This window comes from Aureispira sp. CCB-E (genome assembly GCF_031326345.1).
Taxonomy (GTDB): Bacteria; Bacteroidota; Bacteroidia; order Chitinophagales; family Saprospiraceae; genus Aureispira.
This window is the reverse complement of record NZ_CP133671.1, coordinates 1,787,814-1,845,484: the sequence shown is the minus strand read 5'-3', so window position 1 is coordinate 1,845,484 and position 57,671 is coordinate 1,787,814. Positions and strand designations below refer to the sequence as shown.

Sequence of the window (57,671 nt, the reverse complement as noted above, 5' to 3'; positions counted from 1 at the left end):
CCCCCATAGCACCATCACCTGCACTACCAGCTTCTATATAGCAATCCTCTATAAAACCATTGGAACCATTATTGGTGATATAAATTCCAAATGAAGCACCGCCACTTCCACCACCAATACCACCAGCACCACCAGCGCCACCAGCGCCGCCGCCACCGCCACCATTTCCATTTCCAGATGGAAGTAGCCCACCGCCGCCACCGCCGCCGCCGCCGCCGTCTCCTCCTTGACCATTTTGACCATTAGACGCCTTTCGGATTTGGTAGACTCCTCCTATATGTTTTCCTGAAGCTGCATCGGATCCTCTTTCTCCATTCGCTCCAGGACTCCCAGGAAAACCATTTCCCCCGCCAGTTCCTGTTCCAAGCAAAAGTGTACTTCCAGAAGCACCACCCGAAGAAATTTGTCCACCTCCTCTTGGACCGCCACCAGCACCACCTGTACCACCGCTACCAGCAGCACCAACTACTGGCAAACCTCCAGCACCACCGCCACCGCCAGCACCGCCATGCATATTAGGGTATACACTAGAAGCCCCCATTCCGCCATTAGAATTTAGTGTACTTCCTCCCTGACCTCTTGGTGGTTCGGGTGGCAAACCACAAATCCCAAAACTTCCCCCACCGTTTCCTCCACTTCCTCCATCTACAAATACGCCTAATAAACTTCCAGAAACGCCAGTTGCTCCATTTCGACCATCTAAATTGCTTGATCCAAGAGGACCAGCCATTCGACCGCAACCATTCATTCCTACAGTGCCATCAGCAGCATCTCCAGCTTCTATTTCAACACGAGTAATATGGTAATCTTCTGCACCATTCAAATACAAGCCATAAGTCGAAATGCCCGATCCAGCAGGAGCATCATCGGTAGTAATGGTTAAATCTTGCAAACGAAAACCTTTGACACCAACAGCTTGAATGGCAACTAAGCGCTGGTTTAAGTTCGGTTTTCCATCAGGATTGGCTACTGTTCTATGAATGACAGTTCGCCCTTGGTTACTTGCTTTTACCCAGTTGATTGTTGGCAAAAAGCCACCTTCTAAAGTAATATTATCATATAAATTTAAAGCTCGGTTTATTGTATAAACTCCCTCTCCCATTTTGATAACCACGTTACCACAAACTGCACGTCGCAGAGCCTCATTTAAATTAGTTGGATTTGATTTAGTTCCTTTACCAGAATTAGGTGCTAAAGGAGTAACATAAATTTCAGGGCAAGTAACAGCAGGCGGATTAGGAATTACCCTTAACTCTATTGTATCTTCTGCCATACAAAAACCACTCGAAGTCTGGGTTTTTAAAGCAAACTTATAATTCCCTGGGGAGGTGTACATTCCAAAATCCAATCTGGATGTGGAGCCATTAACACTTCCAGAAGTGCCATTCGTAAAAACAGGATGCCCTGTCGCTGTTGTATTTAAATCAGACCAAGCAAACAGCAATCCATCTCTATTCACACCTCCAATTAAACTTACAGAACCACCACCACATACATTTCCTCTATTCGGTAGAATATCGACCACGGGATCTTCTACTGTCACGAGGACAGCATCTGTTGTTGGCGGGTCTCCATTCGAGTAAGTTAATGTCACTGTATAAAGCGTACTATTACTGACTGTTGCTACAGGGTTAGCAATATTGGGGTTCGATAAGCCAGCTGTTGGTTCCCACTTAAAACTTTGTACCGCAGAAGAAGTTGTTCTTGCATTTAGATTGGCTTGCCCTCCTTTGCAAATAATAGTATCTCTTCCTGCATCAACAGCACCCCCTGGTGGTGGCAAGGGAGGAACATTAATCACATAAACATAAGTACTGGTTGCATACAAAGGGCATTTATTATCAAATATTTTTACTGTAAATTTATGACTACGTCCTGCGTCACTAGAGTTTGGAGTCCAAGAAAAATTTCCTTCTACTTGACTAGGCACAGCATTCGTCGCTACCGAAAAATTAGCGCCTGGAATCCCACGATTCCAATTCATTTTCACTGTATCTCCTATATCTGAATCTGTACCTTCGACAACAAATGACAAAGGATTTCCAACAGTAGCAGTTGCTCTATAACTAGTTGTTACATTGATTCCTGAAACAGTTGGCGAATTATTAGAACTGTTTCCTTTCGCTAAGTATTGAACATCTCGAACAACCGATCCTACTTTTACACCTCCTCGATACTCTTCTACCAAAACACAAAAAACAACTTGCTGATTGGGAGGTGAGGTAGTTCCAAACTCCATCTGTCCTGTTTCAGGGTCTAGGGTCATACTTGGCGAGGCATCAATAGGGTTCGTTCCAGAAAAACCTGCCCCTGTATCATAATCCACAGGCACTCCTGGGCTTTCCATACAATCCACTAAAGAATATACCAATGAATCACCATCTGTTTCTAAAACGCCATTATTATAAATATAAGGATTGTTTCGCTCGCCTATCGTTTTAGGAATAGCCAAAAATTCTGGAGAATTATTTAATAAGCCTGCCGCATTATTAATTTCTGCATAAATATACAATCCTCCTGGAGCCGAATTAAAAGAACTAATGGTTCCTGATCGACAACAATGCTGCCAAGATACTGTTGCATTATTACACCCCACAGGCAATGTAAATGTTCCTTTGTAAACATATTCTTCCACACCAAAAGGTCCCCCTCCACTACAAGACGTATTTCCTGACGTACACTTTGGAGTAATATCTACTCGGCTTACAAATGCAAGGTTGATGCTACCTGAACTTGGAGAACAGACACCCGACCAGTTGACAGTTTGAGAAGAAAGTGACAAAGGAGTACTGGAGCATTCCCGATACGCTGTCAAGGTCACTTCGTACGTGTTGGTTCCTAAACACCGATAGGTTAAACTAGCACCAAAAACAGCAAAAGAAATTGGAGTAAATAAAAAATATAATGGAATTATTAAAACTAATGGTATCTTCTTTATCATTATAATAAGCTTTTATTAAGGGACGTAAGCTATATATATTTATTAATTTAAACAATAGAACATAAGACATTAATGGATAAAAAAAGGATATTTAACCAAATACTGTGCTGTAAGTCCTATATGTTATCTATAATTGTTTTTTATATTTCAATAGTTCATCAAAAAAACGAAGCATTATCGCAATTAAACTTTCACTATCAAATCAATACAAATATTTTTTTTTATCTTTTATTCATAAACAACAAACAAACTATTAATATTTATAATTAATATTTAAAAACCCGAAAACCTGAACAATTACACATTGTAATATTTTCAGACTTTCGGGTTTTAGAGCATTGATATATATTATTTTTATTCAACTTTTTCAAACTTTGTAATAAGGACTTCTGTTCTCCTATTTTCTTGATGATCAGATTCAGAGCAAAATGTGCATTTATTCTTCAAGCGCTCCTCTCCGTAGCCTACTGCCTCTATCCTATTCGCTGCAATGCCTTTTTTAACTAAATAATCCTTAGCGCTTTCTGCTCTTTTTTGTGCCAACACTTGATTGTACGCATCAGAACCTCTAGTATCTGTATGAGAAGATAGCTCTATTTCCATAGATGGATATTTATTCATAATAACCACCAAATCTTTTAAATCACTGGCGGCATCTGGGCGGATATTCCATTTATCATAATCATAAAAAATGCTCTTTAGCTCAATAACATCCCCCTCTTTGATAGATTTTTCCACCTCTTTGTTTGTTAACAAAAAGGGATCTCCTAAACGATCAAAATTAGGTTTCATTTCCATCTCTAGTTCGATTCCTCTATTACAATCATCTTCCGTCAACAAAGAGATTACTTGATTATCGCCAAAAAACTTATTTTTCTTAGATTTAACGACATACTCACAACCACATTCTAATGGGAAGCCAAATTCTCCATTGTCTGCCACTTCCATAACCAATTCTTCACCAGAACAACGGTTTAATAAAATAACACTTGTTTTAGGTAGAGGTTTATCGTATTCCACATTTAATACTCTTCCTTTGACGTGCGTAGGAGGCAGTGGTGTATTGGGATCATAAATGTAATTGACAGGGGGAATGTCTGTTGTATTGTACATTTTTCGAGTTGATGTACTGACAACAACCTCTTCTTCCAAGGCAATCGTTCCGTCTCTAGTTAAACCAATACAATATTCATCTAACCCATCTATATCTTTAGGCATAATAAAGTAATCCGAAACCGTCAAATAACCTTCGCGAATGACTTCTATAAAATAAGGGTCTCCTGCTCTTAACTTACAAGTAGTATATCCATATTCATTGGTAATACTTTCTACAGCGGGTTCTTCTCGTTCTGTGTCTCGTTTGACACTTACTTTGGCTTTGTCTAAACGCAATCTAGAATCATCGTCATAAATACAAACATCAATATTCATACTTGGCAATGGCGCTACTCCGTCCAAACCGTCTTTTATTTTGAAGTAATACAAATCATCCTCTCCACTACCTCCATCTCGACTAGAAGCATAATATCCCTCTGTTTTATCTTGGTTAATAATCAATCCAAAATCGTCTCCAGGTGAATTGATAGGTGAGCCCACATTGAAAGGAAACTCCCACAAAGAATCGGGGTGGTTATAAACTTGTGTTGCCATAAAAATATCCAACCCTCCCAAACTAGACCAACCGTTGGAAGCAAAAAACAACGTTCCATCTTCGTGAATGAAGGGGAAAACTTCATCTCCAGGCGTATTAATTCTAGATCCCAAGTTAACAGGTTTCTGCCATTTCCCTGCCTTTAATCTAGATGCCCAAAGATCCATTCCTCCATAACCGCCTTTCTCATTGCTTGCAAAAACTAGAATCGTTTCATCTTTGGTCAAAGCTGGATGTGCTTGATCTACATCTGCCTTATTAAATGGAAACTCTCGTTCGTTCGTCCATTCTCCACTGACAAAGTCAGCCATGTACAAGTTTAGTTTTGTTGTACCATCCTTACTTTTCCCTCGTTTTCCTTTGTAAAAATCATTTCGAGTAAAATAAATTGTTTTTTGATCCTTGCTAAACACACTAGGACCTTCGTGCAACTCCGTATTTAATTCATCAGCAAATAACTCAGGCTCTTCAAACGAGCCATCTTCGGCTCTTTTGGCATAATACAAATCCATGTAATTATCGTTCAACCAACGGTCTCTCTGTTCGGTTTTGTTACGAGTTGAAACGAATAAAATTCCATCATTATAATACATGGGGCTAAATTCTAATTTAGGAGAATTCAGCACCTTTTCATTTTTGAGTTCTACAGGACCAATAGAACGCAATTCTGCAATTTGATTACAAGCTTCCCAACCCATTTTAGCACGTTGGTCATAAGGTTTACCGTTCGCTTTATCTTGTAATTGCTCATCACAAATCCTAAAATGATTTCTAGCTTCTAGATATCGCCCATTGGTCTGTAATGCTTGTGCATAATATAGATGAAATAATGGTTCATTATCTTCTTGTTCTATCAAAATGCCGTACAATCTCTCTGCACTACGACTATCGCCAATTTTTCGGCTACTTTTGGCCATTCGAATCAATGTTCGACGATCTAGCTTTTCAATATCCTCCTTATTTTGCATTTCCAAATACACACCGTAGCCTTTGGACTCAAATTGTTTTTCTGCTCTACTTTTTTGTGCCCAAAGCGTTGGTGTAAAGAATAGGATAAAAATTATGTATACTATATTTTTCATTCAAAAATAAAATTTGTCACACCGTATTATGGTTAAAAAAATCGAGGATTATTTACTTTTTCCGTTTTCTTCAAAAAACAATACTCTACCATTACTTCTATGGTTCCTGCATTGTATTGTTGCAGTTGACTAACGGTAATATCATAAGCAAATGCAATTTGTAACGATGGCGCAATTCTCCATTGAAGCATCATATCAAACGAATCTCCCAAGCGGTACGTTACCCCTGCCAAAACTTTTTGAAAAAAGACAAAACTTAAGTTAATATCTAAATCCAACGGCGCATTAACCACATACTTAAACAATAAATTGGGTTGTATTTGTACATTTTTGGCAATATCAAAAGATAATCCTCCCATTAAATAATAGTGTTGCTTAAGTTTGGGTTCAATATTAACCGTTGTATTGGTGCTAAAATCTAACTTATTCTCAAAAAGATGCGGTACCGACAAGCCTCCATACCAATGTTTGGCTTGATAATAAATTCCTGCTCCAAAATTGGGCAAAACCTTACTGGTCATTCCTCCTGGAATAGAGTTGTCAAAAGACTGCGTAGGATCGGCTTCATCCCATCGAATTTGCATGTATGAAATGGAGCCTCGCAAGCCTAAGCTTAAAAAGTTTTCGTTCTTAAATCGAATGATATAGGCATAATTCGTCTCTATATCCACTTTATCAGTGAATCCAATTTGGTCATAAGTGACAGAAAGACCTAAACCCAATCGCTTTTTCCATACAGCTCCATGTGCATTCAAGGTAGCCGTTTGGGGAGCTCGTTCAATCCCAATCCACTGTTTTCTATACAATGCAGATAAACAAACTACTTTTTTACTGCCTGCATAAGCAGGGTTGTAGTACATTTTGTTAAACATGAATTGGGTATACTGTGCATCTTGTTGCGCCCAAGCTGTTGCCCAACACCCACAAATTATTATAAAAAGGAAACTATATCGTCTCATATTTTTGATGCGTTTTGCTTACATTTTAGTTTTAACATTAGTCCGCTTCATTCAAATACCACACTAATTTTTAATTCTCACTTCATTACTCCAACTTACCGTCGTAACTCTACAGATCCCTGTATTTGTTCTTGATCACCTATTTTTATAATATAAAAGTAGGTGCCGTCAGGCAAGACTCTTCCCTGATGAGTTCCATTCCATTGATTTTGATAATGATCAGATTGATAAACTAAATCTCCCCAACGGTTAAAGACCAATAGTTTTGCGACTTGTGCGTTATCTAGGCAAGACACCTCAAATAAATCATTGACCCCATCTTCGTTCGGGGTAAAAATATTAGGAATATCACAGTCCAAAACGGGACTAATATCCAACAGTACCAACGCTGTATCACAGTTAGAAGGACAAACAGGATTGCAAAGTTCGTAAATAAAGCTCTGATTATTAAGTACTCCTTGTAAATTTAATTCAAATTCGCCATTATTTAGGTTCACCATCTGCCCTTCGTTCATTGGTGTGTTGATATAAATGTCCCAATTGTTGGTTAAAACATCATTGGTACGAACATTAACCACAATAGCAGAATTACTTGGTACCACACTAAAATGATCTGCATTGGCAATTGGACTCGCCCCTCCTAATATAACTAACATAGAATCTGCACTATAGTTGACACAAGCACCATTGGACAATGTCCAAATAAACAAGGTCGTATCTTGTTGTAAATTAGTTACAATAGTATTCGGTTGGTTTGGTGTAATAATAACAGCAGATGTATTCGTTGTCCAAATCCCTGTCCCTATGGATGGACTAGTCGCATTTAAGAGTAATGTATCTTGACTACAAGTAACAATATTTCCTCCTGCTTGAGCTGAAATACTAGGTGCCACCGCTATATCAATTTCAACGGTATCTGTCGAATGAATCCCACAAGCACCATTATCAAATTCCCAAACAAAGGTGTAGCTATTTCCAGGAATCAAACCTGTAATAGGGCTTAATGGATCGTTGATATTCCCAATAGTTGCTCCCGTAGCAGCTTGTGCAGGCGACTGTGTCCAAGTACCGTTACTCAAAGTAGGATTACTTCCCGTCAAGGTAGTGGTAGATATTCCACATAAATTTTGATCTACCCCTGCATTCGCAATATCCGTACTTTGAGGAGCAACAACAACAATCAAAGAATCGGTTGAAATACTAGGACATGTTGCATTGGACAATGTCCAATAGAATACATTCGTGCCAATAGGTAAGTTAGCAACAAACGTTGTCGCAGCAGTCGGATTTACAATTGTTGCTCCAGAGCTTGTTGTCCAGACTCCAGTTGTGTTGGCAGGAGGAATGGTAGCTGTTATCGTCGTTGTATCTATGCCACACAAGTTTTGATCAGCACCCGTTATAGCAACTGCGGAGCTATTGTTGTAAAGCGTTACAGTAGTAGCGTTCGATTGTGCAGTACAACCATTTAGAGTCACAACAACATAATAACTTCCTGTATCGGCTAGCGTTACGTTATTTAAGGTATAATTCTGCCCTTGCCCTATACTGGTACCCAATGGCAATTTATACCAATTGTATGTAGCTCCAGTAATCGTAGAAGCCATTAATACGATAGAATCTCCTGTACAACCAGGGCTACTATTGGATGCAATTGGGGCATTCGGCAAGGGATTGACCTCTACCACAACACTTCCTGGCAAAGAAGGGCAATTATTATTATCCACAACAACCAAATAGTAGGTTCCTGAATCCAAGGTTGTTACAGCAAAAGGATTAGGATTTTGTACACTTGCAGTAAATCCATTCGGTCCCGTCCAACTATAACTATTTGCTGATGTCGTTGTAAACAAGGTTAATATATCTCCTTCACACAATGCCGTATCCACAGGCATATTCGGAGCTAAAGAGACAGGGTGAACTGTTACAACCGTAGAATCTAGTGCGGTACAGCCCGTTGCGGTATCCAATACTTCGACATAAAAAGTTGTCGTGTTTGTAACATTGGGAACCGTTACATTGGCACCAATACCCTCCGCTTGATTCAAAGCAAGATCTCTATACCAAGTTATAACGGGGGTTCCTGAAGTTACTGTTGCGGCTATTGATAAGGCTACTGTGTCGCCTGTACAAATAGGTCCTGTATTAGAAATATTCGTAATATTCGGCTCTGAACCAACCGCAACGGTTATGGTATTAGAAGTAGAACGACAACCTGTTATGGTATCAATGCAGATCATATACCACGTAGCATTGCCATAACTGTTATCATTCGGTGGAATTGTAGTCGTAGTTCCTATCGTCCATAAATTATTTCCGCCACCTGGCGTTCCCAAGACAGCCGCGCTATTCCCTAAGGGACCAATCCATTGAGCTTGTCCACACAGACCATTAGAACTCAAGACCAATGTATCACCATCACAAATTGGGCTATTGCTGACTATCGTTGGTGACAAAGGAACATTATTAATTACAATTCTAAACGTGGTATCCTTGGATATACATCCATTTGAGTCGATCACTGAAAGGCTATACAAACCTGAATCTAATACGGTTGCACTAGGTGTAAGTAGTGGATTTTGAACAGTATCAGCAAAGCCATTACTACCACTCCAAAAATAATTGACCGCTATTGTTGGGGTAGAGAAAACAATTGAATCGCCTACACAATGTTGAGTATCTATAGCAATTAGTGGGGCATTGGCTAATGGATAGGTCGATACTGCTGTAGGTATTGGGTCGGATGTACAACCACCTCCATTGGTTATTACCAAATAAAATGTCGTATTGGTAGTAATATTAGATACCGAAGGATTTGTACCTGTGCCCGCTATATTCGTTAAGGTAGAATCTGCATACCAAGTATAACTAGTAGTTGCTCCTATAGGAGCTGTACTTAGGTTAACAGTTCCTCCAACACAAATAGGTCCATCACTTGCCGTTGCTTGTGTATCTGGGTTTGGAACAATTATTACCAAACTAAAATTGGAGGTGCTAAAACAACCTGTCAAGGTATCTATACATCGTATGCGCCACAAACCACCTGTATGATTCGTGTCGCCTGGAGGAATCGCGATATTTCGACCAGATACAGCATAGTTGACTCCATTGGGTCCGATCCATTCTACGGAATCGCAATGGGTCGTAACGCTATCGGAACTCAAGAACAGTGTATCGTTAGCACACAAATACACAAAACCTCCTATCGTTGGCTCATCAGGTAAGCTATCTACAATTACATGCAAACTCGTATCTGCGGATAAACAGCCATTAAACCCAACAATAGAAAAAGTATAGGTTCCTGTATCTGATAACGTTGCATTGGATATAATTGGATTTTGCTGTGTCGATGTAAAGCCATTGGGACCTGTCCAAGAATGCCCAAACAAGGAAAATTGTCCAGTCAACTGAATGTCCTCTCCTTCACACACTCGAACATCTGATCCAATTCCTGGCGCAGGAGCCAAAGGATGTACATTAACTGTTGTTTGAGCCAAAGGCGAAACACAACCATTACTATTAATCAACACTACATAAAAGGTACTATCCGTTGTTATGCTATCTACACTAATAATTTGTGTCCTTCCAATTGTATCCATTCTCAGTGAATCGGAGAACCATAGATAACTTGCCCCTGACACAAAATTAGCTGTCAAGCGCACACTATCATTCAAACAAACAGGACCGTTATTGATAGCACTAGGTCTAGCTAAGGTTTGAATGCTAACAGCAACTATGTTGGACCCTATTTCACATCCCGAAGAAGTGTCCACACAGAATACTTGCCAATTTCCTGCTGCATAAGCACTACTATCTGATGAGATAACAACATTTGCTGTAGGCAAAATACGATTCCCAGGACCAATCCAATAAGCTGAATCACAACTTCCTGCTGTTGAGTTTAAGAATAAAGTATCTCCTTGACATATTGGGCTCGGAGCACTAGCCGTTGGAGCTACTGGTGGATTGCTTACATACACAAAAATACTTGTATCAGGAGAGTAACATCCATTAGCATCTACTACCTGTAGTGTATATAGCCCCTCATCCGCAGTAGTCACAGGACCAATATTGGGGTTTTGTTGCAAAGAAAACACGCCATTTGGTCCTGTCCAAGTATAACTTGTTGCTGGATTAGTTTGAAATTGGATAAAATCATTAATACAATTTGTTGTATCCACATCTATAGGAGGCGCAGAACTTGGCGGGTGTACCAAAACAATATTTGTATCCATAAAATAATTACATCCCAGAGCAGTTTGAACTACTAAAGCAAAAAAAGTATCACTGACAATATCAGGTATCACTACCGTTTGCCCTATATCGGCAATGGTTGTATCGCCCCTAAACCAAAGATAGCTAGTAGCTCCTGCTATTGAAGCAGTACTTAACGTAACACTGTCCCCTATACAGACTGGACCAGAATTTGACAATGCTCCTGCGGTAGGTATTGTTTCTATTCTAAAAATCGTGTCCTTGCTGCGTTGGCATCCTGTTAAGGTATCTGTAAAAATCACGGTCCATTGCCCAAATTGATAATAAATACTATCGCTTGTAATAATGACCAAACTATCTGTTTGGAAGGTATCACTGTTAGGTGTGACCCATTCAATGCGTACATTCGTAGGTTTGTTGCTTCCAAATACCAACGTATCTCCATTACAAGTCGTATCATTGCCGAACAGTAGTGGTGTTGGAGGTGGTATGCTCACATCTACTTTCATGCTTACCCTAGGTGCAGCACAGCCATTGCTATCTATTAAAAACAAATGGTAAGTCCCTGAATTTACCAAGCTTGCATTGGGGATAATTGGGTTTTGTTCAATGGAGGTAAAACCACTAGAATCTGTCCAAAAATAAGTACTTCCTAATGTTGTTGTTGTCAAGTAAATCGAATCTCCTTGACATACAATTTGATCGGCTCCTATATTAGGAATTGAAGGCACTGGTGCCACAATGATGGTATCTATAGCAACTGGTGAAAAACACCCGTTGGCTTCTTGTCGAAGGTAAACAATAGAGTCGTTGCTGATGGTATTAATCATTAGTGTGTCTCCAACTCTTATTGAATTGTTTAACAAAGAATCTGAATACCAAACACTGGAAGCCCCAAATGCTGTTGAGGTGATTAAAATAGCACTATCTCCAAAACAAACTGGATTGTTGTTGTTAATAATCGGCAAAGATGGTGTTGGAACTATGTTGACTCCTAATACATTGGAAGAGTCAAAACATCCTGATATTGTGTCATAACAAAATAATTGCCAAGTAGCATTGCCATATCCTGCGTCTAAATCACTTATTCCCAGCACATTCCCATTACCTAACAAGGTATCTAATGCGCTCACCCACACCGTACTATCACAAGTCGTATTGGAGCTAAACAAGATACTATCTCCGTCACAAACATTCCCCCCTCCTGTAATGATAGGAGCTGTTGGCAGGGCATGTACAAGAATTGTAATGGAGTCTACAGGTGAAGGACAACCATTCCCATCTACTATAAATACACGATAAATCCCACTTTGACTAGGCGTAGCGGTTGTAAGTGTAGGGGATGCACTTGTGGAAGCAAAACCATTGGGTCCCATCCATTCGTGACCAATAGAATAATTCAGCTCGGATAAGTTAATATCCTCTCCTTCGCAGATTACAGAATCTAATACATCAATGTCAGGAGTTCCTAAGGCAGGGTATACCAATACTTGTGTTGAACCTATCGTACTACATCCAAACGCATCTTTTACCTCCACATAAAAAGTGGTATCGCTTGTCAAACTATCAACCACTATCACCGTTCCTGTACCTACTGTATCTGTCAGTAAAGAATCTGTTGACCAAATATACGTAGAAGGATTGCTTTGTTGAGCAATCGATAAGGTTGCGTTACCATTAAAGCAAATAGGACCATCATTGGTTGGAGTAACACCTGAAGGTGGATTATTAACATCTACTCTAAACGGATTTGAAAAGTTAGATTCACAACCCGTCGACCGATCAAAACACCTTACTTGCCAATGATTAGAGGGGTCGTATCCTGGCATTCCTGGTCCTATGACCAATGAAGGATTATTGACGGTTGATAAGACGACAGAGAACGATAAATTGCTCCATACCAAGCTGTCACAACTACCACCTTCTAAACGTATTGAATCTCCTTGACAAACAAGGCTTGTTCCTGTGATTGTAGGGATGCTAGGTGTTGGATTAACCAAAATAAACATAGCAGTATCCAAGGATTCGCATCCATTTCCATCGGTGGCGCTGATGGTGTAAATTCCTGTTGCACTCGTATCTATTGGAAAAACGAACGGTGTCGTGCTTGTGCCACTACTTGAATAGCCATTGGGTCCCGTTACATCATAGATGGTTCCTGCGGGGTTCGGAGGGTTGATAACAAATTGAATAAACGAATTGGAACAAACCGTATCTTGTACAGATACATTAGGGGTCGCTGGTCTTGAATGGACAGTTACATGAGTCGTATCAAAATTACTACAACCATTCACTACAATAACACCATAAAATATGGTATCATTTTCTAAGCCGCCAATGGAGATGCTTGACACGGTGTCAATTCTAGTGCTATCAAAAGCAAACCATTGGTAAAAAGCCCCTGCCACCAAAGACATACTTAAATCGACAGTGTCTCCTACACAAATAGGACTATTATTAGCAAGAATAGGTTGCCTTGGAAGAGGTTTTATTGTTGTTGTCAACGTATTGGATATTTGAGAGCAACCTGTAACAGTATCCACACACAATACGGTCCAGTCTCCATCCAGATAATTTACATCAAAACTATCTATAAAAATACTATCGCCACCAACAAAAGTAGCTCCTGAGGGACCTTCCCAGATTAATTCGTCACAAATTCTATCGGATGCCAAAAATAGGGTATCTCCATCACAGATAGCAGTAGTTTGAGCTGTAATATTCGGAGCAGCTGGTAATCTATGAATAATTACCTGTATAGAATCTGCTTCAGAAGGACAACCATTGGCATCTTCTACAACTAAGACATAATATCCACTGTCTGCTAATGTAGCAGGATATATCAGTGGTTCTTGTTGAGTCGAATTGAATCCGTTTGGACCTGTCCATTCATAAACAGGTTGTAACGTTGGCGTGCTCAATTCCAAGGTATCAAATTCACAAACTTCTATTGTATCGGGCAGAATTGGGGGATTAGGTTGAGTATAAATACTCACGTGAGTAGTATCGGAATTGGTACAACCATTTAACTCTATAGACAATAAGAAGATGGTGTCACTCGTAATATTTGGAATATCTATAATATTTCCTGGTCCTATAAATAGAATAGAATCTTGATCATACCATCTGTAAGAGGCTCCAGCTACTATTGGAGTACTCAATTCAACCGACTCGCCAAAACATACAGGTCCATCATTATTTATAGCTGGTTTTAAAGGGATTGGGCGAATACGTGCTATATGATTCGACAACAAAGACTGACAACCTGTTGCCGTATCTATACAAGAAGCTGTCCAATTCCCTCCATCTTGATAATTAGGCGTTCCAGGAAGAACAACAAGGGTATCTCCCGCTATAAATGATACCCCCGAAGGACCAGTCCATTCAATTGCACCACAAGTACCCGAAGCAACTAATATTAACGAATCTTCATCACATATTGGATTGCTTGAAATAGAAGGGGGATTGGGTAATGGATTTACCGTAACATACACGGTCGTATCAGGTACATTACAATTATTGGTATCTACAATTGATAGCGTATAAGTACCTCCATTTGAAGGGGTCGCATTATTAATTCTAACTGTTCTATTGTTAACAGTCCCTCCTGACGGCAAGATCCATTGATAACGATTGGCAACAGTAGATGTAGTTACTGATAATGTATCTCCTTCGCATATTTCGAAATCCGCAGGAACATCAGGCTTAGGAGAAACAGGATGTACTCGAACTAATGTACGCCCTATTGAAGAACAATTTCCTATGCTCACTTCTACATAGAATATAGAATCTGTGGTAATATTAGGAACCGTTGGGTTGGGTCCCGTACCGGGAATTGTTGGTATCGTTAATAATGAATCACTAAACCAATTATAATTTGCTCCATTCACCAAAGGAACCCCTAGGCGAACTTCGTCCCCCATACAAACAGGACCATTATTAAAGCCATTAACAAAAGGTGGACTAGGGTCAATTTGAACGTTAACGAAATTAGACGTATCAACACATCCTGTTAGAATGTCTTCGCATATAAAACGCCAGTTTCCGCCTCCATAATTTGGATCTGTAGACAACAACGTTAGCGTATCTAAAGAGGTTGAAATGGCTGCTCCATTGGGTGCCAACCAAACACTTTGAGAACAGCCACCAGAATGATATAATTCTAAATCTTCTCCACGGCAAATAGGGCTATTCGTCTCTGCCAATGGGGCAATTGGATTGGCATTAATGGTCACATGAACCGATGTATCTGGTGAAGTACAGCCATTCGTATCAACAATAGATAAGGTATAAATCCCCGAGTCAGCTAAGACACTAGGAGTGATTGAAATGGTTTGTTGGTTTGGCAAGGTATGGTTAGGGTGGCTCCATCGAAATGTATCTGCATTTACGGTTGTGTACAAATAAATTAAGTCGCCTTCGCAAATCGTCATATCTGGAGATATATCTGGTCTAGGGGGATTAGGACTAACCACTACATTTACCAACCCCATTTGAGACCTACAATTAGGAGTGCTGTATTCTACATAAAATGTTGTGTCACTTGTTATTCCTGGGATGGTTACATTATTACCAAAATAAATTGGTCCCCCAACCCTACTAGGATTTTCATACCAGTTTACATTGGCTGTTAGTACAAATGGTACCGACAAACTAACGCTCCCGCCTACACAGACAGGACCATTTATCACAGGGTTAGGTCTCGGAGGCGTTGGCACAAGGCTAACAAACAAGGGATTTGAAGTTGCGGTACAACCAGTTAACGTATCGGTGTATTCTAATGTCCATATTCCAGATTGATAATTGGCATCACCAGGATTAACATCTACAAAATTAAATGTTCCTGTTTGATCTACAACAGGTCCTTGCCACAACAATGCCGTATTAGACACCAAATTTTGATCTTCTATACGAATGGTACTGCCATCGCAAATAACTCCCCCACCGATAATAGAAGGTGGATTGGGAGGTCTATTGACCTCTATATACAAAGAAGTATCTTCAGAAAAACACCCCGTAATAGTATCTTCTACCTCTAAAAAATAAACACCTTCATGGACAGAAGTTGCACCAAAAATAGTTGGTGACTGTAGATTAGATCTAAATCCACTAGGACCAGCCCAATGGTATCGAATATCTCCAACTGTATTCGTTGTTAAACGAATTGTGTCTCCAATACAAACCATCGTATCTACGGCTTGAATGTCGGGCGCAGCTATTGCTGGATTCTGTGTTATAAAAACATTATCACTCGTCGTACAACCATTATCATCTATAACCGTAATAATATAAGGTGTACTTGTTGCTCGTAAGTCAACTGCTGTTGGTCCCGTTTGACCATTGCTCCAATTATAAGTATAATTACCTACACCGCCACTACCTGCTCCTGTAGCTTCTCCTGTAGAATCGCCAAAACAAACTACGTGTACAATATTTGTGATGTTAACATTCAAAGGAGGTGGATTAAATAAGTCTACAGAATCAACTGCTGAGCAAGAATTAGCATCTGTTACCGTCACAATATATCGTCCAGCACCTCCAATAACAGTAGGTATTGTTGCTCCTGTGTTCCATGAAATACTGTAGCCTCCAACACCGCCGCTTGATAAAGCACTCGCCTCTCCATCAGCTGCACCAAAACAACTAATATTAGCTCCATTATAATTCGATGAAACAATCGCATTGACAGAGACTGGCGTTGTAGGTTCTGTCAATGTGTGACAAGTAACATCAAAACAACCGTTTTGATCGGTTACTGTAACGCAGTAGTTGACATTTGCTTTCAAATTAATTGCAGTCGCTGTCGTTTGTCCTCCCGCTGCGGCATCCCAAAGGTAAGTGTATCCTGGTACACCTCCAGAGCCACCTACGGTAATACTTCCTGTAGAATCGCCATGGCAAAGAATATTGGTAGAGTTAACTACAAAAGCTTGAATTGGGCTTGGTGCCCCAATATTCACAAAAACACTGTCTTTACAAGTATTTGCATCTCGTGCCACCACTTTATAAGTTCCTGGTGACAAGCTAACAGCAGTGCTTGTTGTTTGATTACCAGCTCCAGCATCCCATTGATAACTATAAGGACCAATTGTTCCTGTTGCAATTGCTGTTGCTGTTCCATCATTCGTATTGGAACAAGTAGCATCGGTTTGCCCACTAATCGAGACAACAGGTCTAGGATTGACGGTCACAACAACTTGGCTACTAGCACTTGTTGAATTTGAGTAGTTGGCTGTTACGGTATATGTCGTTGTACTTGTTGGTGATGCCTTAGGATTAGGAATATTAGGATTGGACAATCCTGTGCTAGGTACCCACTGATACGTTGGATTAGGTCCTGCCCCCAATGCATTTAATCGAGCACTGTCTCCTAAACAAATACTTGTATCTGGACTAGTTGTAACAGGACTAGGCGGAGCGGGCAATACATTAACTCGGTAAGTCATAATTCGAGTCCCTATTCTAGGACAATTATTATCATCAACATAAATTGTGAATGTATGTACTCCTTGATCTCCCACAGCAGGTGTCCAGTTAAAATCACCTCGCACAGCATCTGGTCCAAAAGCTGTTGCTGGAGTCGTTGAGAATGTGGCACCAGATACCGTATTATCATAACGCATGGTCACATTAATATTCGGAGAGAGATTTCCTAAGTCATTTCCAATTACAAAGAAATTTAATGGCGTATTAATAGTTGCCGAAGTTTGATAATTTGTTGTATTATTAACTCCTGACAAAGTGGGCAATACATGTGAACAGCCTCGGGTTCTAAGTTGAACATCTCTAACACGCCCCCCAATTAAAACCCCATTCCTATATTCTTGAACCAAAACACAAATAGGCGCATCTTGATTAGATGCTGAATTAAACTGAATGGCTCCTGTTTTATTATCTATTGTAAGAGATGGTCCAGACGTATTAATAGGATTGAGTCCATTGTAAGGAGCTACGTAATTAACATTTGTAGATGCTGCCCGACGACAATTGACCAAACTATACGCTAAGGAATCTCCATCTGGATCAATTGCTTTATAGCTATAATTGATTAGCTTATTTCTACAGCTAAAAAATAGAGGAGCATATATAAATTGGGGAGCACTGTTAGGAGTTGTGAGACTCCCATCAAACCTTGCTTCTACGTAAAATGGTTGAGTGCTTGGTGATGATAACGTATTAATTGTATTCTGTCTAAACTGATATGCCCAAGACATCAATACATTGCTACATCCTCCTGACAATGATAGAACTCCTGTATACCGATAGTGATGTCGCCCCATAAATTGCCCCCCATTACAAGCATTAACAGAATCTGAACAAATTGGAGAAACATCTTTAGGATACCCTGAAGCCAAATTTACCGTAAATGAATTGGCGCTAACACCACAACTTAAATCTCGCCAAGAAACGACTTGGGCACCACTCAAGATAGATTGCTTACAATCAGCATAAACATCCAATGTAACTTCATAAGTATTGATTGTCAAATATCTGTACGACAGTTCTCCTCCAATGACCGATTGACCTTGTACATTCGAAGGTAGATAATAGGACGCAACAAAAAACAAGAAAATTATTTGTAAAGTTTTTAATTTCATATACTATAGCTATTTGAATATATACGTTTATATCATACCGTATTAGGTCGTTACTTTTTTATTAAAAAAGTAGCGTTCTATTGATACAGCAATCCATAAATCATTCTCTTTTATGGATATTGGAGTGTGTGGTATTTATCTTTAAATGGACTAGAGCTACGTTGCCTGTATTAAGCTGAATGCATAAGCTGCTAAGTTATCTCTTTTTTTATTGCATGGTCTATTTCCTTCCTCTCTAGATTTTTTTATAAAAAACCGGTGCACAGTACCTCAAAGATAATCAACTCATTACAAGCTTACAAACTTCTTTTTTTTGTAATTTCAGATTATTTTAATAGATCATTTTATCAATATATTAGCAAGCTACTAGTTCCATAATAAAGATACCTATTCTTATAGTTATAGTTAGTTTTATAATAATTGCAGTTGTTGCATGATTTCATCCATCACAATGACCAACTAGCACTCCCTTGCTATTTGTTCTACAATAAATGCTTCCTATTTTTTCAATATTGTCATCATGCCGTTCGAGCAGATTATTTTATATTTGCATCAATAGCAGACTACTTTGTGGTATTTCATGTAAACTATTGATTGATGTTCTTATAGTTTTCTCTAAACGATTATTTAATTAAAGTAAACTATTGTTAAAACGAAAATAATCAACGAGATGTGACCTTTCTTAGTCACTCTTCTCAAACAAAAAAGCCCCTTCTTTTACCAACAAGCTCACCCGATTATTAACAGCGTGTTCCCGTCTAGAGCAATTAACTCCATCAACACAATCATTTAAAATTTCATCTTCTCCTTTTAATTCAAAAACATACTGATTAGCAGACACCCCCCGCTCTATCAGCTCTGCCTCTACTGTTTCCTTTCGTTTTTTACTAAGAATTAAATTTAATCGATCACTTTTTCGAGCATCTGTATGAATCTGAATTTCTATTTTCACATTAGGATTATCTCGAAGAATTCGAGTTAAAGTATCCAACCATATTTCACCTGAAAGTCGAACGGTTCGATCTATAAATTTCAAATTATACGCCTCTAAATCTAAAACATCTCCAGCTCTATAATTAGGTTTGGGCGCATTGGGTACAAAATTATAAACAAAGGGTATATTTCCAGAACCTGCACTAAGATCTTTCTTTTCGATACTTACTAGAGTATCCATCACACCTTCTATGACCACGTGCAATTCATAATCATTTCCTTTTACTGCCTTGATATCATAATCACCTGTAGCATCCAATACCTCTGTTCTTGTATAATTAGTTATTTTATTTTTTAAAGTAACCGTTCCCGTTTTTCCCTTAGGCATCACGATATTTCCTTTGATAGAGATAATATTTCTAGGACGTAGACTGATGCCCTTTTTATTTTGCTGGGTACGAGAAAAGTTTGCCGTTTTAACTTTTGATAACTGGGTATAAAAACCATCTTTTGATGTTTGTATCAAATAGCTTTTATCAGGTATCAAAGAAACAGTAATGACTCCAGCTGTGTCCGAGACAAATTCTCCTATAAATGTACTAACAGGTCGTTTTTGATTGCCAAAATCTTCTTGAAGTGTCAACGCCACCTTGGCACCATGCACAGGTGCTTCAAATGCAGCATTGCCAATATAAATAGCCGTTGGAACAGTAGAAGTACCATTCTGTGCTATTGACCATTGAGCAATCAGTCCTACAAAAAAAACGATATGTATTCGTATAAGTCTGTACATTAGTCTGTTCTTTTGTTCTTAAAGAAGGATACTCCAACTATTAATATTAATAATACAAGTCCTCCAATAGCCCAAGTTGTCCAAGCCCACCCTGAAGAGATTGTTTGCAAGCTATGCAATTGATCTGGTGTTCCGACTAAAATTAAGCCGCTCCAAAAATAAGGAACACAAATTAGTCCAGATCCTGCATCTAAAAAGTTTAACTTAGCTTTTTGCAATGCTTCAGCCTTAGGCAATCCCCTCATTAAATTTCTATAAAAATTCTCCATCAAAATCTGGGTAGCTTGATCCGATACAGGCCACAGCGTCATAGCAATATTAGGGCACCCTGCATATGCAAATCCTCTTGCTACAGACATGGCTCCTTCTCCTTTTTGTATCGTACCAACTCCTGTATTACAAGCACTTAATGCTACCAACTCTGCATTTAATTGCATATTATACAACTCATAAGTATGCAACAAACCATCTTCTACATCATCCCCCAACAATACCAAACTAGAATACAATGGATATTTATGATTCAAAATACCATGAGTAGCAAAATGCAGCACCCCATAATTTTGTCCCTCTGCTTTAAAGATAGCTTCCGTTGCCGAAAAAGCATCGTAAACCTTACCATGCGTTAGTTTTCCAATCGTATTCACCTCTATGGCAGCATTCTCCAAAGGTGTCAACAACAAATCTTCATATTTGCTTTGTTTTTCTCGATTAGAGACTGTAAAAGATTCTACTTTAGAAAAATCTGGTGCAAACCCCAAAAAGCCTTCAGGCACGTTCGAATAATCGTGTTCCTTGGCATCCAAATACAAAGTTGCGGAGTAGTTATAAGTCACAGATGCTTTTCGGATCAAATAAGGTACCTCTTTGTATATATCATAATTCTTGTTATCTCCTCCCCCAAAAGATTGTGAAAGATTCGCAGTTGGAACCAATTCAAAAGGCAAATAATTCAATTCAGCATCAGGAATAACAACAATAAATTTTTTGTCCAAATATTTTTCAATAGGTTGTATCAACGTCTCGTAAAAGATATTACTATACTTAATGAAATCGTCCATTTTCTCTCCTTTCAGAGAACGAATATACCGCTGTACAGATTTTTTTAGTGGCTTGGGAGTTCGCATACACTTGTAAACAATTAACTCTTTATGCACTACAATAACATGAATAAAAGAATCTACAATAGCATAATTTAAAAGAACATCATCCTTTCCCATCCGTTCTTGTAGTGCCTCGCAACTAATTGGCTGTTGCTTGTATTTCATGCTATAATATTCTGGATAGGTTTTTTCAATATAATCCAAATACTTAGGATACTCTTCTTCTACTTGCGCCAAATTTGCTTCTAATTTTTCTAAGCGCACCTTATCCATTTTTCTTCCCTGCTTAGCCTCGTAATAAATCTCTCCACTCAAATAAGCAATATCTGTTTTTAGTTTATTCTCTTTTTCCACCACCCAATCAGGCACCCTAGAAACCTTCTGTGCTCTTAATTGCTGTACAGCTTGTAACAATAAAGCACTTTTAGAGGTCTCGATATAAACAAACAATTGATGCAAATAAGCTTTGCTTTTTGTTTTGCCATACAATGCACTTACCGTCTGAATCGCTTGGTGGCTAATCAGCTGAGACAATTCCGACAGTTCGTATTTAGCGCCCTCTGTTCGATAACTTGCTCTAAGTTTGACCAACATACTCATTGCCAAATCCGAAACATTTAATGCTCGTTGCAACTCTTGCTCTGTTCCTGTCCCATTGCCATTATAATACAAATACAATACAGATGCTTTTGTAATCGTAGAGTGCAGCAATTCATACGGATATTGCCCCTCGGCAGGATTCGGCAAATCATCTCCTTTTATTATTCGAGCCCCTGTTACGGTAGAAGCATTGATCGAACGATTAATAAAAGACAAAGCCCGTCCATAAGCTTTATTTTGAATCGCAATTTCACTAATAAATCGAGTTGCTTCAGCAACCAAAGCATGTTTTTCGGGATACACACTTTGCATCAAATCGAGTGCCTTGTTGTAGAAAATTTCTGATTTGTCATAATTGCGAGCAGAAAAATATAGATTCCCTTTGGCCATATAAATCTCTATCCTTGCAACGTCTTGTTCACTCCTCGAAAATTTATTGATTAAACGTTCTGCTCGTTCATAATTCAGCAAAGCAATGTTAAAGTTTTCGCTCAATGCATTGTTTCCCAAATGCTCAATTGCCTCCAATGCATAGTTTTCTAATTCTTGTTCCAAAGTCCAATCATCCGAAATGTTTTCGACTGTCTTTTTATACCAATACAAAGACTTTCCTGTAATTTCTAATTTTTGACAGATTTTCCCCTGTTGCAAAAGACCATCATAAATATCTTTTGGAGCTCCTCCTATTTCCAATTGAATTGACAAAGCTTCTCCATTTTGTTCCAAGGCATCTTGATAATCCTTTATGCTCATGGCTATTGTCGCTAACATAGCTTTCGTTTCTGCCCGTTCTTTGGGCGACAAATCATATTCCAAAGCACTTTTTAAGTGCTCATAAGCCGTTTCGTATTCAGTATATTTATAATAAGAACGCCCTGTTTTAAAATCTAATTCTCCACGTTCACTAGAATCTGCTTGATTCAGCATTTTTCTATATTTGGCAGCAGCATCTTGGGGGCTTAAAACATTATCATATAAACTCCCCGCCTTCTTTTTATATTGATTGGTTAAATCTTGGTTCGTATCTTCTAATTTTTCGGAAGCATCAATCAAATCTTCATACGCCGTTAGAGCCCCTTGTTTGTTTCCTTGTTTGAGATAAAGTTCCCCTAAACTTTGTTGCAATTCAATATTAAAAATAGGAGAAAGATAATCTGGATTTTTTTTGGCAACTATTTCTGCCTCTTTTAAAAATGTATTGGCTTCTTTTTGTTCGTCGTAATACAGATGATATTTTCCCAAACACAATCTCAAATAAGCACGTGTCGCTTCGTTGTGTTTGGATTGTTCATTATAAAGTTCTTCTGCTCTTCTAAATGCTCGAAACGCCTCTTTCGGTTTGTCTTTATTTAGTAACACTATGGCTTCCATTGCTTTGGCAGCGATATAACCGTCTACTTCACCACTATTTTCATAACGTTTAGCAGACCGCTCAAAAGTAGCTTCTCCTGCTTTTAAATTACCTTTATAAAACTTATTTTCAGCATTTCTAAATACATTATAAGCTCCTTTGCTCTTTCCTGTTGAAGGCAACTGAGCATTCGTAATAGGGGTATAAAATAAAAAAAACAGGACGATAAATTTGACGTATATCTTCATTATATATTACAATTACAACAATGCTTCTTTTCTAGTATGGGGACGTGTAGAATCAAACATAAAAGTTACACTTAATTTGAATAAAATTGGTAAAATCCTTGTTTTTTTTATCCAAAACAAGTACAATTGCCTACCTAAGATTGAAGTCTATCAAAGAGTTTTTTTATAATATGTTTAAATATTTTTGCCACCTGATAGTCAATATAATATTCAATTCATGAATAAAATTTAAACAACCACTATTCCATTTATAAAAAAGCGCTTTTTTTATCAACAATCAATTATTTGAACAAGTTTTTCAAATTACCTTTTTATTAATATAAAATTCCATAAATCCACGAAGTACTGATTACAAATAACAACCAATAATCAAGTTGTTATCAAATGAAATTTTGTGGTTTTTGCGTTGGTATACATCACACCAATGAATAGTACGTTGCTATTTTCTATTCATATTTGATAATTACTCAACGTTCAAAGAAATTTAATACAAAGATGCTACGAAAAAACTAAATCAACAAATTAAGTATAAAGACAAAAGCTACTCTTTTCTAAAATAGTTTTTTATGAGCGTACTTTTGAGCATTTGTTTAGATTCCTGTTATGGTAGCTTTTCTATAAATCAAAAATCTGGTAAAGATTGCAACTATTCTATTATGTCTGGTAAATTAAGTTTAATTCTAGGTCCTATGTTTTCGGGCAAAAGCACCATTTTGTTAACACGATATAGACGCTATCAAATTGGGGGCAAAGCCTGCTTACTCATCAAATACGCCAAAGATCAACGTTATAGTGGTTCTGAAGAAATGCTGGTAACACACGATCAAATTAGCTACAAAGCAACTTCCTGCCACAAATTAGAAGAAGTCCATGACCTTATCCAAGATTATGATGTTATTTGCATTGATGAAATTCAGTTTTACCCCGACGCTAGCAAATACTGTGATGCTTGGGCCAATGCTGGCAAAATTGTAGAAGTCTGTGGTCTAAATGGGGATTATCGCAGAAAACCTTTTGAACAAATTAGCCTTCTAATTCCTTTGTCAGATGACATTAGTTACGTTACAGCAGTTTGCAAAGCAACAGGAAACGATGCTCCTTTTACCATGCGACTATCCAAAGAAAAGAAACAAGAAGTGATTGGAAGCACAGATAAATACCAAGCTGTTTCTAGAGAACGTTACCTGCAAGGTACAACTGAAAAATCTAGCACTACACAAAAACCTAAAGCAGCTGCCGCTGGTCTTAACCAAGAAAAAGCATAAACTTTTTTGCACGACGAATTGCTATTACAAACATAAAAGCCATAAGCTCCAAAAGAGCTTATGGCTTTTTGTTTATCGAAAATATCGACGATTATTTACGAATTTGAAGAACTTTACTTTCCTTGTAACTAGCACTTTGAACCGTAATCAAATACAATCCATTCGCCCAATTGGAAGTATTAAAACTCATCGTAGTTCTGTTATTCAATTGACTACTCATAACAACTCTTCCCAAAGCATCCGTCACCATGAAGGTGGCATCTGATCCTACGGTAGGTGGAATTTGTACATTTACAGAAGTAGATGCAGGGTTAGGATAAACAGCCAACTGTTCTTCTGATGCAGCTTTTACTACACTGGTAGTAACAGATGGAACTACTTTCTGAACCGTATGATTGATACGATTAGTAAACCAAATATTACCTTCTGGACCAATTTTTAAACCTGTCAAGCCTGCTGCCCCTGTTGAAATTTTTCCTAAGTAAGCAACTGGATTAACGCTAATGTCATAAAAACGAATATCTCCTGTTGTGTAATCTCCTACGATCAAACGATTCCCTATCAAATCGATACCACAAGGTCGTGTCAACCCAGTATCAATAACTGTTTCTGAAACCACATTTTCCATTTCGGAATATTCAGCAACTTGTTCAAGCGTCGGATTTAATGGATTTTTAACATTACCTGTATTGGTATTCATTCGCAATACTCTATCGTTTCCTACATCTACAATATACAACCAACCAGAAGACTTATCTAAAATAAGGTGACTTGGAACATCACCATCCTTGGCAACTACAACTTCAGTATAGCGTCGAATAATACCATCACCATGATAATGTTGTCCTGGTCCGTGATCTTCTACAAAATCATAATATACAATATTATTAGCATTGCCATCAAATAACCAATACGCATTGTCTTTGTGATGTGCAATCCCCATTCCATAAGGTGTCTCGTGCAACATATCCAAATGACTTCCATTCGTGCCAGGTCCTGCATTCTGTGCATAAATAGACATATCGCTAGACCATAACGTCGGTCCTGTGAAAGGTGCTCCACCATCGTGATTAGCATCATAGACACCTGCTGATGTTCCCCAGTTGCCGTTTGTTCCAAAAGCTAATCCTGTTGGTAAAGACATAAAATGCCATGCATTGCCATCTCTCAACCAAAGACTAGATTGATTGGGCATCCCAGCATTAGAAATAGTTACTGTAGAACCTCCTGTAGACTCTGTATTTTCATTCAAAACCCAAAGTTCTTTTCTACTTAGAATTGTATGAAAATCCAAATCTGTTGGTTTATTGACTTGATTCGAGCTAGTTGCAATCGTTGAGAAAACAGGCGCTGAATTTAGGAAATCATCCATGATATTGGGAATCACGGTTCCTTGATATACATCCAATTGTATGCTAGAAGTATCATTGGATGTATACATATCAGCATTGCCATTATTAATACTATTTACCCAAACTTTTAACCCTTGAGGTCCTGTGTTTTGTGGAGACCACAATGTAGCAAATTTAATGTCGTACTTTTCAGATGGTGATACATTCAAAGAGGTAAAGTTCTCTGTTACAACAGGCTCTGTTCCTGCTTGATAGCTAATACTTAGCTCTGTAATAACTGTTGAGCTGATATTGGTTAAAGAACTTTTGACTTCTACTGTTTCGTCACTTCCAACGACAGGAAATGGGCTCTGTACTTTTCCCATCATAATATCATAAGATAATAGAGGGGCAAAAAATGTCATACTTTCAGAATTAGAAAAAGAGCCTCCTGAAGCAACTGTCACACCACTAATACTAACTGTATAAGAACCATTCCCACTAGAACAACAAATGCCATCTCCGTAACTATCTGATATTGTAAAAACGACTTGACTTCCCGTAGGTACACAAACACTTGCATTAATAGGCGTTGTATTATTGTTCGTATAAGGACCTCCTGAAGCATATACCGTTCCTCCACCTGGTGATGTAAAATTCCATGTAGTTTCAGAACCATAATTATCGGGCACTAGGTTAAATAAAATCTCAGTCTCACCTGCTTGGCACTGTCCATTTGCAAGCTTAACAATTCCTAATGCCATTAAAAACATTAGACATAAGTTTAAACATTTCATAATTAGTTATTAGTAGTTGACAATAAAATATTTCTATAGCAGCGAGGTATACCAAATGTTATTTCACAACAAGCAAGATTCATTTGAACTTACAAGGTATTGTTTTTCTATTACAAAAACGACACAAAAAAGCCTAACTATTTCAATTCAAACAATGCCTAAAAGGACAGATAGCCAAATAAAATTCTTTCAACCAACTAGCACTTACTCAAACTATTGTTGGTAGAACGTATCAACCATTTCTATAAATGATATACTTTACAAGTCTATACAATTTTACTACCAAGAAACATTCATTTTTAGATTCAGTCTCCTATTAATAAAAGAAGTCACCAAGTAATATCCCAGACTTTTTCATTTTGGTTCGAAATACTTCACAAAGTTTATTAACTTAGATAGCTTGTCTTGAATTTTAGCTTCTAACCTTGTAAAAAGAAGAAGCAACCTAGTTATTTTTTAAGATGTTAATTCGAATTAAACCGTTAATAGGTTATTACTTTCAACTCAAGCACTATTTCCTTTTATTTATTTTAAAACCTAATTTATGAGTCTACATATTGGAGCCAAAGAAGGCCAAATTGCAGAAAAAGTATTGCTCCCCGGTGATCCACTCCGAGCAAAATGGGTTGCAGAAACTTTTCTAGAAAACCCCTTTTGTTATAACACTGTAAGAGGAATGAACGGTTATACGGGAACCTACAAAGGCAAAAAAGTCTCTGTACAAGGTACTGGAATGGGAATTCCCTCTACCTCTATCTATGTCAATGAATTAATTTCTGGCTATGGTGCCAAGCAACTCATCCGAATTGGAACAGCAGGATCTTATCAAGCTGATTTAAAGGTTAGAGATGTTGTTTTAGCCATGTCTGCTTCTACCGATTCTGGAATCAACCGAAGAAGATTTAATGGTATGGATTTCGCTCCTACAGCAGATTTCACCTTATTCATGAATGCTGTCCGTGCAGCTGAAGCAAGGGGAATTCAAGTCAAAGCGGGGAATATTCTTTCTGCCGATGAATTCTATAATGATAATTTTGAATCCTACCAACATTGGGCTAAATATGGAGTACTTTGTGTAGAAATGGAAACAGCTGCGATTTATACCTTAGCAGCTAAATTTGGAGTGCAAGCCTTGACCATCTTAACAATATCTGATGAGTTGGTCACAGGAATCGAATCAACAGCACAAGAACGGCAAGAAACTTTGAGTGAAATGGTAGAAATTGCCTTAAATATTTAATTTATGTTTTTAACATAACAATAAGAGGAATACATACAAACCATCCTTTAATATTAGACGTTTTTTAAAGTAACAAAACGTACTGCCAACTTGCTCTTTATTCCCGATTATTTATCTGTGAAATGAATGATCATCAAGTTATAGTACATCAATCGTGTTCCTATTTAAAACAGAATTGTTATGAGTTTTAAAAAACTGAATGATATACTGGTTCAACATTTGACCAATATCAACCGCACAAGACAAGACGTTTGCAACAATACCGTTTTCAAAAATGTCTTGCAAGACAATGATGGCATGGGAGGTTTGAGCTCTTCTGATTTGTATCGATTACTGGTTCAAAATAGTATTAAATCGAACAACCAACAATTAAGATCTTGGCCTCAAGATTGGCTTGAACTAACCGTATGGGACTTGTCAGAACAAATAGGGTAACTTAATACCCTAAACAAACCATCCAGAAATAGAAGGACAAAATGTAGAGTAGCTAAACTAAAACTGAACATTATGTCCTTCTACTTATTCTGGTTGAGGCAGAACAATAAGCAAACACTTTATTAATCCAAGCTTCCAATCATATCTTCAGGACGAACCCACTGATCGAACTCTTCTTCTGTTAAATAGCCTAAACTCAAACCTGCTGCTTTCAAAGTTGTACCTTCTTTATATGCTTTTTTAGCAATTTCAGAAGCCTTATCATAACCAATTTTAGTATTTAGAGCTGTCACCAACATCAAAGAGTTATTCAAGTTCTCTTTAATAGCTTCATAGTTAGGCTCCAACCCTACCGCACAATTTTCATTGAAGCTAACACAAGCATCTCCAATCAATTGAGCTGACATCAAAAAGTTATAAATCATGACAGGTTTAAAAACGTTCAACTGAAATTGACCTGTCATACCACCAACATTAATCGCAACATCATTTCCAATGACTTGTGCCATTGCCATCGTCATTGCCTCTGCCTGTGTAGGGTTAACTTTCCCTGGCATAATCGACGATCCTGGTTCGTTCGCAGGGATAATGTATTCTCCAATGCCACAACGAGGACCTGATGCCAACATTCGAATATCGTTGGCTATTTTCATCAAAGAAACAGCAGCTGTTTTTAAAGCTCCGTGTCCCTCAACAATAGCATCATGAGCAGCAAGAGCCTCAAATTTATTTTCAGCAGTTACAAACGGTAACCCTGCCAAGTTGGCAATTTTTTCTGCTACTAAGGAAGCATAACCTTTGGGTGTATTTAATCCAGTCCCTACAGCTGTTCCCCCCAATGCCAACTCAGATAAATGTTCTAATGTATTCTTAATTGCTTTTATAGCATGATTCAATTGAGAAACAAAACCAGACAGCTCCTGCCCTACTGTTACAGGAGTAGCATCCATAAAATGTGTTCGACCAATCTTTACAACATCCTTATATGCTGCTGATTTATCTGCCAGTGTGTCTCTTAAAGCTTCCAAACCTGGAATCGTCACCTCAACAACTTTTTTGTACGCTGCAATGTGCATAGCAGTTGGAAAAGTGTCGTTAGAAGATTGAGACTTATTAACATCATCATTAGGATGAATACTTTTTTTCTCATCCAACAAATTACCACCATTCAAAACGTGCGCTCTATTAGCAACCACCTCATTGACATTCATATTGGATTGTGTTCCCGAACCTGTTTGCCAAACAACCAATGGAAACTGATCATCTAGCTTTCCTGCTAAAATTTCATCACAAACTTTTCCAATAAGATTTGATTTGTTCGCATCCAAAACTCCTAGTTCCGTATTCGTTTGCGCGGCTGCTTTTTTCAAAATAGCAAACGCTTGAATAACCTCCTTAGGCATCAAATGTCCTCCAATTTTAAAATTTTCTAGAGAGCGTTGTGTTTGAGCAGCCCAATATTTGTCCGCTGGCACATCAATATATCCAATAGAGTCTTTTTCTTTGCGAAACCCCATAATGTGTATGTTTTTTATTTTTTAATAATTATCTATAATAACAGGCAAAATTATTACTTGCCATACATCTTTTCTATCAAAAAGTAAATGTCGTAAAAATCTTTACCTTATACAAACATAACCATCCGCTAATTTTTTAGTTTTTCATAAAAAAAAACATTCCCCCCATTCGTACAGCACTGATAATCAAAATTTTAAAAACAAAAATGCTTTAAAATATATCCTGTTGATTATCAACAAAATACATTTAACTCCATCTACTTTAATTGGAACGCCTCATCCTCTAGTATGCCCAATCAAACAAATTTCTCACTAATACCGTGAAGTTATAAAGCATCCAAAACCGAACACTACATTTATTTAAGCCTTCAAACACGTTAAAAAGCGTTAAGATTCGCTTCAACTATTTTCATAGTTAAGAAAAATAGATTATTTTTGTAAAGCAAATTTTTATTCTAAAAACAATTATTCTTAGTAAAACCAATTTAGACAAAATGGAAAATAAGGAAAACTTAATATTGGGTGGCATGGCAGTAATGGCCCTTTGGCTTTCAGTTTTAACGTATAGCGTATACTTTTCTAGTAGTGCTAGTGCTAGTACTCTAGCAGCAACTAGAGCTTTGAATACAACAGCAACAGCGACTCCTCCTACTAGTCAGCCAGCAATAAAACCTACCAATACCAATACACAACCTCAGCAACCAGAAGTAGATCCAGCAACAGCTGCTAATCTTGTTTTTTCTGAAAACGAGTTTGACTTTGGAACTTTAGAAGAAGGTGAAAAGGTAGAGCATGTATTTAAATTTGAAAACACAAGTAACAATCCGTTGACAATATCCAACGCTAGAGGTAGTTGTGGATGTACAGTTCCTGAATGGCCAAGAGAGCCAATCGCTCCAGGCGAGAGTGGCGAAATTAAGGTAAAATTTGACTCTAAAGGAAAAAAAGGAAAGCAAAGCAAAACTGTTACGATTACAGCAAACACAATTCCTGCTAATACAATCTTAACAATCACTTCTGATGTAATCAAGTTAGAGGGAGAAGATGCAGATGCTTCAAAATAAAAGTAGACCAAGCGTCTAACCAAAAACTCTATGCAGATTTTATTTTGTATAGAGTTTTTTTTGTATCATTGTACTAACTTTTAGAAAATATTGAAAGTTCTGAATTGTTCAAAATAATAGCGCTCAAAAGCTTAGCTTTTCTATGAAAAACTATCTATCTCTTATCAAATTTAGCCATACCATTTTTGCAATGCCTTTTGCCTGTATTGGCTTTTTTTTAGCAACTACAAATACCTCAACTTCTAGTGCTATCAACTGGTGGTTGTTTCTAAAGGTAGTGCTCTGTATGGTTTTTGCTAGAAGTGCAGCCATGGCATTTAATCGATATGCCGATAGAGATATTGATGAAAAGAATCCAAGAACAGCACAAAGAGAAATTCCTGCAGGTGCTATTTCTCCTGAAAATGCACTTTACTTCGTTATTGTTAACTGTATTTTATTTGTTCTTACCACTTATTTAATCAACCCACTTTGCTTTTATCTTTCTCCAATAGCACTGGCTGTGGTCTTAGGATATTCGTATACCAAGCGTTTTACAGCTCTTTGTCATTTTGTTTTAGGAATTGGTTTAGCATTGGCTCCTATTGGCGCTTATATCGCTGTAACAGGTGTATTTGATAACAATAGCATTACAGCCATTATCTATTCATTTGTAGTGCTATTCTGGGTCTCTGGGTTTGATATTATTTACGCCCTACAAGATGAGGATTTTGACAAATCACTTGGCTTAAATTCTATTCCTGCCACATTAGGCAAAGAACGCGCTCTAATGCTTTCTAATCTTTTGCATATTATCTCAGCAGGCTTAGTCATTTGGGCTACACTAAGAAGCGATGTAGGGCTTTATTCTTGGATTGGAACCGTTGTATTCATTAGTTTACTTATTTATCAACACTTTTTGGTAAAACCCAATGATTTGAGCAAGGTCAACTTAGCATTTTTTACGACCAATGGTATTGCAAGTGCTATATTTGGCATCTTGATAATTTTAGATCTATTTATCTAACCTCCTTCTCACAAAAAAGAAAATAAGTCAAGGTAGCTTCATAATTATACCTCTAATTTAATCACAACAGCTTCTTTTTATAAATCAAGATAGCTCTAGATAATATTTTTTATAGAGTAGCGTCTACCTCTAAATTCAAGCTCCTCACCTACCTTTTTCTGAAACAACAACTGTCCTATTGGGGAAGCCAAGGTAATAGCAAAATAAGAATTTCCTTCAACTGTCAATTTTCCTGCACTAATGGAAAGATAAAAAACACCTTGATTCGTTTCAACCAATGCACCTTGCTCGACACAGTCACATTCAATTTCTGGATTAATACGATGCAACTGCTTTTTATAATCCAACAAAACAGCCAATTGCCTCATTTGTTTATCTTTTTCCAAGTGCAACATAGCACGTCCTGTCTCATACTTATCTCCAACACTACTCTTGGTTTCTGCCTCCAACGAATCATTCAACTCATTTAATCTATGCTGTATTACATTCAATCGTTTTTCCAAGAAAGACACACAAGATTTGTACAACGCAGCTTTTAAATTTAGATCCATCAATCATTGATTAGAAGTGTATAAAAAAAGAAAAAGCACAAACAATTGAATAACAATTATTTGTGCTTAAATCAGTAGCGGGAGGGAGACTCGAACCCCCGACCTCAGCATTATGAGTGCTGCGCTCTAACCAACTGAGCTATCTCGCCGTTTGTGCTAAGTGCGCAGCAAATATACGACATTATATTCTTAAACCAAATTTTAAGGCTAAAAAAAACATTTTTTTTCAAAAAAAAATCAGCACAACTCCTTCGAAAAAACATAACAAAAACAAAATCAGCACATTGAAAACATCATTCAATGTGCTGATTTTATGGATAATCCTGAAATTATTTTATTCTAATCAAGATAAAACACAAACTGCCGAACATTTTTAGTTAAACGTTGGACAACCTTGTCCTCTTGATCGTTTACCATCATGCGTATAAATAATAGAAAACTCTAAAGACCCTTGTCCCCCAGAAACGTTCGATAAAGTAGATGTATTGATATCGTAACTTACTGCAAATTGGAATGTTTGATAATCTAATCCCACAGCAATAACCAACGCATCAGCATCAATTTCAGATTCTAATCTATTCGCTAAACGAGTCCATACAGATAATTTAAAGGCGAAGTCATCATATCTTGGTGCTTGGTATTTCATTCCAATTCCCATGTTTAATTCCATAAAAGGTCCTTGAAACATTCCCACAAAACCAGGTAATAAACTAATGGCAGACCCACGTCCTCCAACCAAAAATTCACCTCCTGCATGTGCAGTTACACGCATGTATAGACGCTCCACATCAGCTCCAGCATTAGAGCGATTAAACAAAGAGATTTCTGGGCGATTCAAATGAAACAATCCCAATCCAGCATAAACACTCTTGCGATCTCCCATCACTCCGTACCACAACAAACCAGCACTCAAATCTGGATAAATCTTAGTCATACGCATTCCACCTGTATTCTCTCCACTTGTAATACCTTGATTGTACGTATTATTATCAACTACATATTGTGTACTATATGTCAAGTTCAACCATTTTACACTTCTTTGCCCAATTCCGATTTGTGCTCCTGCAACTAAATATGAAGTTAAACTAGGTCGGTAAGAACGTCCTCCCCCTGTCAACTTTTTCATGTAAGTAATTCCTAAATTAATATCTGTAACATTGTACTGCCCTGCACCTGCCACATCTGTCAAAGCAGAAAAGCTTAGACCAATATAATCCGATCTAAATACAGGTGTTTTTAACTCAGCGCCTACCGCATAAGTATAATAAGCGTTGGATCCCCCCATCACAGATCCCCATTGTGTTCTAAAGTTCGCTCCTACACGCCAAAGTCCTTCAAAGACTCCTGCCATAGCAGGGTTTAACCGAAGCGGTGCTTGATAATATTGAGAGTATCTTGGGTCGCCCTGTGCGTATACTTCTTCGCTCGGTAATAAAGCAATACTATTAAATATAATAGCAATAAGAGAGAGTCTAAAAAATAATTTCATAATCACCGGATTAATAATATTCTAACTAATAGTTTCTTTTTAATGTTGAACTAGTACCTTTTAAGAACTAGTTTCATTGGAGGCTCATTGTAATAATAACGAAAAATCTATGAGGAATCTTACAACAAGTATAATATTTATTTAAAATAAATTGTAGAGACTTTACAAATAAAGTCCCTACAATTTGATTTTTATTATCTCAAGAGAATAATATTCCCTTTCACTTGTTCTGTATGTCCATCTTTAAACAAGACATCAGCATACCAAGTATATGTTCCAGAAGGAGCTGGACGACCACGATAGATTCCATTCCATCCTTGCTCTGGTACATTAATCTCTGAATTGTTGCCCTCAAAGACCAAAGTTCCCCATCTATCGTACACTCTAAAGATCGTTACGGTCTGAACTTTTGAACCACCTTGAATAAAGAAGTAATCATTCACCCCATCTCCATTTGGCGTAAAGCCTGTTGGAGCATTCGCTCTTCTTAGTTTGGTTACTTCTATCATGACAATACTATCCACTGAACAGCCATTGCTATTTGTTGCTGTAAATTGATATTGTACCGCATCCTGTGGTCTAATTCCAAAGCTAAAGCTGCTGTCTGTTACCAAGCCCATTGCCCCAGAAATTTGTTGCCAACTGTAAGTCACTCCAACCGTATCGTTCAAACTAGCTGCTATCGTCAAGCTATCCAAGTATTCGATGGTTGTATCGCCTGTCATACTTGTGATAAAGAATGGATCTGCATCTTCTACCACCAACATGGTATCGGCAACACAGCCATTTTCATCTCGAACCGACAAGGTATAAATTCCTGACGCCAAGCCAGAGAAGATATTACCATTTTGCCACGTACTACCATCAATACTGTATTCTAACAAACCAACTGTCACCGTTCCTCCTGATCCAAATGCGGTCAAGGTTCCTGTTTGATCCCCTGCACACAACGTGCCTGAGGTGTTTCCTGTGATGGTCAATTCATCTGGTTGCGTAATTGAAATAGTAATCGTTTCAAAACAACCTCTACTATCGGTCACTGTTACATCATAAGTCCCTGGTGTCAAATTACTCGCTGTACGTGTTGTCGCACCATTGGACCAATTGTAGTTGTAAGGACTCGTTCCGCCAGTTGCTGTCACTTGTGCAGCTGCATTGCCATCTCCATAACACAAGATGCTATTCGTTGAAGCTATGCTCAAGCTAATTGGAGCAGGCTCTGTTATCGTGTAGTTAAACGTTTCTTGACAACCATCGGCATCCGTTACCGTTACTGTATAATTACCAGCACCCAAGCCTGTCACAGGATTGCTCACCATTCCATTTGACCAGCTGTAATTCACCAATACTTTGTTCGAACCAGTAATGTTGATGGAACCATCGGTCAAACCATGGCAACTGATGTTGCTCACTGTTTCTGTTACCGTGATGGGCGTTCCTTCTGTTAAGGTTACCGTTGCCATTGCCGTACAAGCATTGGCATCTGTAACAATTACCGAAATAGCTCCTGCACTCAAATTCGACGCATTTAATCCTACTTGTCCACTTGGATCAGTCCAAACATAGGTGTAAGGTCCAACTCCACCAGAGGTAGCATTTACGGCAACAGCTCCATTACTTCCTCCAAAACAAGAAACATGTTGTAGAACGGTGGCACTAACTGTCAATTCTGTGGGTTCTCCAATCGTACTGGTTAGTTCTAAAGAACAACCATTGGCATCCGTCACGCTTAGGTTGTAGGTGCCTGCGGGTAAACTATCGGCAACAACAGTTGTTTGAACCGGTGTGCTATTCCATGTATATTGATAAGGTCTTGTTCCGCCTGTGATAACCGCTCCCAATTCTCCAGTAGAAGAACCAAAACAAAGCGCATTGGCAGCTGTAATATAACCACTCAAAGCATCGTTTGGCTCATTGATCGTAAAGGTATCAATATCAAAACAACCATTGGCATCACTGACCGTGACAGTTTGTACACCCGCCGATAAGCCTGTGGCATTCGGGCTATTTTGTCCAGGAGCACCACTCCATTGGAAGGTGTACCCACTCGTTGGTGTTCCTCCTTGTACTGCCAAGGAGGCTGTTCCATCATTACCACCATGACAAGAAACATCGGTTGTATTAATAATGGTTGCTTGCACAGCGGTTGGTTGTGTTACTATTGCCGTAGCCATTCCAGTACAGCCATTCGCATCGCTTACCGTAACGACATAAGTACCGCCAGCTAAATTACTCGCTGTTGCCGTCGTTTGACTGCCTGCCGCAGCATCCCATTGATAGGTGTATGGTCCAACACCACCACTAACGGTGGCTGTCGCACTTCCTGTCCCTTGTCCATTACAAGTGGCAGGAGTTGTACTGCTGATGGTTGCCAAAACAACCGAAGGTTCACTAATCGTGACGGTTGTTTGTGCCGTACAGTTGTTCGTATCGCTCACCACGACTGTGTAAATGCCCGCACTCAAACCTGTTGCTGTTGCTGTGGTTTGGTTGCCTGCTGCGGCATCCCATTGATAAGTGTAAGGACTGGTTCCTCCAGTTCCTTGAGCCGTGGCTGTTCCTGTTGCCGTGCCATTACAACTAGCATCGGTTTGGGCACTAATACTAGCACTTACTGCCGTTGAGGGTTGAGTAATCGTCACACATTCTACATGCGTACAAGCATTGGCATCGGTGATCGTCACACAATGTACGCCTGCACTTAATCCTATGGTCGTGGCGGCACTGCTACCATTCGACCAACGATACACATAAGCGGTCAAGCCAATTGGTGTTCCGCCACTACCTTGTGCTGTAGCACTGGTGGTGCCACCAAAACAGTCGATAGGATCAGCACTAATGCTTCCTGTTAGAACGGTTGGTTCGTTGACATTAAACACCTCCACTCGATCACAACCATTGGCATCGGCTACCGTTACGGAGTAGACGCCTGCTGCTAAACCAGTCGCTGTAGCGGTTGTTTGAACAGGAGTCGTTGACCAAGTATAGGTATAGTTGCCAACACCACCACTTGGATAAGCTGTCGCACTTCCTGTTGCCGTCCCGTGACAAGAAACATCTGTCACGATAACTGAATCAATTAAAACAGAGTCGGGTTCTCCAATAGAGATGGGCAGTGCAATCTCACAGTTGTTTCCATCTCGTACAAAAACGGTGTAAGAACCTGCTCCTAAATTGTTGTAAGTATTGATATTGCTAAAGACATTGCCTGTTTGACCAGGTCCTGTAATTTTATATTCATAACCATTCACTCCTAAGGTTCCTGTTCCAGGAGTGGCATTGACTAAGATTTGTCCGTTGGCATCTCCATGACACAAGACATCAACAGCGGTGTAGGTGGCTGCTAATTGTACTGGGTCAGCAATGGTAATGCAAGTATCCATTTGACAACCGGCTACATCGGTGACGGTGACACAATAAGTCCCCGCTACTAAACCATTGATGTTGGCGGTATTTTGTCCTTGTGGGCTCCAAACATAGCTGTAACCACCACTGCCACCAGCCACAACCACACCAACCGATCCATCGGCAGCTCCGGTACAACTAATGGCAGCACCATTGTAGTTGCTTAGAACTTGTGGATTTAATGTGATAGCTGTTGGTTCGGTTAAGACAGAACCTGTGCTCACACTACAACCATTGGCATCGGTTACCGTTACGGTATGTGCTCCAGCACAAACGTTGGTGGCGATGCTTGTATTTTGTCCGTTGCTCCATTGATAGGTGTAATTTGGTGTTGCTCCTTGTGCATCTACTTCTATGCTACCATCACAACTTCCATGACACGATGGATTTAGTTGATTGATGATGGCGGCAGTTAATACCGTTGATGGTTCAAAGACCGTAGCACTACCTAAAATGGTACAACCATTAAAGTCAGTTACAGTTACTGTATAAGTTCCTACTGTTAGATTACTTGCTGTAGCAGTTACCTGTCCACCACTTCCAGTTGATGGATCCCATTGATAGCTATATGGGAAGGTTCCGCCAGTAACTAAGGCTGTTACCGAACCATCATTTCCGTTTTTACATTGTACCGAATCTACATCAAATCCTAGTTGTAAAGCCGTTGGCTCTGTAATAATTACGTTTGCTGTTACGGTACATCCATTGGCATCGGTTACGGTAACACTATGTGTATTGGCATCTAATCCTGTTGCCGTTGCGGTATTATCTCCATTACTCCAGTTATAAGTATATGCTCCGACACCACCAGTTAGACTAATGGTTGCTTGTCCATTTGAGCCACCAAAACAACTCACGTTGATGGTAGAGAAATTGATATTACTAAAGCCTGCTGGTTCGTTCACCTGAATACAAGTATCAACCGTACAACCATTCCCATCGGTAACCGTTACACAATGCAACCCTGCTGGTAAACCTGTTGCCGTTGCTGTCGTTTGTGCACTGCTATTCCATGCGTAGCTAAAGCCTCCGACACCACCACTAGCATTGATCGTCGCACTTCCGTCAGAAGCTCCGTTACAGCTTGCCGATGTACTTGATACGGTAAAGCTGATGGCAGAAGGTTCCGTAATGGTATAACTCTCTGTGATTGAACATCCATTGGCATCGGATATGGTTACGGTATGCACGCCTGCGGCTTGACCAGGGCTTGTGGCAGAAGCTGTTGCTCCTGTCCCCCAATCGTAGGTATATGCAGGTACTCCTGGAGTACCTCCACCCACTGTTGCAGTTGCAGTACCATCCGTACCACCATGACAGCTTACTGCTGTTGTGCTTATTGTTGCTGTTACTTGACTTGGTTCGCTTATGGTTACACTACTTACATCTGTACAACCATTTGCATCACTTACCGTTACAGTATAAACACCTGTTGCTGCATTCAGTCCTGTTGCCGTTGCAGTCGTTTGTGGAGGTGCTGTTGACCATACAAAACTGTATGCTCCTGTTCCTCCTGCACCTACAGCAGTTGCTGTTCCATCAGAAGCTCCATTACAAAGCGCATCTGTACTTGTAGTGGTAGCTGTTACAGCGGTTGGTTCTGTTATCGTAATTGTAGAATTAGATGTACATCCATTCGCATCGGTAGCTGTTACAGTATAAACACCTACACACAAACCTGTCGCAACAGCAGTTGTCTGACCATCAGACCATACATAAGTATGCGTTCCTGTTCCTCCAGTTGCAGCGGCAGTTAATTCACCATCACAAGCTCCATTACAACTAATAGATGCACCATTATAATTAGAAGAAATACTAGTAGTCACTGTAACTGCAGACGGCTCTGTTATTGTAACAGATTCTGTTCCAGTACAACCATTCGCATCGGTAGCAACTACAGTATAAACACCATCTGCTAAACCTGTTGCAATAGCAGTTGTTTGAGCAGGTACGGTATTCCAAGAATATGTATAACCTCCAGCACCTCCTGTTCCTGTCGCTTCAGCCGAACCATCAGAGACTCCGTTACAAGTTGGGGCTACGATATTACTAATTGTTACGGTTACAGGAGCTGGTTCTGTTAGGGTCACACTAGAAATAGAACTACATCCTAAGCTATCGGTTACGGTTACAGAATAAGCTCCAACACAAAGACCTGTTGCGATTGCTGTATTTTGAGCAGGTACAGTATTCCAAGTAAACGTATAACCACTTACAGATGGTGTTCCCCCACTTCCAGAAGCCGTTGCTTCACCATCACAAGTTCCTCCACAACTAATCGGAGATCCGTTAGGGAAACTAGATGTTACAACAGCATTTGATGTTACGGTAACTGCTGGTTGCGTGATTGTAATACAAGTATCTACTGTACATCCATTGGCATCGGTTACCGTTACACAAATTGGTCCTGCTGATAAACCTACAGCCGTAGCTGTTGTCTGACCGTCAGACCATACATAAGTATGTGTTCCTGTTCCTCCACTTCCTATGGCAGTTGCTTGTCCATCAGAACCATTAAAACAAGTTACATTAGTTTGCGTTGTTGATACACTAACAGAACTAGGTTCGCTAATTGTAACACAAGAACTTACCGTACAAGCATTTACATCTGTCACTGTTACGCAGTGATTTCCTGTAGGCAAACCTAGCGCAGTCGGAGTTGTTTGACCATCAGACCATACATAAGTATAACCACCAAAACTACCAACAGGTGTTGCCGTTGCTTGTCCATCAGGTGGTGCTATTCCATTACAAGATAAATCTGTTCCTGCCAAAGTAACTGTCAAAGGAGTTCCTACCGTTACGGTCATACTATCGACTCCTATACATCCAACATTATCTTCTACTGTCACAATATAAGTTCCAGAAGCATTAACATTGATTGTTTGTGTTGCTGCAGCCCCAGGACTCCATGTATATACAGAGAAACCTGCTCCTGCATCTAAGGTTACAGAATCTCCTGCACATAATGTTGTTGAGCCACTAGCTACTATTGTTGGTGTTGGACCAGGAACTACAGTTATGACCACAGAACCTGTATCTAAACATCCATTATTATCGGTTGTTGTAACGCCTACTGTCATAGTAGTCGAAACAGTTATTGTTTGTGTTGTTTCTGATGTTGACCAAGAATAATTGGCAAAACCTGCCCCTGCATCTAAGGTTACAGATTGCCCTACACAGAAAGTAGTTGGACCACTTGTTCCTATTGTTAAAGGATCTATAGAACCACAACTAGCCGCACAACAAGTAATTGTATCTGGTGCTCCATCTGCACAAGTATTGCCAGATTGAGGGTAAATAATCATTGTAACACATTGTCCCGACGATAAGCCTGTTACTTCAAATGAATCGACATTAGAAGCTACGATTGGTTGTACTACGCCATCTATTGAAACAACATATCCTGCTGCACCAAATACAGGCACCCAATTAAACGTTACACTATTATTAGTAATTGTTCCACAACTAGTAATTGGAGATGGCAAAGCCGTATCAATCACTACGTTTACAGAAGCAGTATCTCTACATCCAAATAAATTAGTCGCAATCACATTGTACGTTGTATTTACAGATGGGCTTACTGTTGGGCTATCACAAGCAACACAACTAATTGTTGCATTGTTAGGCGACCATTCAAAAGTAGCTGCTGATAAGTCTTGGAAATCTAAACACCAATCTGTTAATGTCAATGCAGGAGTTCCAACACTCAACCCATTGTTACGATGAACAACCATTAAGGTCCAGTTACCATTTGTCGTTGCACCTAACAAAGGATTGAAACCTGTTGCCCCTGCTTGAGGGAAGTAGCTTACACCAGGTGTAATTGGTGGTCCAAAAGGTAAACTTGTAATTGGTGTATTTCCTGCTGCGATAGAGAAAGTTGATGATGGGAATACAGTATTAAATCCACCATTGTTAAAGGTTAATTGAACTGTTTCTCCACTTGGCGCAATTAAATATGCTTGGATGTGTGCTAATACATTTGTTCCAGAGTTGGTTGTCAAACCAAAACAAGTACTTAAAGAAGCTAATAACGCTCCATTTACATTTACTGGAGCAACTCCAGTTACGTTCAATGTAAATCGAGTTGTATCTTCTGGTTGAATGCTTGTTGGTCCTGTATATGGGAAATTATTAGCTCCAGGTCCAGCAGCAACAGCAGCGCCTATTTGTGCTGCGTTTCCATTACACAAAATAATATCAGAAGTAGGTTGAATTACGGCAGGGTAAGGAGTCGTAATTTCTACTGTATCTGTCACTTGAGGACACAAACCATCATTATAAGTTAAGACGTACGTTTGTGCTGTCAACAAAATTACTTCTGGGTTCGGAATATTAACATTATTAATATTAACATTCGGCGACCACAAATATGTCTGTGCTGGCGGAGGCGTACCATTATAAGATACATTTACTCCTAACTGTATCGTATCCAGTTCATTTGGACACATAAAATATTGACTTGCAGTTGTCTCAAAGTTATTCAACTCCATGACATCTATAATAAAACTATCTCGAGCAGAACAAGTCCCGCCTACTACATTATAATATATAATATGTGACCCTACGGAAGTATTCGAGATATCTATAACTCCTGAAATTGAATTGATAGCTACATTTGCATCTGAGCTAAATGTTCCTCCTGGAGTTCCTGTAATGGTTGGTGTTGGATCTGGTCCTTGACGGCACCAAAGAGGTTGTGCATAACTAAATGTAGGATCTGGTACATCAACAATCGTAATCTGAATAGAGTCAGATGGACATATAGAAACAGAGTCCAGTGTATATACAATATCGTATGTTCCTACAGCCGAAGAATCTAAATCAATAATACCTGTAATAGAATCCATCACCAAGCCCACAGGGTTGGTGGGTAAGCCCAGGAAGACCCCTGCGGAGTCTCCAATGACGATAGGAACAGGATCCACATCGTTCCTACAGTATATATTATTGGTATAATTTGCTCCATAAATAACCAAAGCATAACTCAATAATTGTATTGAGGGGACGGGACAAGCATTATCATTTATATTGATCGAGAAAGGATATGTACCAGGTGTTAAATTGATAGAGTTAACTGTAAAGGTCAAAATAACTGAATCAATAACACTGTTATCTACGTTATAACTAACTACAGCACCAGGTATAGCACTGATAATATTACTAGTAACTGTCAAAGAGTCACCATTAGGATCTTCAATGACTAACTCAAAAGAAGCAAAATTACCTCTACATAACTCCAAACTACTTCCATTTATTGTAATTGCAGAACCTTGTACTCCATTAGAGTCAACGGCTGGTGGGTCGTTATTACAGTTTGTCTGAATTACAATCTGCACTTCACGTATTGTTGTTGCGATAACAACTCCATTTCTTATCTCTTCTATTTTAATCCCAATCATGGCAACTTGTCCTGTGTTGTCCGCAGGCAAAAATGTCATCTGTCCTGTTGTAGAATCAAACTGAAAAGTTGTTGTAGGAACCAATTGAACAGGGTTGGTTGCAGAAAGTCCTGCCACAAATGGAATGTTAGCAGGAGGATCGTTCTGAGGATGAATTAGAGAAAAAACTAAAGTATCTCCATCTGGGTCAAAAGCCCCGTGATTATATTGTACCAAAGAACTATCACAACCATAATGAATTGGTAAGTTTGAAAATTGCACAGAATTATTACATGGAACTACATTGGTATTAATGGTTGTAAATACATTGGTTCCTGCACTACTTGCGTTTTGCAAATTAGTTACGGCAGCTGATCGACAACAGGTACCATAACTAGCTGTCCAAATACATCCTGCGGGTAGCGTTGTGACGCCTCTATAAACCCACTCTCGAGAGGCTTGCTGCGACCCACCATTACAGACAGATAAAGAAGGACTACATAATAATTCATCAACAGGACGTCCCCCAAAACCTGCAACAGTATCGAGCGTTAAATCGGCGACTGTTCCTGTGCAAGTTCCATTGTTCGAAAATTCCAATGTAGTGCTTGTAGGTAAACTAATACTGTTGGGGTCACAATCACCATAACAAGTCATTGTAAACTCGTACTGGTTTCCACCTAAACAGGTGTAAGTTATAGAACAGCCTAAGTTGTGACTAGCAAAAGCTGTTGTGTAAGTACCTAAGAGTAGTAAGCTGAATAAACTTACTCGTCCAAGAAGTGTAAGGAGGATTTTCATCTTGAGTAGTGTTGTTTGTATATCGCTAATTTTATAAAAATGATTTTCAATGAATCAAACTATTCGGCCTATAGGGGGCTAATGCTTGATTTATTAATTTGTTGTAAATAAACTGTATAAGAATTCTATATAGAACGTAACAAAACGTTAATTTGTATCTACCTGAACAAAAAAAAATGAAAAAAAAGCTAGATTTTAACACTTTCTTACTCTAAATCAGAATAATAAACAGGCTTGAATAAGCTTGTTTAAGCCTGTTTTGCTCTAGCTTGAATAATTTGTAAAAAGTCTTCTGATTGAAGGGAAGCCCCTCCTACTAAACCACCATCAACATCTTTTTGGGCGAATAACTCAGCAGCATTAGAAGGTTTGCAACTCCCTCCATAAAGAATAGAACAAGCGTTGGCTAATTCGGCAGTATAGTGTTCAGAAATTTGATGACGAATGAATTGATGCATTTCTTGTGCTTGGGCAGGGCTTGCTGTTTTTCCTGTCCCTATTGCCCAAATAGGCTCATAGGCAATTACTACTTGTTTCATTGCATCTTGTGAGAGGTGAAACAGACTTTCTTTTAGTTGTTTCAAAACAAAGTTTTCTTGTTGATTGGCTTCTCTTTCTTCTAAAGGCTCGCCACAGCAGAAAATCACCTTTACTCCAGCTCTAATAGCAGCATCAACTTTTTTAGCTAAAACTTCATGATCTTCTTGAAAGAATTTTCTACGTTCAGAATGCCCTAAAATAACATAGGTCAGATTCATGGAAGCTAACATTTCTGCTGAAATTTCGCCAGTATAGGCTCCCTTCGGTTCATAGTGACAATTTTGTGCTGCAATATTGACATGAGCAATATCTTTGCTCATACTATTAATGGTATGAAGGTAGGGTGCTGGAGGAGCTAGAACTATTTCTACCTTATTTGACATTTTTTTGGCTTTCGCCAAAATCTCACTAGCTAACGAAAATGCTTCGATGAGATTTTTATTCATTTTCCAATTTCCTGCAACAATTAGTTGGCGATTCATAAATTTTGATTTTAGAAAAATAAAAGTGTTGGGAGATACGTATTCGCGACGAAATTACGCTTTTTTAACAATTATTTTAGCTAAACATCAACTGAAACTCAAAAATTGAAAGAACTATGTATGATTCTAATTGCATCATACGATGAAATTGACTAAGCGACTCTTGTTATACTCTTATGGTAATTTTATCCCCCAAAAACTTAGGTTGTGTATCTAATAAATACAAGTCTAATAAAGCTTTAGGTCGAGCTAAATATTCTCTCCATACGGTTTTAAGAGTAGCTTCTTTCGGGTAGGCTGCATTGTAAGCAACGGCATCGATACCATAGTGTTGGGCAATAAACAAAGCTCTATAATTATGAAACTCTTGTGAAACGATGGTAATGCGTTTTTGTTGGAAGATTTTGTGGCTACGCACGACTGAATCTAGCGTTCTTAATCCTGCAAAATCCATAGTAATACAGGAATCGGGTACTCCTAATTTTATCAAGGCATGGCGCATGTCTCTAGGTTCGTTATAGTTCATAGAACTATTGTCTCCACTAACTAAAATATGTTTCACCTTACCTTCAAAAAATAATTCTGCTGCTGCTTTTATTCGATGTGTAAAAAAGGGGTTTTCAACAATACCATTAACACTTCGGCTTGTCCCCAAAACTAAAGCAACATCACTATACCCTACTTTCTGAATATCGTTATAAACGTTGGAATTTACGGCTATAAGTACGACCAAGTTTGCTAATAAAACCATCAAAACACCTACAATACTTCCTAATAAAGTGTATTTTGATAACCTCCCCATTAACACTAATAATGACTGCATGATTTATTCGTTTTTGTGATCGTCTACATATGCATATAACTTACAAGCATAAACAATTGTAAGCAGAATACAGGTAAAATTCCCCTAATCTTTTGTTACAAAGAATTGGTTATTTAGCTTACCCAAGGCATTATTTCAGGCGATACCTTTGATATTCTATACATAATAAACATTAAATTCTAGAGACGGGGGCGATTATCTTTATAGTGCTTAACGCAATATTATATTGTAAGTTACATTTTATATTCCAATTTTAAACAAAACAATCCATCAATTAACGTAATATTATTATTTCCCGTTCAGTTCTAGTTTTAAATTTTTTCGTGCCGTTTCTTCATATTTCTCAAAAAAAACAGACGAAAAGTATATTTTCTCACGTGCTAAAAAGTTCTTTAAAACCTTTTTTCTGCCCATTTTGTACAACAGTTTAACATAAGCCGTTTTGTACTCTTGCCATATGGCTTCGCTGTATAATTTATAAGTTAAAGTACTTGCTGCCAAAATTGAGAGATCAAAATCTAAGAAAAAATAAGTGTCCATTTTTTCTATTCTAGGATAATGTCCTTCTGTACTCAAAATAAGTTCCTTAACATACTCTAGGCTAGGCACATCCAAATAGATTTCAAACAATTCTTGCGCCAAATTGGCAGATTGACGTTCATTATCCTTAGCTTTTACAGTATAAATAGCATCGTGGTACCATATTGCCACTTCAAATAATAAAGGCGCTTCTATTTGAGCTTTGTACTGATCCAATAAATTTAAGAAATTTGAAATATGAACTAAATTATGATAATGTCGATGCTCTTCATGGTACAAGTCATACAATTGTTGATAATACTCTTGGGCTTGTACAAAGGGAACACCCAATGCTTGACACAAGCTCAAAAAACGATTTTCTAAAATTGCTTCTTTTTCTTTTGACAATGTCCGTTTCACTAATAAGTCTATCATTCTGATCACTTTATATCATTTTGATTCTTTCGACAAAAGATCTAATTCCATAGATTGATTCCCAAACATAATCTATTTTTATCCGTATATATTTATATAAACACTTAGTTGTGTCGTTGACTTACGGTCTTAGTTACTTACTATACTACATAAACCCACTATGTTCGCCTTGTACCAACTACTCAAACAATAATACACCTATTTTTTAGTTAGGCAATCACTCAGAACAAGAGTCTACTCTATAAGATTTTTTGCTACTGAATTACTTGCTATCGTATTATTAAGAGCTCTTTTTCACTTTAACGACTCTCGGTTATGATGCTTATAATTTTAACATATACTTTCTTAGTATTAAGTCCGCGTTCTTATGCTCAATCTGGTTTTATCACAGGAAAGATTTACAGCCAAGTTACAAAATCAACACTACATAACGCAAAAATAGTCTTAAAGAGAAATAATAAGTATCATAGTAAAACAAAAACTGACCATGTTGGAAATTATTGGTTTGGTCAATTAAGATCAGGAAATTATTCTATTTCAATCTATCATGATGGTTACTGTATCTTGGAAGTTGACAAAATTGCACTGCAACACGATGGAAGCATCGAATTGGATTTAGGTTTAGTCGTACAAGCAACCAACACTAATATTGATGCAACAGCAGATAAAGTTTATCAAGTTTATCAAGCTCCTATTTGTATTGACTTAGAAAAAGCATCAACAGCGCATCAAGACTTTAGAAATGAAATTCGTATTCTCAATGAAGTCTATAACGGCCATGAAATTCGCATTGCTCCTAGTAGAAGAGCACCTAGTCGAGCCGAACAAAATCGACCAACGCATTATCATGAAAGTTTTAAAGGATTGGAAAAAACAAGTGCTGTTTTGCGCTAAAAAAGCAGCGGCATTCTGTAAAATTGCAGCTAACTATTGATAGCATCCATACACACAAAAAGAGGACAAGTAGTTGAAACCACTTGCCCTCTCCTATTATTTATTTTTAACCGTTCGATTATTGGTCTTTAGGATCTTTACCATCTTTCAATTTAGGATCTTGATCAACGGGTTTATATGGCTTGTACTTGCCACTAAGAACCGTTTTATAACGTTCTGGATGCAAGCGGATATCTTGAAGCAATAAATTTAGATTTTCAACTACTTCGTCAATATCTCCTTTAAAGTTTTTGTCATTGAACAACGCAGCGACCAAACCATTTTGATTTTCAAAATCTGTAATTTTCCCAATATTATCAATCATGTTATTGGCTTTGCTCAAAGTACCATCTAGCCCATTGACTACTTGATTAATATTGTCCAATGCTTCTTTAGCAGAGGCAATTGTTTTTTCTAAATCGGCATCTTTAACCTGTGTTGTAATGGTATTAATATTTTGCAACATACTAGTAATTTCTCCATTACTATCCTTAATATTTCCTGTAATTTTCTTTAGATTAGATAAGGCTACAGAGATATTTACAGATGAACTAACCAATAGATTATTCACTAAATCCGTCAATACTTTTACATTAGTAATAACCCCTTGTAATTCTTTAAAGGTAGCGTTCAATTGCTTGTTATCATCCATAGACAACTTAGCGACAGCACCTAGTATGGTATCAATTTTACCTAAATAAGGATCCGCCACCTCTAGAATACCATCAACCATACCCGATACATTTCCTTGTAATGTTCCTCCCGACTCTAAACAATCATTGCCACAATCACCTACAAATTTCAAAGAAATTTCTTTGCCTCCCATCAACGAAGGTTGTACAAGGACAGCTCTCGCATCTTTAGGTATTTTGGTACCATCCTGAATATTCATTTCCACAATTACATGAGAGTAATCTGGAGAAGGTTTGATATTTGTTACTGCACCAACTTTATATCCACTAATTGTTACAGGAGCGGCAATGTTTAAACCATCAACAGAAGTAAACACTGCATTCGCAACGATATCTGATGAAAATATATTCTTTCCTTGTAAAAAGTTGTACCCCCAAATTAATAAGACGATAGACACTAAGCCCAGAATACCAATTTTAACTTCGTTACGCACGTTCTTTATGTTTTAATTTTATAATAATTCCTTATGTTTTAATGCAATAAGTTACTTCTTTTTTTTCTTTCTTAATGAAAGATTATTTTGTGGCTGTTCTCGAATGTCACGAAGCTTCTGAGAAACATTTTCTACACTATTGTTTAAACTATCTTTGTAATCAGCATCATACAACAGTTTAGGTACCATTCCCGACGCACCTTCTTTGTAAGGAGCAATTTTTAAGTTCAAGCTATCCAATGTATCGTCAGCTTTTGCTATAATAGCCTCTGCCTTTTGGATGTTTTTAGGCAATGCTTCTGCTTGTTCCTTTAAGGTGTACAATATTTTTGTCATAGCTTCAATATCTTCTTCCGTCAAAGAAGATAAGTTATCCAACAAAGAGTCTAACGCCATTGCCATTTCACGAGTTGGTGTTACCGCTGTGGCATCCACCTCTCCCTCTAACAAACCTGCCGTGAGTTCTTTAAAACTCTTAATTGTGCTTGGTAATGTTCTATTCATTCCTCTCATTTTACCTTCGAGCCCATTGGTAGTTTTGCGCAAACTAGCTACTGAATTATAAGCTTTTGTTAGCATCTTATCCATACCATTTGGTCCCATTAGTGTATCGGCTACCTTACCAAACGACTCTAAGATCGGTTTTGCAACTGCTGCCACCTGCATTTTCATATTGTTGACACCACCAATTATAATATCACCATTTTTCAAGCAATCGTCACCATCACAAGCGCCAGTATAGTCAATGGTTACCATTCTACCTCCCAACAAAGAAAGTTCGGTAATATTAGCCCTTGCATCTTGTGGTATTTTGGCAGAAGGTTCAATATCCAAGTCCGCCCACAAAACGTCTCCTACCTTATATATAGCAACGACTCTTCCGTATTCTCGCCCTTTTATATAAACAGGGTTTCCCATCTTTAAAAACTCCAAATCCTTAAATTTAGCTTTAAGAATCAAGTTTCTAGAGAATACATTTTGTCGATTCAGGTAATTAAAGGTAAATAAGGTCGTAAATAAAATAACAAGACCAATAAACCCCACCCTTGCTTCTTTAGATATTTCCAAGTTGATTTTTTTTTGTATTAAGTAAATTCAATAGTCTGCTTTAAAATCGTATTGTATTAATAATCAACTACGCAGCTATCACGAAGTAATATGATACGACACCCCCACGAAGTAGTAGTAAATCTAAAAAATAAAATCCATCGATCTGCTTGTTGGATATTCAAGTACTGTACATTCGGTCAAATTCGACTACCTTTCCTTAAAATGAACCTCAAACTATTGCTGCAAATTTCCGACAATTTACTTTTCTATCTTTAGATAGTAGTTTAGCTGTGTGGCATTTGCTAAGTCCATGAGATCATAGGCTTAGTTTTTCGTTCTGTCACCAAATTTTGCACCAAACCACAAATAGTAAACCAACCATTTCAATTCATCAAGCAACAATTACAAATTAGATTTTTTACTCAAAGAATATTTAGGTCAGTTCTAAACACAGCTACAACATACCAAAGTAAATAAATTCTTTTGAATAAATGAAGCATTTGAGAATAGTTGTACAATTAAAGTGCATCACATTGGCTCTATTATTATTACTGAATAGCTTCTGCCATAGAAATTCTTTGACCATTTCTAAACGCTACAATAAAGGCATCTTTAAATCCATTCTGACGCCAATATTCTTGTTGTTGTGCAGCAGTATTCAAGTCTATATACGTTCCAATCAAAAGTTTATAAGAGTTTCCTACTTTCACACACTCTACTCCTTCGATGGCTGCCCAAGTTCCCGTTTTTACGCTTGTTTTTTGTGCTACTGCGGCTAACTGGACTCTAAAAACAGTTTTATTGTTAGTATTATAAACACTTCTGGGCTTGATTGGTTGCAAACTTGTTGGATACATTTCTGTAATCGAAGGCATTTCCTTCACAGGAGGCTCTTCATTGAATGACTGTCTAGGCGCATCAAATATAGCTTCATTAACCAACGGCTTAGAATCAGGAACAACTGTCTTTCGAACAAATTGGTGTTTTTCGGGTGTCTTTTGATAATAATGCTTCTTAGCCAAAGCTGTTGTTGAATAGGTAGGTTGTGTTTTAGTCGTTGAACGTCCTTTCACCATTCGATAATTATAATTCGTTGCCTGTTCTACGGCATATTTGTACTCTTTTAAAGCTCGATACATTGCAGAAGCAGTATACACTTGTCCTTTTTCCGAATTGAGATAACTTTCTTCTATAGTATTTGACAAAAATCCTGTTTCGACCAAAACAGAAGGCATCGTTGCTGCTCTAAGCACCAAAAAACCAGCTTGCTTTACGCCTCTACTTTTGCGTTTAGCAGTATGTATAAATTGTTGCTCTACTTTTTCTGCTAACAACAAACTTTGAGATAAGTAAGCATTCTGATACATACTTAACATAATATGACCTTCAGAAGAATGTGGATCATAGCCACCATAGTTTTGAGCATAGTCTTTTTCTAACAGAACCGCTTTATTTTCTCTTTTAGCAACATTCAAATTTTCTTCAACTCGATGCAATCCCATCACATACGTTTCCGTTCCTGCAACCGTATTGGTTCTATGCAGCATCGAATTACAATGAATGGAAAAAAACAAATCTGCATGATTATTATTAGCAATGGCAATGCGTTGATGCAGCGGGATAAAACTATCTGTGGTTCTGGTATACAAAACCCGTACGCCAGGCATATACTGCTGTACATATTGCCCCAATCGAAGGGCTAATTTCAAAGCAATATCTTTCTCTTTGACCACGCTTCCCAAAGCACCACTATCTTTCCCTCCATGTCCAGGGTCAATTACTATCGTAAAAACACTATTGGATGGTCTTGATTGATAAGTTGAAGTTTCAGAGAAAAAGGGCAAACAAACAAATAAAAAAATAGCAACAATTGTTGATTTTTCCACAATACTTACAGATTACAAGGTTGCAACACATCAAGCAAAGAAGCCTGTAGTACATCACATACCCCAAGGGATTTGATTAAAAATTAAAACTCGTTGACAAATTTTAGGCTCGTGTGATTTTCGAATAATAATTGGGGCTAAATCACTTAAAGATCGTTAAAAACAGCCAAATATTGCGTTAAAGAAAAAACGAAACAACTAATTTTTTGATAAAAATATCTTTCTTACCAATTGTCTAGCAATTCGATTTGAAAAAAATCAATCTTTCAATCCTTAGACATTGTTAGAAATTGGTTTTGTGAGAAATAAAAATACTGATTTTGAGATTTATTAAAACAAAAAAATAGTACTCCCTGTGAAGCTTTTTCCTTGTAAATAAATTCCCCAAATCCTATTTTTTAACCCTGCAAATTAATTCCTAATAATGTCTCTTAATTCTTTTAGAATAAAAATGAATAATTGTACTTTTGTTCTTTCCTGAAGTTGATAGGTATGGACAAAATAATACTGGGACTTCAACTTCTTAATTCAACAACAAGTGGCATTATTAGTACAAAAATATTACAAACTTCTTTGCTTTCTTACTATTTGTTCAATTTTTTGTTCAAGTTGTGGTTTTCCCTATAATACCCGTCAAGCGAGGGCTGCTAGAAAAACGCAACGATTACAAAAAAAACAAGCTAAAAAGCTTCAAGCACAAGTTGCCAACGACACGCTTGTTGCTGCAAAAAAAGATCGGTTGGCATCTGCTGATACAGCATCAACCACGACGCCTGTTGTTGCAACCGATTCAATCCCTTTTGTTGATCCTGATACTTCTATTAACCCAATTCTTACGCCTACTGATACCTTCCATTTAGATACGTTAGCAACCGAAGGCATAGATACCTTAAACCAACTAGATTCTACCTTTATTGATAGCACAGACTTTATGACTGTTATCCTTCCAGATTCAAGTATTATAGATAGTTTAGATACCATCCCTACTACTTCTGGGGCAGACGAAAAAGTCATTCGATATTCTCAAGATTCATTGGATTTGCCAGTTCAATACGAATCTGCTGATTCCATGATTTACGACTTAGTTGATCGCAAGGTCTATATGTATAATAATGCTGAGGTGTTTTATGAGCAGTATAACCTAAAAGCTGGTTATATTGAGTTTAACTTTTTAACCAATGTCGCTACAGCGACCTGTCTTTTGGATAGTGCTGGAAATGAAATTCAATGCCCATTTTTTGATGATAAAACGCAACAATTTACGGCTCGGAGAATTGAATTTAACTTCAAGACAAAAAAAGGTAAAATATACGATGCTTCTACACAACAAGGAGATGGTTATTTGGTTTCTAATGCCACCAAGTTTATTAGTAAAGGGGGCGATAGTACAACGGACAATTCGCAAAATATACTCTACAGTCAAGGCTGTTTGTATACAACTTGTGATGCCAAGCATCCTCACTTTGGAATACGTGCTTCTAAAGCCAAAATTATCCCTGGTAAACTGATTGTCGTGGGACCTTCTTTTTTAGAAATTATGGGCTCCCCCACTCCTGTTTTGTTGCCATTTGGATTTTTCCCCATTACCAAAAACAAACGCTCTGGTCTTATTCTAAGTATGGATTTAGATTTTTCACCAACCTTAGGACCCGGGATTCGAGAAATTGGTTTTTATTTGGGATTAAGCGAATACTGGGATTTAAAGGTAACGGGAGATTTTTATATGAGAGGTTCCTTAAGAACTAGAATTAAATCGAACTATAACATTCGTTACAAGGGACAGGGAACGGTGGAACTAGGTTATACCCGCTTACAAATTGACGACAAAGGAACGCCTGGTTATGACTTAACCAATGAATTCAAGGTTAGTTGGACGCATACTCAATCGCCACAAGCTCATCCTAGTCAAAATTTTACAGGAACAATCAATTTTGGTACTTCTGATTATAATAGAAATACATTCAACGATGCGGACAATGTCTTAGCAGCTACCTTTAACTCCAATATATCGTATACCAAACGTTTTCTAGGTACGCCTTTTTCGATATCGGCAAGGCTGTCTCACAGTCAAAATACCCAAACCAATGCCATGACAATTACGTTCCCGCAATTGACATTCAATATGAATCAAATCTTTCCATTTAAACGAAAAAATATTTCAGGAAAGCAACGTTGGTACGAGCGCATTGGATTTAGTTATAATATGAATGGTAGCAATACCATTACAACGACCGACACTGCTCTTTTTCAGCCTGGAGGTCTAGAAGAAGCCATTGAGAATATGAACTATAGCATTACTCATAGTCCTAGACTCAATTTTTCATTCAAGCTATTTAAGGTCATCAACGTTCAGCCCAATGTCAATTATTCTCAACGATGGTTCTTTTATCGCAACCGCCAATTTTTAGACCCTACCCCAGTCGTTAATCCTAGTGATGCCACCGATACGACTTCCTATGGAACAGTTGATAATTATAGAGAATATGGCTTTTTTAGCACTCATAAATTTAGTGCAGGGGTAAATGTAAATACTCAAATTTATGCTACTGGTGAATTTAATTGGGGGGCACTAAAAAGTCTTCGAGCAGTTATTTCTCCAACCGTAGGATTCAACTGGGAACCTAGTTATGAGAACGCCTACGATTATTATTACGATTCGGTGCAAACAGATACTCGCTATCCAGAACAGTTGCGCCGCTACAATTACTTTGCTTTTGCCCCCCCCTCTGGGCGTACGGCTCTATTAACCTATTCTATCGGTACAAGGTTTGAGGCAAAAGTCAAAAAACCACTGCAAGATTCTTTAAATAAAGAACCTTTTAAGAAAATTGTTCTCATTCCTACGGCGACCATTAGTGGTAATTATAACATCGCAGCGGATTCACTGCACCTATCTCCTATTAATTTTAATGTCAATACTACTTTGTTCAAAAAAATTAATATTCGCTTTTCGTCTACTTTTGATCCTTATGCTGCCAATCCAGAAAATAATGCAAGAATCAACACCTTTGAGTATACACTAAGCAAACGACTTGTGCGAGTTACGTCTATGTCATTTAATGCTTCTACAAGTATTACTTCTAAGGATTTGAGAGACATCTTTAGAAAGAAAGGGGTCAAAGAAGACAAGGACAAAAAACAGTTTGAACTGATCAAAAACATTAATATTGGTTACAACTTGATTGTTAACAATAGATATATAGATGGGGTGGATAGTACCGTTGTGACAGCACATCAACTATCATTTTCTGGTTTTATCAACCTATCCAAAGGCTGGGGCATTCGAGTCGGAAACATTGGATATAGTTTTAAAGACGAACGAATTACATTCCCTGACTTTACATTTTCTAGAGATTTACACTGTTGGCAAATGGGTTTGAGTTGGCAACCCGAACGACAAACTTGGAGCTTTTTTATTCGTGTAAAACCTGGTTCCTTAGGCTTCCTTGAAGTACCTGTAGAGCGAGGAGTTTATGATACTTTTTAGGTTATAAATAATCATTCAGAAAAAATCATATAAACCACGAAATAGCACCACAGGTAAAGCTGCATTGTTTCTCTTTAATTAGCACTAAAATAAGTCTATTTTTTAGCTATATGTTTTTCTGCCCACGTACTTATTTTTTATACCAAGCAGCATATGAACTTCTTTCTAAGTTATAATAATAAGTTATATTAGTACTTAGTTGCACCACTACTATATAGTTGTTGCTTTTTTACTTTCTTATTAGCAAGTTATCCTTATCACGATGTCCACTACAAATATTAAAACACCTTTTTTAGCTTTATTACTTTGTCTATGTTTGTCATTTTCGAGCCTAGCACAGACATCTATAGGTCTAGAAGCAGGTTTTAACTTTGCAGGAAATATTCCGAGTCCTCAAAAAACACTATTTCTCAGAAATTTACATCCTGGTATAAATGGTGGGTTATTTGTAGAAAAACATGTTAGCGACAAAATAGCCATTCGTTGGGGAGGTTTTTATGCCATTCGGTTCTTTTTAGGAAATCATCAATCCGATTCCAACTTTGTCAATAACTATAGAGCAATGCATTGTGTGACTGTCCCTGTCCTATGCTCTTTCAAAGCCAGTTCAAAGCTTTCTTTTGATGTTGGAATAGAGTTTATCACTATTGTGCATTCAGACATTCCTTTTTTTAAAACACCTACTTTGCATCTAGGTCCTAGAGCAGCCATCGCTTATCAAATCACCCCTAGTTTTGCTGTACGGCTTTATGGAGTGTATGATTTAATCAAAATCCGCCAAGACAACCATCCTAATAGTACTAATTACAATTATTATAATAGTATAACATTAGGCTTAAATGTCGCTTATACCTTTAAAAGAATCAAAAAACGACGCGTTATTCGAAGTCCTGGGCTTGGGTAAATAAGTATGAAATCACAATTAAATAATCGCCCAGAAAAAAGCCATCTACAAACAATTTGCAGATGGCTTCTATATCTCTAAAACCTCTAAAAAAGGGGTTTATTATTAACGATAAAGTACTTCTTTTACAGCTTTGATTACCTTTTCAGCAGAAGGCAAGAAAGCATCTACTAAAGTTGGCGCATAACACATACTCACATCCAAACTATTGATTCTCGTAACAGGAGCATCCAAATAGTCAAAGGCATGCTTTTGTGTGCGATAAGCAATTTCTGACGATACCCCTGCAAAAGGCCATGATTCATCCAATGCAATCAAGCGATTTGTTTTCTTGACCGACTGAATAATTGCCGCCTCATCTAACGGGCGAATGGTACGCAAATCAATAATTTCTACAGAAATACCTTCTTTTTCTAATTCTTCGGCAGCAGCAACGGCTACTTTTACTAATTTATTAAAACAAGTAATAGTAACATCCGTTCCTTCACGAACAACATTTGCTTTTCCAATAGGAATCAAATACTCTTCTTCTGGAACTTCTCCCATATCTGAATACATCAGTTCGGACTCCATAAAACAAACAGGATCTTCATCTCTAATCGCCGACTTCAACAAGCCTTTTGCATCATAAGCGTTAGAAATAGAGATAACTTTTAGACCAGGAACGTTAGCCATCCAACTTTCAAATGTTTGAGAATGTTGTTGTGCCAATTGTCCTGCCGAACCTGTTCCTCCTCTAAATACGATTGGGCATTTAAATTGCCCCGCAGACATAGAGTTTATTTTCGCAGCGTGGTTGACAATTTGATCAAATGCTAACACAGCAAAGTTCCAAGTCATAAATTCTACAATTGGACGGACACCTCCCATGGCTGCTCCTACTCCAATTGCTGCAAAACCTAACTCTGCAATTGGCGTATCGATAATGCGTTTGGGACCAAACTCATCCAACATGCCTTGACTAACTTTGTATGCTCCATTATACTCTGCTACTTCTTCGCCCATCAAAAATACGTTCTCGTCTCTACGCATTTCTTCTGACATTGCCTCTCTCAAGGCTTCGCGCATACGAATTTTTCTCATTGCCATAATCTATGTTTTTATAAGTAGTTCTTTTTTTTGTCTTTTATGTGGGTACATTATTTTTACAGGCTGAAATTACAAAGCCTAGGTGGATTCTACAATTTTATGCTTTGTTTTTTTTAATTCATTCTTTATTTCAAAAAAAAGACCGCTCTAATAAGCAGCCTTTTAATTCTTTTAAGTTCATTGCGTAAGTCAACAACTCTTCAATGGTTTTAATCTCTTACAATAATATCCAATGAAGTTTTACTAGTATTAATTTTTATAATTTCAATATATGGAATATACAGATGGAATGTCCCTTTATCTGTTGTGTATTCTACATCCAATACCTTATCCATAAAGTTAAATTTAAAATCTAGTAACCAATTGATATCAAACTTTTGATGATGTTTTGAGAAATCCAAAGTCGCAATATTCATCTTTGCAAAATCTTTATTGGATTTAACATAAGGTTTTAGTAGTTCTTCACAGGTTTGATTATCAAATTGAGCAAAAAGATTTGTTCCTAAACATAAAAATAAAGGAATTAAGATCAAGTACTTTTTCATGATTGCTTGTTTTAGCGTTTTACAAAAATGGTTTTGATGACAACATCAAGTATTACAGAACTCAAAATACAAATCTTAACGATTTAAAATAAG

Annotated in this window: 27 protein-coding genes and 1 tRNA gene (1 of these 28 only partly in view); 8 read left to right on the top strand and 20 right to left on the bottom strand. The window is 37.9% G+C overall.

The window, feature by feature from the left end:
• From QP953_RS07015 to QP953_RS06990, 6 genes are all read right to left on the bottom strand, one after another.
• Positions 1-2,941 carry the 5' portion of a gliding motility-associated C-terminal domain-containing protein gene (locus QP953_RS07015; protein WP_309554437.1) on the bottom strand. It extends 11,489 nt beyond the left edge of the window, so only the first 2,941 of its 14,430 coding nucleotides appear in the window; it begins with the start codon at positions 2,939-2,941; its stop codon lies off the left edge, out of view.
• A 354-nt stretch (positions 2,942-3,295) separates the two neighbouring features.
• Entirely contained in the window at positions 3,296-5,674 is a 2,379-nt protein-coding gene (locus tag QP953_RS07010) for an OmpA family protein (protein ID WP_052598253.1), read from the bottom strand.
• Between the two features lie 32 nt (positions 5,675-5,706).
• Entirely contained in the window at positions 5,707-6,633 is a 927-nt protein-coding gene (locus QP953_RS07005; protein ID WP_052598254.1) for a type IX secretion system membrane protein PorP/SprF, read from the bottom strand.
• A gap of 95 nt (positions 6,634-6,728) precedes the next feature.
• Complete coding sequence (locus tag QP953_RS07000; RefSeq protein ID WP_309554436.1) at positions 6,729-18,446, bottom strand: gliding motility-associated C-terminal domain-containing protein; 11,718 nt, start codon at positions 18,444-18,446, stop codon at positions 6,729-6,731.
• A gap of 682 nt (positions 18,447-19,128) precedes the next feature.
• Positions 19,129-20,172, bottom strand: a complete 1,044-nt coding sequence (locus tag QP953_RS06995; protein WP_309554435.1) for an OmpA family protein — start codon at positions 20,170-20,172, stop codon at positions 19,129-19,131.
• On the bottom strand, positions 20,172-23,474 hold the full coding sequence (locus tag QP953_RS06990) for a CHAT domain-containing protein (protein WP_309554433.1): 3,303 nt from the start codon (positions 23,472-23,474) through the stop codon (positions 20,172-20,174). The genes QP953_RS06995 and QP953_RS06990 overlap by 1 nt, the downstream gene beginning before the upstream one ends.
• 566 nt (positions 23,475-24,040) lie before the next feature.
• Between QP953_RS06990 and QP953_RS06985 the strand changes: the two genes are divergently transcribed.
• Entirely contained in the window at positions 24,041-24,739 is a 699-nt protein-coding gene (locus QP953_RS06985; RefSeq protein ID WP_231512811.1) for a thymidine kinase, read from the top strand.
• Positions 24,740-24,830: 91 nt separating this feature from the next.
• Here the strand turns inward: QP953_RS06985 and QP953_RS06980 are convergent, their stop codons facing one another.
• Positions 24,831-26,834 carry a T9SS type A sorting domain-containing protein gene (locus tag QP953_RS06980; RefSeq protein ID WP_309554432.1) on the bottom strand — a complete coding sequence of 668 codons (2,004 nt, stop codon included), beginning with the start codon at positions 26,832-26,834 and terminating at the stop codon, positions 24,831-24,833.
• 577 nt (positions 26,835-27,411) lie between these two features.
• On the opposite strand from QP953_RS06980, the gene deoD reads away from it, so the two are divergent.
• On the top strand, positions 27,412-28,107 hold the full coding sequence (gene deoD, locus QP953_RS06975) for a purine-nucleoside phosphorylase (protein WP_309554431.1): 696 nt from the start codon (positions 27,412-27,414) through the stop codon (positions 28,105-28,107).
• Positions 28,108-28,287: 180 nt separating this feature from the next.
• The gene (locus QP953_RS06970; RefSeq protein WP_052598260.1) at positions 28,288-28,542 is read left to right on the top strand and encodes a hypothetical protein; all 255 of its coding nucleotides are present in this window, start codon (positions 28,288-28,290) and stop codon (positions 28,540-28,542) included.
• Between the two features lie 122 nt (positions 28,543-28,664).
• Here QP953_RS06970 and fumC read toward each other — a convergent pair whose 3' ends face one another.
• Positions 28,665-30,059, bottom strand: a complete 1,395-nt coding sequence (gene fumC, locus QP953_RS06965; RefSeq protein ID WP_052598261.1) for a class II fumarate hydratase — start codon at positions 30,057-30,059, stop codon at positions 28,665-28,667.
• A gap of 494 nt (positions 30,060-30,553) precedes the next feature.
• On the opposite strand from fumC, the gene QP953_RS06960 reads away from it, so the two are divergent.
• On the top strand, positions 30,554-31,123 hold the full coding sequence (locus tag QP953_RS06960; RefSeq protein ID WP_052598262.1) for a DUF1573 domain-containing protein: 570 nt from the start codon (positions 30,554-30,556) through the stop codon (positions 31,121-31,123).
• Between the two features lie 142 nt (positions 31,124-31,265).
• On the top strand, positions 31,266-32,129 hold the full coding sequence (locus QP953_RS06955; protein WP_052598263.1) for a UbiA-like polyprenyltransferase: 864 nt from the start codon (positions 31,266-31,268) through the stop codon (positions 32,127-32,129).
• Between the two features lie 95 nt (positions 32,130-32,224).
• Here the strand turns inward: QP953_RS06955 and QP953_RS06950 are convergent, their stop codons facing one another.
• The 7 genes from QP953_RS06950 to QP953_RS06920 all read right to left on the bottom strand — a co-directional run bounded on the left by QP953_RS06950 (position 32,225) and on the right by QP953_RS06920 (position 46,558).
• Positions 32,225-32,680, bottom strand: a complete 456-nt coding sequence (locus tag QP953_RS06950; RefSeq protein WP_052598264.1) for a hypothetical protein — start codon at positions 32,678-32,680, stop codon at positions 32,225-32,227.
• A gap of 75 nt (positions 32,681-32,755) precedes the next feature.
• A tRNA-Met gene (locus tag QP953_RS06945) sits at positions 32,756-32,829 on the bottom strand.
• A 224-nt stretch (positions 32,830-33,053) separates the two neighbouring features.
• Positions 33,054-34,169, bottom strand: coding sequence for a PorP/SprF family type IX secretion system membrane protein (locus QP953_RS06940; RefSeq protein WP_052598265.1), 1,116 nt, complete (start codon positions 34,167-34,169; stop codon positions 33,054-33,056).
• A gap of 194 nt (positions 34,170-34,363) precedes the next feature.
• A complete protein-coding gene (locus tag QP953_RS06935; RefSeq protein ID WP_309554430.1) occupies positions 34,364-43,759 on the bottom strand; it encodes a gliding motility-associated C-terminal domain-containing protein in 9,396 nt (3,131 codons plus the stop codon).
• Positions 43,760-44,007: 248 nt separating this feature from the next.
• Positions 44,008-44,781 (bottom strand): triose-phosphate isomerase, encoded by a 774-nt coding sequence (gene tpiA / locus QP953_RS06930; protein WP_052592355.1) that lies wholly within the window; start codon positions 44,779-44,781, stop codon positions 44,008-44,010.
• A gap of 166 nt (positions 44,782-44,947) precedes the next feature.
• A complete protein-coding gene (locus tag QP953_RS06925; protein ID WP_231512748.1) occupies positions 44,948-45,604 on the bottom strand; it encodes a vancomycin high temperature exclusion protein in 657 nt (218 codons plus the stop codon).
• Positions 45,605-45,892: 288 nt separating this feature from the next.
• Positions 45,893-46,558 (bottom strand): hypothetical protein, encoded by a 666-nt coding sequence (locus QP953_RS06920; protein ID WP_309554429.1) that lies wholly within the window; start codon positions 46,556-46,558, stop codon positions 45,893-45,895.
• Between the two features lie 315 nt (positions 46,559-46,873).
• Here QP953_RS06920 and QP953_RS06915 point away from each other — a divergent pair, with 315 nt between their 5' ends.
• Positions 46,874-47,452 carry a carboxypeptidase-like regulatory domain-containing protein gene (locus tag QP953_RS06915; RefSeq protein ID WP_309554427.1) on the top strand — a complete coding sequence of 193 codons (579 nt, stop codon included), beginning with the start codon at positions 46,874-46,876 and terminating at the stop codon, positions 47,450-47,452.
• Between the two features lie 118 nt (positions 47,453-47,570).
• On the opposite strand, the gene QP953_RS06910 is transcribed toward QP953_RS06915, so the two are convergent.
• From QP953_RS06910 to QP953_RS06900, 3 genes are all read right to left on the bottom strand, one after another.
• On the bottom strand, positions 47,571-48,617 hold the full coding sequence (locus tag QP953_RS06910) for an MlaD family protein (protein ID WP_309554426.1): 1,047 nt from the start codon (positions 48,615-48,617) through the stop codon (positions 47,571-47,573).
• Between the two features lie 51 nt (positions 48,618-48,668).
• A complete protein-coding gene (locus QP953_RS06905; protein WP_309554425.1) occupies positions 48,669-49,685 on the bottom strand; it encodes an MlaD family protein in 1,017 nt (338 codons plus the stop codon).
• A gap of 530 nt (positions 49,686-50,215) precedes the next feature.
• Entirely contained in the window at positions 50,216-51,553 is a 1,338-nt protein-coding gene (locus QP953_RS06900) for an N-acetylmuramoyl-L-alanine amidase (protein ID WP_309554423.1), read from the bottom strand.
• Between the two features lie 538 nt (positions 51,554-52,091).
• Here QP953_RS06900 and QP953_RS06895 point away from each other — a divergent pair.
• Complete coding sequence (locus QP953_RS06895; RefSeq protein ID WP_309554421.1) at positions 52,092-55,040, top strand: putative LPS assembly protein LptD; 2,949 nt, start codon at positions 52,092-52,094, stop codon at positions 55,038-55,040.
• Between the two features lie 262 nt (positions 55,041-55,302).
• Positions 55,303-55,944 (top strand): outer membrane beta-barrel protein, encoded by a 642-nt coding sequence (locus QP953_RS06890; RefSeq protein ID WP_052592343.1) that lies wholly within the window; start codon positions 55,303-55,305, stop codon positions 55,942-55,944.
• 105 nt (positions 55,945-56,049) lie between these two features.
• Here the strand turns inward: QP953_RS06890 and QP953_RS06885 are convergent, their stop codons facing one another.
• Together QP953_RS06885 and QP953_RS06880 are read right to left on the bottom strand one after the other, a co-directional pair.
• On the bottom strand, positions 56,050-57,027 hold the full coding sequence (locus QP953_RS06885) for a pyruvate dehydrogenase complex E1 component subunit beta (protein ID WP_052592367.1): 978 nt from the start codon (positions 57,025-57,027) through the stop codon (positions 56,050-56,052).
• Between the two features lie 215 nt (positions 57,028-57,242).
• Positions 57,243-57,578, bottom strand: coding sequence for a hypothetical protein (locus tag QP953_RS06880; RefSeq protein WP_052592340.1), 336 nt, complete (start codon positions 57,576-57,578; stop codon positions 57,243-57,245).
• Positions 57,579-57,671 lie beyond the last annotated feature (93 nt).

Coding starts and splice junctions, on each gene's coding strand:
- QP953_RS06985 (WP_231512811.1), top strand. CDS start 24,041: ATGAGCGTACTTTTGAGCATTTGTTTAGATTCCTGTTATGGTAGCTTT.
- QP953_RS07000 (WP_309554436.1), bottom strand. CDS start 18,446: ATGAAATTAAAAACTTTACAAATAATTTTCTTGTTTTTTGTTGCGTCC.
- QP953_RS06880 (WP_052592340.1), bottom strand. CDS start 57,578: ATGAAAAAGTACTTGATCTTAATTCCTTTATTTTTATGTTTAGGAACA.
- QP953_RS06925 (WP_231512748.1), bottom strand. CDS start 45,604: ATGCAGTCATTATTAGTGTTAATGGGGAGGTTATCAAAATACACTTTA.
- QP953_RS06885 (WP_052592367.1), bottom strand. CDS start 57,027: ATGAGAAAAATTCGTATGCGCGAAGCCTTGAGAGAGGCAATGTCAGAA.
- tpiA (WP_052592355.1), bottom strand. CDS start 44,781: ATGAATCGCCAACTAATTGTTGCAGGAAATTGGAAAATGAATAAAAAT.
- QP953_RS06935 (WP_309554430.1), bottom strand. CDS start 43,759: ATGAAAATCCTCCTTACACTTCTTGGACGAGTAAGTTTATTCAGCTTA.
- QP953_RS06950 (WP_052598264.1), bottom strand. CDS start 32,680: ATGGATCTAAATTTAAAAGCTGCGTTGTACAAATCTTGTGTGTCTTTC.
- QP953_RS07010 (WP_052598253.1), bottom strand. CDS start 5,674: ATGAAAAATATAGTATACATAATTTTTATCCTATTCTTTACACCAACG.
- fumC (WP_052598261.1), bottom strand. CDS start 30,059: ATGGGGTTTCGCAAAGAAAAAGACTCTATTGGATATATTGATGTGCCA.
- QP953_RS06980 (WP_309554432.1), bottom strand. CDS start 26,834: ATGGCATTAGGAATTGTTAAGCTTGCAAATGGACAGTGCCAAGCAGGT.
- QP953_RS07005 (WP_052598254.1), bottom strand. CDS start 6,633: ATGAGACGATATAGTTTCCTTTTTATAATAATTTGTGGGTGTTGGGCA.
- QP953_RS06970 (WP_052598260.1), top strand. CDS start 28,288: ATGAGTTTTAAAAAACTGAATGATATACTGGTTCAACATTTGACCAAT.
- QP953_RS06920 (WP_309554429.1), bottom strand. CDS start 46,558: ATGATAGACTTATTAGTGAAACGGACATTGTCAAAAGAAAAAGAAGCA.
- QP953_RS06990 (WP_309554433.1), bottom strand. CDS start 23,474: ATGAAGATATACGTCAAATTTATCGTCCTGTTTTTTTTATTTTATACC.
- QP953_RS06960 (WP_052598262.1), top strand. CDS start 30,554: ATGGAAAATAAGGAAAACTTAATATTGGGTGGCATGGCAGTAATGGCC.
- QP953_RS06915 (WP_309554427.1), top strand. CDS start 46,874: ATGATGCTTATAATTTTAACATATACTTTCTTAGTATTAAGTCCGCGT.
- QP953_RS06940 (WP_052598265.1), bottom strand. CDS start 34,169: ATGAAATTATTTTTTAGACTCTCTCTTATTGCTATTATATTTAATAGT.
- QP953_RS06890 (WP_052592343.1), top strand. CDS start 55,303: ATGTCCACTACAAATATTAAAACACCTTTTTTAGCTTTATTACTTTGT.
- deoD (WP_309554431.1), top strand. CDS start 27,412: ATGAGTCTACATATTGGAGCCAAAGAAGGCCAAATTGCAGAAAAAGTA.
- QP953_RS06995 (WP_309554435.1), bottom strand. CDS start 20,172: ATGTACAGACTTATACGAATACATATCGTTTTTTTTGTAGGACTGATT.
- QP953_RS06955 (WP_052598263.1), top strand. CDS start 31,266: ATGAAAAACTATCTATCTCTTATCAAATTTAGCCATACCATTTTTGCA.